Origin of the sequence: Nocardiopsis alborubida (assembly GCF_012396365.1) — a bacterium.
Classification (GTDB): Bacteria; Actinomycetota; Actinomycetes; order Streptosporangiales; family Streptosporangiaceae; genus Nocardiopsis; species Nocardiopsis alborubida.
Genome location: NZ_JAAXPG010000017.1, coordinates 115,343 through 172,010 on the forward strand (window position 1 = coordinate 115,343; position 56,668 = coordinate 172,010).

Below are 56,668 nucleotides of genomic sequence, written 5' to 3' on the forward strand. Positions count from 1 at the left end.
TCCGGTGGGTGGCCTCACCGATGAACCTGGGGCGTACGACCGTGCCCTGCGCCAGGTGCCGGTCGTGCGGCAGGACGATGACGCCCGCGCCGCTCTCAGCGATGATCCTGGTCGTGCGGGCCACGTCGAACCCCGGGTCCTCGCGCCGCCGCTCGTCGAAGACGACCACCACGGTCCGCCGCACCTCGTCCTGTCTGCCGTCCGCGACCAGCAGGTCCAGCTCGCGCCCGACCCGGAGCGCGGCCTCCCGGGTCGCGCGGACCACGCGCACACGTGCGTGGGCGGCCTCACCGACGGCCTCCACGAACGCACCGCCCGACTCCCCGGCCACGAGGGTCACCCCGAAGAACCGCGAGATCGGCAGCAGCCCGGACATGTAGGCCCCGGCCCCGGCCGGAGCGGCCCGTACCGTCCACAGGCGCTCGTTGACCTGGCCGAGACTGGCGCACACCGACTCGAAACCGGTGGCGTCCACCCCGTCCAGGTCGCCGGGCTCGTCCAGGCCCAGCCGCTCGGCCAGCGACGGGGTCCGGTCGGTGGCGTCCACCGTCAGCACCCGGTCGTGGCGGAAGTGCGCCAGCGAGCGGGCGACCAGGGCGGTCACCACCGACGCGTCGGCGCCCGACCCCAGGTCGTCCACGACGATCCTGCGCCCGGTCGAGGTGGGGCGCTGCAACCGCCTCCCCAGCTCGATGGTGTCGGCCACCTCGTCCGCCGCACGGAACGGGCGCAGCGCGGCCCGGCCGACGCGGCGCACCCAGCGGTCGCCGGGCACCGGCCGCGCGGAGGCGGACGGAGCGGCTCCGGCCGGTGAGGCCCCGGTCGGAGCCTGGGCCTGGGTCTGTGAGGCGTTCATCGTCCCCCCGCTCAGAAGGTCGTGAGGAGGCGCTGGAAGGTGCCGAACGCGCCGATCGCCAGGGGCACCAGCACGACGACGGCGACCGCCTCGAACCTGCTGGTGACACCGCGCAGCCGCGCCCGCACGTGCTCGGGCTGCTCGATCGACAGCACCACCGCGGGGACGGCCGCCACCGCGACCGTGATCCCCAGCGCGGGCCACACCCCCCAGGGCACGGCCCCGGCCCAGGCGAGGAGGAAGGCCACCAGCACCACGAGGCTCGCGGCGATGAGCACTGTCTTCTGCGCGACCAGCGGGAACAGCCGGGCGCGGCTGGCCACGACCAGGGCGAGCACCACCGACAGCCCCGCCGTCCACCAGTCGAAGTGGGTGGCCAGGCCGATCCCCGCCGTGGCCGCGGCCACCGCCACCGCGATCGTGGCGATCACCAGGCTCCGGTGTGCGCCCGCCACCGAGGTGAGCACGTCGCTCCGGGTCACCGCGTCCCCGGAGCTGCGCCGGTCGTCCAGGACCGCCAGTCCGGAGAACATCAGCGCCAGGCGGAGCAGCAGGCTCAGCAGCACCACGCAGGCCACCGCCATGACGACGGCGACCTGGTAGGTGGGCAGGCCCAGCGCCGCGCCCACCGACCACACGGCCGCCAGGGCGAGCCCGACTCCGCCGCCGGTCAGGCCGCCCCGGCCCAGGCCGGAGGTGAGCCCGAGCAGCAGGACCAGACCCGAGACCAGGGCGGCGCCGCCGCCCCAGAGGACCCACTCGGGCCAGCCGAACTGGTCGCAGGCCAGCCACAGGGCCAGTCCGCCGACCGCGGCGCCGCTGATCGCCAGCGCCGTGCCCAGGGGCTCCCGCCAGGTCGGGCCGATCGACGCACCGGTCGCCACCAGCACGGCGGCGACCGCGGCCAGGCCGACGAGGCCGCCGTTGCCGGAGAAGTACCCCTGCACGATCCAGGCCGCGCCCACGGCGAGGGCGACCAGGGAGACGGTGGCGGTCCAGCGGGCCGCCACCGGGTTCCAGCGCCCCTGGTGGTCGTCCAGGGCCATCGAGACCGCCTCGGGGACCTCGTGCACCACCGGGGCGGGCACCGGTTCCTCCGCCCGGACCAGTCGCAGCACCGCGCCGTCGGTGACCTGACGTTCCGCGAGCGTGGTGTCGCCTTCCAGGACGATCCCGGAGGCGGTCACCAGGTGCCGCAGTTTGGCGGGGTTCTCCACCTGGTCGCCGAGGAGGTCGAGCACCTCGGGCATGAGCGCGCCCACGGGTTCGCTCGCGGGCAGGACGGCGTCGACCCTGCGCTCCTCGCCCACGAGGGTCACGCGGCTCCAAGCGGTCATTGCCTTCCCATCCTCGCTCCTGCGTTGCCGGTGGCTCCGGCCACCGCTCTCGGATCCGGGGCCCGGGCCCCGGAATTCGGTCGTGCTCTCCAGCCGGACGGCGTGGAGCCCTCCAACGGCGCCCCTAGCCGGGCACGTCGCTGACGGCGATGCGCTCCAGGTAACCGTTGCCGATGAGCCAGCGGATCGTCGGTACGGGGGGCACCTCGGTGAACCCGGCCGTGTCGAGTGTGAAGCGGACGCTGCCGCCGGGGTTCCCCCCGCTCGCCGGGGCGCTGGTAGCGCTCACCTGGAAGGGGTGGATGACCCGGTAGCGGTGGTAGAGGTCCTCACCGTCGGGACCGGTGCGGACGTGGTCGGGCAGGCCGCGCTCACCGAAGGGGACTGCGTCGGGGAACAGGTAGCGGCCGCTCTCCTGGCCGAAGGCGTCCACGACGTCGCCGACCGCGAGCCCGTGCAGGTAGGAGCCGCCGCTGCGCTCCCGCAGACTCTCCCGCACCGTGGTGACCAGCTCCGCCGTGGCCTCGGCGGTCTGCCGCTCCTCGGCCTGGGTGAGGACGGTCGGTTCGGGCTCGGTGGTGGCCAGCTCCTGGTAGAGCCAGCGGGCCGCCTCGTCCTCGGTGGTGAACTCGGGGCCGGGTCGGCCCTGGTCGAAGTCCATGACCGCGGCGGACAGGTAGCCCTCCGCGTCCTGGCTGAGCAGGTAGTAGCTGTCGAGGGTCCCGGGCTCGGGGCGGGGGTCGCCCGGGAGCACGTACAGGCTCCCGGGGACCCCTTCGGCGTCCAGCTCCTCACGCAGGTCGCCGAGCGTGACCTGCGCGCCGACCCAGTCGCCCGGGATGGGAGGGACGGCGTTGTTGGCCGGTCCGGACGCCTGCTGTTCCTGCTCCACCCGCTGGGTGCTGAGCTGGTTGCTGACGAAGGACCAGCCGACGGTGCCGCCGCAGATGACCGCGGCGAGGCAGGCGCTGATCGCCACCTTGCCGAAGTTCTCGTCGAGGCGGCGCCTGGTGCGCTGGCCGCCGAAGAGCACCGCCTCACGCAGGCGCTGTCGGCGCACGGCGACGGACTCCAGCAGCTGACTGTCGTAGTCGCGTGCCAACCGTGCTCCTCACTGCCTCTCGTGGGCGATCCGTCCCGCGGGCCGGGTCAGATGTTCATGACCGCGCTGTTGGCGCGGCTCAGGGTCTCCTGCGCGGTGGAGTCGTTGGTGGACAGCGTCTCGCGCACGAGCCGGATGATCTCGCGGACCTCGTTGCCGGCGTTGTGCCACTTGAGCTCCTTGGCGCTGTACTCCTCGGACACGCCGGTGGCCTCGAAGTCGGCCATGGCCTGGCTGACGTCGGTGTCGTGCTCGCCGATGAGGGTCTCGAGGCGGTTCGTGATCGCCTGGATGTTGCCCTGGGCCTCCTGGGAGGCACCGAGATCGTAGGCGTTGTTGCTCATGGATGCTCCTTACGGGGGGTCAGGGGATCAGCGGAACTTGGCGGCGTCGAAGTTGGCCGAGCCCATGCTCTGGTTCGCGTCGTCGGCCATGGTCTGGTCACCGGTGACGAACGCGGTGTTCATACCGGTCTGGCCCTCCTGGATGGAGCCGAGTCCCGCGCGCAGGTCCGCGGTGATGGCGTCGGCCCTCAGCTTGAAGGAGTCGAACGCGGCCTTGCCCGCGCCGTCGAACTTGCCGGTCAGGGGCTCGGCGGCCTGGACGAGTTGCTGGATGAGGCTGCTCAGCTCGTCACCGGTGCTACCGGTGTTCTGGGACAGGGTGGTCAGGGTGCTGTCGCCGATCTGCCAACGTGACAACTTTTCACCTGCTTTCCTCGGGGGTCCTCGCGAGGCTGTTCGCCTCCCGTGGGGGATGACGCACGCTGAGTGCCCGTGGTTCGGAAGACGATCCGCGACCGGGCAAGGACTGGATCCCCCCATAGGGGAGGATCTGCATCATACAAGTGGCCTCCGACGGAGGAACAGGGACGATCCCCGCCTGTGGACGACGGCCGGTGAACGGCCCGAACGCCTCCGGCGGACCGGCCCGGCCCGCTCACGCACCGGGTTCTCCGAAGCGGGCTCCCTGGATACGGCCGCACCCTTCCCATCACCGGCGCGTGACCGTATCCGGCCACCCCGGACGCGGTCCTGGTACCGGCCGAAGGCCCTCCACCGGCGTTCGCCCGCAGCTCCGGACACGCTCGCAGGGCCCCGCGCCGGCCCCTCGGCGACACCCCGAAGGCACCCGAGACCGACGAGGAGCTCGACCCGCTCGACGCGTGACCCGCGGGCGGACCGCGCTCCTGCGGCACACGGCACCGCCCCGTACCCTTCCCCCATGGACTCCGGCGCTCCGGAAGCGAACCGCGCGGACACCCCCGGGATCCCACCCTTCCCAGTACCGCCCTCCCCCGGAGTGTTGAGGAGATCCCTTGAGCCACGACGCGGTCGCCCTCCTGTCCAACCCGCCCGACCGGCGCGCCCTGACCAGGGCCCTGGTCGCCGCCGGACCGGACCTTCGGGTGCGGTTCGCGGCCGACGGCGCCGTGGTCGAGCTGCTCGACGCCGGAGGCCGCCTGGTCGCCGCCATGCAGGCGGCCCAGCGCCTGGCCCTGTCCGCCGAGGCCGAACGGCTCCTGGCCGACGGCATCGTCGACGACCTGCCCGCCCAGCCCTACTGGGTGGAGGCCCGCGGCGCCGAACTCGCGGACACCGACACCGCCGGGGCCGTGGGACGCTTCGTCCGCGACCTCGCGGACCGGCTCGGCGGCGTCGTGTGGGAGCCCGAGCCGCGGCTCTCCCGAGGCGACGCCTTCCTGGACGGCTCCACCGACCACCCCGCCGTCACCGTCCGCACCGACAGGGCCGTGGTCGTGGTGCAGGACCGCCCCCTGGTCCCCATGTCCCCCTGGCTCGTGGACACCGTCGCCGCCCACGGGCGCGAGGGACTGCGGCTCCAGGTCGTCACCCCCTCCACCAGCCGCGTCACCCACGCCCTGCGCTCGGTGCTGGCCGACCCCACCGCCCGCTGGGTGGTCCAGGCCCCCGACGGCGCCTACTACGACGGGTTCTCCGGGGTGCCCCTGGTCTGGGACGAGCAGGAGGCCTTCGTCCTGGACCGGAGCGCCCGTGCCGAGGACGGGCCGCACGAGGCGTTCCGCGCACGGGCGGAGGAGACCGGCTCCCACCTGCTCGTGGAGCTGAAGGCGGAGCACCCCGCCGACAACGGCCTGGTCCTGGGCGAGGCCGCCGAACTGCTCGCCGAGCGCCTGGGCGGCCGCGCCCCCGCGCTCTGGGGTACCAGCGAACCCCTCCCCCAGGAGTGGAACCGGGCGGCGCTGACCCGGCTGTGCCGAGAACGCGCGCCCGGGCAGACCTGGTTCGTGTTCACCGGCCCGCCCGAGGGCGTGCGCGAGGAGGGCGTGCTCCCCTTCGGCGGCACCCAGCGGGTGATGCGGACCGCGCACGGGGTGCGGGAGAGCGTCTCCTTCGCGGTGGCCCGGCCCGCGGGCGAGGAGCACGACCTGGACGCGCTGGCGTCGGTGGTCCGCACGCTCACCGAACGCGACGTCCTGCGGACCATGACGGTGCGGCGCGCGGCCGGGCGGCCGGACCTGACCCACGAGCCGCGCTGGTGCGGCCTCCCCCTCCCGGTCGGCCTGGCCGTCGGGGTGGAGGGGATCTCCTCGATCGGCACCGACCGGGCGCTGTCCGCTCCGGTGCGCGGGGTGCCGTTCGGCCCTCCGCTCACCCCCTCGGTCTGGTACCGGGTCGGGGACGGCACCGAGCCGGACGGCTGGCAGCGCTTCCGCGAGCTCATGGACCACCTGCACCCCGACGGCGCCCGCGCGGGCTGACCTCCGGCCGCCGCCGGGCGCGCGGCCTGGCGGCGGGTCCGCACGCACGCGAAAAGCCCCTTTGACACTGTCTTCGATAGGATTTTTCCGCACCCCCGCGCAGCCCCCGCGCCCCCGTCCTCCCATCCCTGCGCCGAGAGGAAAGCCGATGAGCCTTCGCGTCGTGCACCGGCCGACACGAACCGTGCATCCCACTCCGGCCCAGGAACCGCACGAGGTGGAGGCCCCGCCGACCCTCCCCGACGGCAACGCCCAGGGCAACCCGCTGATGACCATCCTGCCGATGGTCGGCATGCTGGCGTCGATGACCATCATGATGGTCATGCGCAACCCGGCCTTCATCGCGCTGGGCGGCGTCCTCCTCGTGGTGGCCCTCCTCGCCGCCGTGGTCATGCTCTTCTCCCGGCGCGGCCAGGTCGCCCGGCAGCGCCGCAACCAGCGCGAGCTGTACCTCCAGTACCTGGAGGAACTGCGCGAGGAACTCACCGCCTGGGAGCAGGGCACCCGCGCCCACGCCCGGCTCCTCGACCCGCCGCCCGAGGCCCTGTACGACGTCATCCGCGACCCCACCCGGCTCTGGGAGCGCCGCCGCAGGCACCGCGACTTCCTGCGGGTGCGGGTGGGCACCGGCCTGACCGAGGGCCGCCCCCTCCGGCTCGCCGAGCAGGGCACCGCCCTCATGCCCACAGACCCGTTCATGCTCTCCGAGGCGCAGGCCGCCATCCGGCGGTTCGCCTCGGTCCCCGAGATGCCGCTGACCCTGCCCCTGGACATGGCCGGGAACGTCAGCGTGATCGGCGAGCGCGAGGACGTGATGCGCGTGGTGCGCGCCCTCGCCGCCCAGTTCGGCGCCTTCCACGCCCCCGAGGACGCCGGGTTCGCGGTGTCCTACCCCGCGGACAGGGCCGAGGACTGGTCCTGGCTGCCGTGGCTGCCCCAGGCCCTGGACCCGCAGCGCCGCGAGGGCGGCGCCGCCGTCCGCCTGATCGCCCCCGACCCGGCCAAGCTGGGCGGCCTGCTCGCGGACGAGCTGCGCTCGCGCACCGACTTCGCCTCCGAGGTCCGCCGGGGCATGGGCAAGCGCGAGGCGTACCGGATGCTGCGAAGGCTCCTGGTCATCCACGACACCCACGGCGACGTGGCCGCCGAGCTGGTGCGGCCCGACCACGCCGTGGACCCCGTCGACCTGGGCGTCACCGTGCTGCACCTGGTGTCCCGCCAGATCGACGAGCCCAGCGACGTGAACGTGCGCGTCACGGTCACCGGCGACCAGATCCGCGTCGAGGAGCTGCGCGGCGCCGACCCCGTGGTCACCACCGGCACCGTGGACGACGTCTCCGACGCCACCCTCACCGGCCTGGCCCGCATGCTGGCCCCGCTGCGCCTGTCCCCGGAGTCGATCGAGGAGACGGCCCAGGAGGGCGGCAGCGTCGACTTCCCCGCGATGATGGGCGTCCAGGACCCCGGTTCCATGGACGTGCAGCGCCTGTGGGCGCCGCGCAGCGAGCGGGCGTTCCTGCGGGTGCCCATCGGCGTGGACGACATGGGCCAGCCCGTCGTGCTGGACCTCAAGGAGTCCGCGCAGCTGGGCATGGGGCCGCACGGCCTGTGCGTGGGCGCCACCGGTTCGGGCAAGAGCGAGATGCTGCGCACCCTCGTGCTGGCGCTGGCCGCCTCGCACCCGCCCGAGCGGGTGAGCATGGTCCTGGTCGACTACAAGGGCGGCGCCACGTTCGCCCCGTTCGAGGACATGCCGCACGTGGCCGGGGTGATCACCAACCTGGAGGACGACGCCGCGCTGATCGAGCGCGTGTACGCGAGCCTGTCCGGCGAGGTGCAGCGCCGCCAGCAGGTGCTGCGCGACGCCGGGAACGTGTCCAACATCGGCGACTACACCTACAAGCGCGAGCACGACCCGAGCCTGCCTCCGCTGCCGCACCTGCTGGTGATCATCGACGAGTTCGGCGAGCTGCTCACCGCCCGTCCCGACTTCATCGAGCTGTTCCTGTCCATCGGCCGCATCGGGCGCAGCATCGGCGTGCACCTGCTGCTGTCCAGCCAGCGCATCGAGGGCGGCAAGCTGCGCGGCCTGGACACCTACCTGTCCTACCGGCTGGGCCTGCGCACCTTCTCCGAGGAGGAGAGCCGCACGGTCCTCAACACCCCCGACGCCTTCCACCTGCCGTCCCTGCCCGGGTTCGGCTACCTGAAGGTGGACACCAGCGTCTACCAGCGCTTCAAGGCGGGGTACGTGTCCGGCGCCTACCGCGGCCCGGTGGCCGAGGAGGAGCCCACCGAGGGCACCCCCTCGGTGCGCCGCTACACCGCCTACAACGCCGACGCGGAGCCGGTGGAGGCCGCGGCCTCCGGGTCCTCCGGCGAGGACGTGCCCATGCCCTCCCGCACGGTGGGCCCGACCCTGCTGGACGTGATGGTCGGCCAGTTCGGCAGGCACGGCGAGCAGACCCGGGAGATCTGGCTGCCGCCCCTGCCGTCCGCGACCACTCTGGACGCGGTCGCGGGCGAACCGGAGGAGAGCGACCGCGGGCTGCGGCTGCCCGGCGAGCACGAGGCGATGCGCGTGCCGCTCGGCCTGCTGGACGACGCCACCAAGCAGTGGCAGGGCGTGTGGAAGCTCGACCTGACCGCGTCCGGCGGCCACGCCGCGATCATCGGCGGCCCGCAGAGCGGCAAGACCACCCTGCTGCGCACGCTGGTGCTCTCGCTGGCGCTCACGCACACCCCCGCCCAGGCGGCCGTGTACTGCCTGGACCTCATGGGCGGCGGCATGCAGTCCCTGGCGGCGCTGCCGCACGTGGGCGGCGTGGCGGTGCGCACCGACGCCGAGCGGGTGCGCCGCACGGTGGAGGAGATCCAGGGGATGCTCGAACACCGTCAGACGGTGTTCCGCGAGCGCGGGATCGACTCGGTCGCCCAGCTGCGCCGGATGCACGCCCGCGGCGAGGTGCCCGAGCTGGCCAGCGCCGACGTGGTGTTCGTCGTGGACGGCTTCGGCGCACTGCGCAAGGACTTCGAGGACATCGACCCGATCGTGACCGAGCTGCTCCAGCGCGGCGGCGGGTTCGGCGTCCACGTGGTGGCCGGGATGCTGCGCTGGAACGACGTGCGTATCGCCGCCCAGTCCAATTTCGGGCAGAAGGTGGAGCTGCACCTCAACGACGCGTCGGACTCCACGATCGACCGCAAGCTCTCGGAGACGATCAGCGCCAAGACCCCCGGCCGGGTGCTGACCGACGCCGAGCTGTTCGGCCAGGCGGCGCTGCCCCGGTTCGACGGAGTGGCCGACAACGACAACCTCGGCGAGGTCGTGGAGAAGGCCGTGCGCGCGGTGGACCGATCCTGGCGGGGCGCGCGTGCGCCCCGGGTGCGGATCCTGCCGCACCGGCTGTCCGCCCGTACCCTGCCCACGGCGGAGTCCGAGCCCAAGGCGGTACCGGTCGGCGTGGACGAGCGCGCCCTGGAGCCGGTGCTGCTCGACCTGTTCGAGCGGGACCAGAACCTGCTCGTCATGGGGGACGGTGAGTGCGGCAAGACCAACCTGCTGCGGCTGGTCGCCGAGGGCCTCGTGGCGCGTTACTCCTCGGACGAGGTGGTGTTCGCGGTGATGGACCCCCGCCGGACCCTGCGGGACGTGGTGCCCGAGGAGTACATGGGCGGGTACGCGAGCAACCCCCGCGTGTGCGCGGGGCTGGCGGGCGGCGTGGCCAAGGAGGTCGAGGGCCGCCTGCCCGAGGACGGGGACGTGGACTCCCTGGAACCGGGCTCGTTCAAGGGCCCGCGCATCGTGGTGCTCGCCGACGACTACGACGTGCTCACCACGGCGGGCCAGAAGCCGCTGGCGCCGTTCGTCCCGTTCGTGCCCAACGGCCGCGACATCGGCCTGCACTTCGTGGTGGCGCGCCGGGTGGCCGGTGCGGGGCGCGGGATGTACGACCCGCTGGTGCAGGCCATGCGCGAGATCGGCACGAGCGCCCTGGTGATGTCCGGCGACCGGAGCGAGGGCCAGATCCTGCCCCGGGTCTACGCGGCCAGCCAGCCCCCCGGGCGCGGCAAGTGGGTGACCCGCGGCGGTTCGTCGCGGCTGGTGCAGACCGCGCTGCGCGATCCCCACGACACACGGGTCTGACGCCGCGCAGGTCCGAGGACAGACGGCACGACACACGGCAGGAGAGCCATGCAGCCCCCGTACCAGCCCTCCGGCGCACCTGCGGAGAACGAGCCCCCGCGGCAGTACACCGGGAACGACGGCCGGTTCGTGCCCCCGGCCCCCTACGCACCGGTCGGCTGGCAGGACCAGGCCGCCCGGCCGGGCGGCCAGCCCGGGACGCACCCGGGGATGCGTCCGGAGGACCAACACGGTGGCCAGCCCGGGACGCGCCCGGGGTTCCAGCCCCCCGCGGTCCCCGCCTACCCCGCTCCCTCCCAGGGCCTTCCCCACCAGTACCCCCACGTCCACGGACAGCAGGGGTACTACCCGCACCCGCAGAACTGGCTCCCGCCGGTGATCACCGACCCGGGGCAGTGGAGCCCGCACGCCCCCGAGGTCGGCCGCGCCGAGATGAGTGTGCGTTTCGTGGCCCGGCTCCTCGACACGATCGCCTTCGGCTTCCTCTGGTTCGCCATGATGCTGCTGGGGACCTTCGTCAGCACGGCCATAGGCGGTGGTGACATGGACGGCGGCCCTGGTGAGACCGCCTTCATGGTGGTCTACGTCTTCAACTTCTTCCTGTTGCCCATCGTGTTGGAGTGGCTCCAGGTCCGCCTGTGGGGCCGGTCGCTCGGCAAGATGCTCCTGGGCCTGTGGGTGGTGCGCTCCGACGGCAGTGGAAGGGTCAGGGCCGGTCGCGCGCTCGTGCGGGCACTGCTCTACGCCCCGGGACACACCAACCTGGTCAACTGGGCCCTGCCCTGGTCGATCACCAACGTCCTGTGGCCCCTGCGCGACACGAGGCTCCGCCAGTGCCTCCACGACAAGGCGGCGGGCACGGTGGTCGTCCAGGTCAGCCGCTAGCGGCGGTACCGGCCGGACCCGCGTTCGTCCGCGTCACCGCGAGCGGGGCGAACCCACGACGAGTACAGCGACCGAACCCCGATCTCCGGAAGGAGCAACCGGCATGTCCGCGTGGAACATCCAGGTGTCCGAGGTCAGCGGTGTACTGGCCGCCGTCGGAGAGCACATCGGCGACGAGGAGGGCACGAGCGGACTGACCGGTGACATGCGGCTGCTCGGTCTCCACCTCGAACAGGCCGCCGCCTCCTCCGACAGCGATCCCATCGGCATCGCGCTCGGCGCCTTCGCCGAGCACTGCTTCGGAACGCTCCAGGGCATGGCGGAGCTGAGCGCCAGCGCCGTCAACGGAGCCGGAAGCGCCACCCTGTACTACGTCGAGGGCGACACGGATATGGCCGCCGAGGCCCAGGACAACGCCGGAGCCGTGGAGGACCCCCCGCAGGCGACGGGCGGCGGCACGGTCTTCCACTACTGAGGCCTCCTTCTGGCCACAACCGGCCAACGTGGCACAGCCCGTCGCGGACCCCGCTCCTCCCGTGGGCGTGTGCGTTCTTCCGGGTGAGGACCAGCGACAACGCCCTCCGGAGCCCGGTGGCCACAGGGCTCCGGGGGTCCGGGCCGCGTGTGGACGGCCCGCCCGCACCCCGCTAGAACAAGAGGGACATTCCGGTCCAGTAGCGCGGAGATCACTCCGCGGTGTCCCCGACAGGGCCACCCGTCCGCCCAAGGACCCCTCCCCCCAGAGTCCCGGAACAAGCGGTGGTGGCACGTTGAGCGATGGTCTGATCGATCCGGACGCGATCCCCCTCCCCATCTCCCTGACGAACCTGGTCATGTTGGAGAGCGCGGCCGACTCCCTCAAGGAGGACGGCGAGTCCATCGCCGGGCGGGCCCACGACATCAGGTCCTCCTGGTCCGGGCTCCAGGGCCTCTACCAGGCGCCCGAGGCCGAGACCCTCTTCGCCGTCCTGGACCCGGTCCCGGACGACGGCGAGAGCGTGGAGAGCGACCTGTCCGCGGTCTCCGGCGCCCTGAACTCCTTCGCCGAGCGCGCCCGTGAGCTGCGCAGCGAGATGGTCGCCCTCAAGACGCGGGCCCACGTCTTCCTCGCCGGCATCGAGGGTGACGACGACTGGGACGAGGGCGGGCCGCTCGGCGGTGAGAACCCGAAGGTCGCCGAGCACAACGAACTGCTCAACGAGGTCACCCGCATCCAGACCGACTACATGGAGGCGGAACGGGACTGCGCCAACGCCATCACCGCGCTCTTCGGCGGTCCCGTCTTCGTGCCCGTGAACGCCGACGGCTCCGATCAGCCGAGCGGGAACGAGATCGGCTACGGCCTCTCCGAGCCCCCGGTGGACATGCCGGCCGACTGGGGCAGCCCGCAGGGCACCGACCACCACTGGTACGTCGACGTGACGCACAGCTTCGGCGACTGGACCACCGGAGCCGCCGTCGACCTGGCCGGCGCGACCGGCCTGCATTACGAGGGCCAGTGGGGTGTGCCCGTCATCTTCGGGCCGCTGGCGGCCAATCCGTGGACCAATCCGCAGGGCACGGCCAACGCGCAGAACTACGGCCAGGACACGTTCATGGGCCTGATGTACCTGAGCGGGTTCTACACGGGTGAGGCGCCGCCCCGGATCGAGGCCGAGCGGGAGCTGTTCCGCGGGTCCTTCGCCTGGGAGCTCGACGGGTGGACCGTGCCCTCCTCCACCGGAGAGTGGTGGGACAACGCGGGACCCTACTGGACCGAGGTCGTCGAGGGCGTTCTGCGCTTGGACGAGTGGGAGGAGCGCCCCGGCTACGCGATCACCCAGATCGCCCTCGACGCGGGAGCGGGCGCAGGAGCGCTCAAGGCGCTCAGGGAACTGAACTCGATCGGCGGCGGAGGTCCCGACGCGGGCGGCGTCGACGCGAACCTGATGGACGGCACACCCGAGTTCGGCGGCCGCGCCCCGGAGGGCGCGCCCTCCCCCGAGGGCATCGGTGACACGGCCCACCGGAGCGGGGAGTCCGATGCGCTGGGTTCCATGGACTCCACCCTGGACAGGCTCGCCGAGTATCAGAACGGCTCGCCCACCGGGCCTCCAGCGCACTCACCCGATCCGGCTGGGACTCCTGTGACACCGCGGGAGACTCCGGAGCCGTCGGTCACAGCCTCTCCGGAGAGCGACAGCGCGTCGGAGGCGGACGGGACCGAGGCAGCCGAGCGCGACGGCGCTTCCCGGAGCGACGACACCCCTGCGCGGGAGGGCGCCGAAAGCGGGGCGCCCGAACCCACCACCAGGGAGGAGTACGAAGCGCTCGTCCGCGCCGAGATGGTCCGCGACGATCCCGAGCTCCGCGAGATCCTGGAGGACATCCGCCTGGACCTGCCCGAGCGGGCCGACGCCGTGGACCCCGACGCCCCCTGGACCACGAGCGCCGTCCGCGAGCCCGAGATGGCCATGGCCGGAACCGGAGGCGGTGGGAACGGTGGTGGCGGTGGCGGCCCTGTCGACGCCCCCACCAGCGGATCAGGGCACACGCACGTGGACACTCCCGGCACGGGTTCGCACAGTGACCCCACAGAACCCCCCGCTCATTTTGCTGGTGGCTTGGATCTTTCCGGCAGTGGACATGGTGACCCACCAGTTTCGCTTCCAGACGACTCCCATGCCCCAAGAGACAGCAGGAATGGCAGGAGTGCACCAGACACCGCACCCGAGTTCCAGCGAACCGAGAAAATCACCCCTAACCACGAACTATCACATAACGGAGAAAAGAGATTCGCAGGAGGCCTCGAAGACAGACTCACACCAAACACGAAGTATGAAATCACCGAAGCAGGAAACAGGCCCGCCACAATAATATTCACCGATGAGAACGGAGAAATATGCTATGTCGTGACCAAGCCAGGGCCAGAAGGGGAAGGAAACCCGGAGTTGACAGACCCCCGCCCGAACGCAACATACAAGATAGACCAGTACACCTATAAAACAGATCACCTTGGGCGCACTATATCTGTTGAGGGCGAACTCACCAGAGGATACCAAGGAAGAAACAACGATCAGACACTCATCGGATACAACGGCCAAGACTACTACAGGCAGGCGAGCGAAGACCCCGAATCAGCCTTCGCAAATCACCCCGACCGAGAGGAAATACTTGAAAACTTCAACGGATTCAAGGACGTCCGGTACAACGGTGCCCACATCATTGGAGGAGGTGAGTACGGAGGAGCCGGAGAGAGGATTAACGTAATCCCCGTCAAAGAGAATATCAACCAAGCCCGGAGCGCGACACCCACCATCAAAGACAGCTTCCGCAGACTGGAGTTGGCCTGGAAGTACATGATCGACCGGGACTGGAATCGCCTCATGGGAATCGGTCGCTCAGCAGAAGGATGGGAAACACAGGTACAGGATTGGAAGAGGAGGATAGAATCTTCTCCGGAAGATGCAAAAATCTACGTCAAGTTCGACATCAAGTACGATGATGACATGAGCCCCGTTGACTACAGAAGGGAAGACCACGGGGAAAAGAACCCCAAGCGCTACGACAGAACAATCAATCCGCCCCCCACTCGCGTCAATGTGTCTTGGTCACTCAATGGAATAAGCCAAGAGAGCATTAGATACGTAAATACACCCGGGCACAGATAGACAGGAATCCAAGCCATGACCTTCCCCCCAAAAAAGGGAATAAGCATCACCGAACAGCAGTCCATAGTTCAGAGAATGGGAGTGGAGATCGCCAGTTCCACCCCCGGAGATTGGGCTGAGATATCATATAGATATTCGTCATTGCACGACACCGCCGCAAGCATTGCAAAAGTTACATACAAAAACGGAGAGACGGAGAGGAAAAACTCATCCACCGAAGCCATGGACCTCGCCGACCAACTCCGGTACGGAATGTACCAAGACAGCAAAGGAGCCTGGTTCTCGCTGACATACAAGATTCTTCAATCTGGGCAGTACAACGTTCACTTCAACTACGATGAACGGCCAAGTTTCCTCTTTCCGCCAAGCCCCGAGGAATACGCCGCCGACTTGGAGGAATTTCCACGGGATCCTGAGCACATACCCGAGTGGCTGCGAGAGGAGCTCCGCAAGGCCGAACAGGACTGAGGGCTTCGCCGTATGGGACACCTTTCCCACGGCGGACGCCTGAACGCACTGTGTCGCGAACTGATTTCAAGGAGCAGCAAAGGCTGAGGCAACCGCGGAAAGGCCTTGGGCTCCAACACCCGCCCTGCTACCTTCACGCGATGACGCGATTCGTGGGACCCCTCATCGGCGCGGGTTTCGGCCTCGCCTTCGTCCTGGCCAACTCCGGGCCGCCGCTCGATCCCACCGTCGCCCTCGTGCTGCGGGTGTTCGCGGTCGCGGCGCTCGTCGGGGTGATCGCGCTGACGGCGGTCGCGGGCCGCCGGTCCGGCCCCGGCGCGGGACCCGGCCCCGAGGGGTCGGGGATGCGGTTCGACGCCTTCTACGGCGTGGTCGTGCTGCTGGAGGCGGTCCTGCTCTTCGGCGGCATTCAGGTGCTGCGCGCCCTGGACGCGCCCGTGCAGGCCAACGTCGCCTGGATCGCCCTCGCCGTCGGTCTGCACTTCCTCCCGCTGGCCCGGCACTGGCGGACCCGCTCGCTCCTGGCCGTCGCCGTCTACATGTCGGTGCTCGGCGCCGCGGGACTGGCGATGGCCCTCACCGGGCACCCCGACTGGGTGCCCCTCGTCAGCGGCGTGGTCACCGGGCTGGGCATGCTGACCGGGCTCCTGGTCGGCCTGCTGGTCCCCCTCGTGGCCGCGCGCGGGTCCGGCTCGGCCGCCACCGACACCGCGCCGACCCCCTCGCCGTAGCCGCGGGGCCGACGTCCCCGCGCCCGGCGCTAGGCCTCGGACCCGTCCAGCCCGAAGAACGGCAGACACGGCTCCAGGCCCGTCACGGTGACCGGGACCGTGCGACGCTCCGCCCAGTCCCGCCTGGTCAGCCGGTAGTGGTTCTTCACCACCCGCTCACCCCTGACCTCGATCAGGTCGAACCCGTTCCCGCGGTACCCCAGGCGTTCGCAGACCCGCTCCGAGGCGGTGTTGCCCTCGAACACCGACGACACCGCGGCCACGGCGCCCAGCCCCTCGAAGGCCAGGTGCAGCACAGCGGCGCGCATCTCGGTGCCGATCCCCCTGCCCTGGTGGGCCCTTCCGAGCCACGATCCGGTGCCGACCTGCCGCGTGACCGCGAAGTCGCGCGCCCGCATGTCCTGGATGCCCACCACGGCGCCCTCGTGGACCACGACGAGGTTGAGCCCCCAGTCCCGCGGCTTCCACGAGGCGAGGACCCCGAGGTTGTGCTGTATCACCCCGAGGGCGAGCTCGTCCGGCGGCTGGTCGGTCCACGGTTCGACGAAGGGCATCGTGTCCGGGTCGTGGACGCCCCCGACCGCGACCTCGGCCAGCTGGCCGAGGTCGTCGAAGGACGGGATCCGCAGTTCGAGACGGGGTGTGGTCAGCCGCAGGCCCAGAGGCGGGAAGTGGTCGGTGATCATGCGCCGATTCTCCGGAGCCCGCCTGGCGGTGTCACCCGGTTTTCCGGCACGGCGCCGTCGGCCGCGTGCTCAGGAGCCGCCGCGCAGCTCCACCAGCAGCGCGGCCAGGGCCGCGGACGCGTCCCGCGGGGCCGCCTCGCGCACGCTCCAGCCGCGCAGCTCCGCCAGGCGCGCCGCATGGCGCAGGCCCGGGTCGGTGAGCAGGTATCCGCACGGGGCGTCCGGCCAGTCGGAGACCGTCGGCAGCGGTTCGGTCCGGTAGCCGGGGGGCTCTCCGGGAAGCGCCGCCGTGGCCGGGTCGGCGCCCTCGGGGCTCTGCGACCTCGCGACGTCCGCGCGGGTGGGGCTGCCCGGCTGGGGCAGGAACGCGTCCACCAGCACGTAGCCGAACACCGGCCGGTGCGCCGCCCGCTGGGCCGCGCCCACGGCGCCCAGCAGCGGCCCGGCACCGCCCTCGGCCACGAGCGCGGTCGGCGCGTCGGGCGCGACCAGGCGGTTGACCTCCAGGCTGGCGCGGGCGACGTAGCGGGCGGCGTGCGGCGGGTGCTCGTCGCCGCCCACCTCGGGCCGGACGGCGGTGAGGCCGTACTCGGCAAGCCGGTCGGCCAGGCCGGGCAGCCGCGTGGGTTCGCCGAGGGTCGGGGGGAGCAGGACGGCGATCACGCGGAGGTGCCTCCCCGGGTCTCGTCGCGCACCCACGCCAGGTAGGCGGGGTCGCCGCCGGTGACGGGCACGGCGACGACCTCGGGAACGTTGTAGGGGTGGACGTCGCCGATGTGCGCGGTGAGCTCGTCCAGCCGGTCGGCGGCGGTCTTGAGCACCACCGTCCACTCCTCGTCGGCCTGGATCCGGCCCTCCCAGCGGTAGAAGCTGGTGATGGGCCCGCTCACCTGCGCGCAGGCCGCCAGCCGGTGCTCGACCACCGACCGCGCCAGCCGTTCCGCGCCGTCCCTGCTGTCGACGGTGGTCTCCACCCGGACCGTGTCCCCGGACTGCGGCATGGCCGTCCCTCCCACCGGGGGCGACGCGGTGCGCCCGCGTCCCGTCCGGTGTTCTAGGCTCACTGATCATGAGCGAACGTGATGAACTCCTGCGTCAGATCAACGATAAGGCGGTCGTGCGCGGCAAGGTGACCCTGTCCTCGGGCATGGAGGCCGACTACTACGTCGACCTGCGCCGGGTCACCCTGGACGGGAAGGCCGCGCCGCTGGTCGGCTCGGTCATGTTGGACAACGTCGCGGACCTGGAGTTCGACGCGGTCGGCGGCCTGACGCTGGGCGCGGACCCGGTGGCCACCGCCATGCTGCACGCCGCGCACGCGCGCGGGCGCACGCTGGACGCCTTCGTGGTGCGCAAGGCGGGCAAGGCGCACGGCCTCCAGAAGCGGATCGAGGGGGCCGACGTGCGCGGGCGGCGCGTGCTCGCCCTGGAGGACACCTCCACCACGGGCGGCTCGGTGCTGACGGCCGTGGAGGCGCTGCGCGAGGCGGGCGCCGAGGTGGTGGCGGTCGCGCTGATCCTGGACCGGGGCGCGCGCGAGCGGGTCACCGAGGAGGGTCTGGAGTACCGCGCGGTGTACGGGGTCTCCGACCTGGACGTCTAGTGGACTGGCCGAAAATGTTGCCGGTGTGGCGCCGGAGGCTTTCCTCCCCGGTGATCTTGCTACTGGTGCCACTGTGGACCGTCGACAGTGCCGCTGGGAGCAAGATCATCCCCGGTATGCACGCCCCGGCGAACGTATTCGGTCACCGCACCGCCCGGCCCGCGGGCCTGTGCCCTCCCCCGGGCGGCCTCAGCCGTCCTGAGGGTCGATCGTGAAGCTGAAGCCGGGCTCGCGGTCGGAGATGTCGCGCTCGTCGCCGTCGACGAAGACCTCGACGGCGGCGGGGTCGCCGATGGTGACCTCCAGGCCCTCGGTGGCGGTCGCGTAGTTGACCGACTGGCCCTGGCTCATGTTCTGGTCCATCAGCACGTCGCCGCCGGGGATGCGGACGAAGACGTCGCTGGACTCGCCGACGACGCGGACGTACAGGACGCCCATGCTGCTCGGCTCCGTGCTGTCGCCGGCCGTCTCCGAGGCGTTGGCGCTCACGCTGGTACCGGGGAGCGAGCGGTACAGGAAGAAACCGCCCAGGGCCAGGAGCGACACCAGGAGCACGACGGCTCCGACGATGGCCATCACCTGGCCAACGCCACGAGGATCATTCCTATGCCTTCCCACGGCGTTGAATGTAGCGCGTATCACGGCAAAAAGCGACAGCAGTCGCCTGGAAGCTCACCGCATCCCACAATCCCGTCACAACGGGGAGGAACGGGTCACTCTCCGTCGTCCCGGAGGCGCGGAGCCCGCCCCCCGGCCCCGCCATCTGCGCCTACACCGGCGACCCCGGGCAATTTGGTCTAGACCTTTTCAAGGGCTCCGGGTATTCGGGATACTTGGGTGACACCTGGTGGACACACCCGGACGCGCGGCCCGAGGGCCGCCGCCCCCCGACGTCCGGCTCCACCGGGGCAACGCACGTGGGGTGCCGTCGGCGTGATACCGGCGGCCGCTCGCTCCAGGCCGAATCCAGGGAGAGTCAAGCATGCCCATCGCCAGCCCCGAGGTCTACACCGAGATGCTGAGCCGCGCGAAGTCCGAGGGCTTCGCCTACCCGGCCATCAACGTGTCCTCCAGCCAGACCCTGCACGCCGCCCTGCGCGGCTTCGCCGAGGCCGAAAGCGACGGCATCGTCCAGATTTCCACCGGTGGCGCGGAGTTCCTGTCCGGCGCCACGGTCAAGGACATGATCACCGGCTCGGTGGCCTTCGCCGAGTTCGCCCGCGTCGTGGCCGAGAAGTACTCGGTGAACATCGCCCTCCACACCGACCACTGCCCCAAGAACAAGCTCGACGGCTTCGTCCGCCCGCTGCTGGAGATCTCCAAGGAGCGCGTGGCCAGGGGCCGGGAGCCGCTGTTCCAGTCGCACATGTGGGACGGCTCGGCGGTCGAGCTGGAGGAGAACCTCCAGATCGCCGAGGAGCTGCTGGCCGCCTCCAAGGCCGCCCGGACGATCCTGGAGATCGAGGTGGGCGTCGTCGGCGGTGAGGAGGACGGCATCGTCGGCGAGATCAACGAGAAGCTCTACACCACGCCGAACGACGCCCTGCGCACCGCCGAGGTGCTGGGCCTGGGCGAGAAGGGCTACTACATGACGGCCCTGACCTTCGGCAACGTGCACGGCTCCTACAAGCCGGGCTTCGTCAAGCTGCGCCCGGAGGTGCTCAAGAACGCCCAGGACGCCGTCGCCGAGAAGTACGGCCGGGCCAAGGCGTTCGACTTCGTCTTCCACGGCGGCTCGGGCTCCACCATGGAGGAGATCCACGAGGCCATCGAGTACGGCGTGGTGAAGATGAACGTCGACACCGACACGCAGTACGCCTACACCCGCCCCGTGGTCGACCACATCATGAAGAACTACGACGGCGTGCTGAAGATCGACGGCGAGATCGGCAGCAAGAAGGCCTACGACCCGCGCGCCTACGGCAAGGCGGCCGAGGCCGGCATGGCCGCCCGCGTGGTGGAGGCCGCCCAGCACCTGAAGTCCGCGGGCAACAAGATGAAGTAGTCGCGGCCCGCCACCGGTTCGGCGGTCCGCGAACGGTGCCCGGCGGCCTCGGCCGCCGGGCACCGCGCGTTCCCGGGGCCGCGCAGGCCCGGCCCCTCCCCGCTTCCCATGCGCGGTCCCGGCGGGGGAGGCGGGAGAGGGGGCGCCTGGCGGAGTGACGCGCAACCCTCCGCCAGGCCGGGCCGCCCGGTGGCAGGATGGGGGTTATGAACCTGCACCAGAACCTGCTCAACGAGCCGCCCGAGACGCGTCTCGCCGACAACCCCGAGGCCCGCGAGGCCCTCGCCTCCGCCGACGACCCCACCCCGGTCGCCGGGCGCTTCCCGGAGTACTCGGCCGCGTGGGCGCGGCTGGCCGAGCTGGCCCTGGCCGACGGCCAGCCGGTGGCCGCCTACGCCTACGCCCGGACCGGCTACCACCGCGGCCTGGACCAGCTGCGCCGCTCGGGGTGGAAGGGCCACGGTCCGATCCCCTGGGAGCACGGGCCCAACCAGGGCTTCCTGCGCGCGCTGCACGCCCTGGGCAGGGCTTCGGCGGAGATCGGCGACAACGACGAGGCCGAGCGCTGCGCCACCTTCCTGCGCGAGTCCAGCGCCGAGGCCGACAAGGCGCTCAACGGCTGACACGCCCGCGCGCCGGTCGGCGGCCGTCCGGGGCCCGCACGGGATCCGGACGGCCCGTCCACACCTCGGAGCCCTTGGGGCTGGCGGGGCCCGTGTGTCGCACGTGCCCCAGTGCCCCACTTAACCCGGATGCCCTGGTCGTGTACCCTCAATACGCAACGGCCCCTGTCGCAGCCTTGCGCCAGGGGTTTTCCGTGTTCGGGGCCGGAAAGCCCCGGGTCAGGTGTCGAGCGAAGAGGTAGAGACCAATGCCGGCGATCACGCTCGTGGGTGCCCAGTGGGGCGACGAGGGCAAGGGCAAGGCGACCGACCTTGTCGGCGACCGCGTGGACTACGTGGTGCGCTACCAGGGCGGGAACAACGCCGGACACACCGTGGTCATCGGCGACCAGAAGTACGCCCTGCACCTGCTGCCCTCGGGCATCCTGTCCCCGAACGTGGTGCCCGTCATCGCCAACGGCGTCGTCATCGACCCGGGCGTCCTGCTGGAGGAGCTGCGCGGCCTCCAGGAGCGCGGCGTGGACACGTCCCGCCTGCTCATCTCGGCGAACGCGCACCTGATCATGCCCTACCACCGGGCACTGGACAAGGTCAGCGAGCGCTTCCTCGGCAAGGGCAAGATCGGCACCACCGGGCGCGGCATCGGCCCGACCTACGCCGACAAGGTCTCCCGCCAGGGCGTGCGCGTCCAGGACATGTTCGACCCCAAGATCCTGCGCAAGAAGATCGAACTGGCCCTGCACGACAAGAACCAGCTGCTCACCAAGGTGTACAACCGGCGCGGCCTGGAGGCCGAGCCGATCATCGAGGAGTACCTGGGCTACGCCGAGCAGCTGCGCCCCTACGTCGCCGACACCTCCCTGATCCTCAACAAGGCGCTCGACGAGGGCAAGACGGTGTACCTGGAGGGCTCGCAGGGCACCCTGCTGGACATCGACCACGGCACCTACCCGTTCGTGACCTCCTCCTCCCCCACCTCGGGCGGCGCGGCGGCCGGGTCCGGCATCGGCCCCACCCGCATCACCAAGGTCGTGGGCATCCTCAAGGCCTACACCACCCGTGTGGGCTCGGGCCCCTTCCCCACCGAGCTGCTCGACGAGCAGGGCGAGTGGCTGCGCACCCAGGGCGGCGAGTACGGCGTCACCACCGGCCGCAACCGCCGCTGCGGCTGGTTCGACGCGCCCATCGCGCGCTACGCCACGCGGATCAACGGCGTCACCGACTTCTTCCTCACCAAGCTCGACGTGCTCACCGGCCTGGAGCGCATCCCCGTGTGCGTGGCCTACGAGGTCGACGGCGTCCGCCACGACGAGATCCCGATGACCCAGACCGACTTCCACCACGCGAAGCCCGTCTACGAGTACCTCGACGGCTGGTCCGAGGACATCACCGGCGCCCGGGAGTTCGACGAACTCCCCAAGAACGCGCAGGCCTACGTGCGTACCCTTGAGGAGATGGCGGGGGCCCCGATCTCCGCCATCGGTGTCGGGCCCGGCCGCGACGAGACGCTCCAACTGCGTTCCCTGGTCTGACCCCCGTCTGTCCGCCTTCAACACGAAGAGGCCCCCAGTAGTGAAAGCCCTCGTTCTCGGCGGCGGAGGCCGCGAGCACGCTCTGGTCCGCGCCCTGTCCCTGGACCCGGGTGTCACCAGCATCCACAGCGCCCCGGGCAATCCCGGTATCTCGGAGCTGGCCGAGAACCACGTCCTCAACGTGACCGACGGCCTGGCCGTCACCGAGCTGGCCGCGCGCATCCGCGCCGAGCTGGTCGTCATCGGTCCGGAGGCCCCGCTGGTCTCCGGTGTCGCGGACGCCCTGCGCGACCGGGGCATCCCGGTGTTCGGCCCCGACCAGGAGGCCGCCCGCCTGGAGGGCTCCAAGGCCTTCGCCAAGGAGGTCATGGAGGCCGCCGGGGTGCCCACCGCCAAGGCCCGGGTGTGCAGGACCGCCAGCCAGGTGTCCGAGGCGCTCGACGAGTTCGGCACGCCGTACGTGGTCAAGAACGACGGCCTGGCCGCGGGCAAGGGCGTCGTGGTGACCGAGGACCGCGCCCTCGCCGAGCGGCACGCCCGGGAGTGCGGCCGCGTGGTCATCGAGGAGTTCCTCGACGGCCCCGAGGTGTCCCTCTTCGTGCTGAGCGACGGGCTGCACGCGCTGCCGCTGCTGCCCGCGCAGGACTTCAAGCGCGCCTACGACGGCGACCAGGGCCCCAACACGGGCGGCATGGGGGCGTACGCGCCGCTGCCGTGGGCCCCGGCGGGCCTGGTGGACGAGGTGATGGAGTCGGTCGTGCGGCCGACCCTGGTGGAGATGAACCGGCGCGGCAAGCGCTACCAGGGCCTGCTGTACGTGGGGCTGGCGCTCACCTCGCGGGGACCGCGCGTGGTGGAGTTCAACGCCCGGTTCGGCGACCCGGAGACCCAGGTGGTCCTGGACCGGCTGGCCACCCCGATCGGCGCCGTCCTCCAGGCCACCGACACCGGCGGGCTGGGGGGCATCGGCTCCCTCCAGTGGAAGTCGGGCGCCGCGGTCACCGTGGTGGTCGCCGCCGAGAACTACCCGGGCGACCCGGTCAAGGGCGACGTCATCGGGGGCCTGGACCAGGCGAACGCCCTGGAGGGCGCGTACGTGCTGCACGCGGGCACCGACTGGGAGGGCACGAACGGCGTCAGGTCCAGCGGCGGCCGGGTGCTCAACGTCGTCGGCACCGGGATCGACCTGCGCCAGGCGCGCGAGCGGGCCTACGAGGCCGTGTCGCGCATCGAGCTGCGCGGCTCGTTCCACCGTACCGACATCGCCGAGCGCGCCGCGGCCGAGCTGTAGCGGGGTGCGGGCACGCCTGAGGGCGGGCGTGCCCAGGGCACCCCGACGGGGAGGGGGTCCGAGGCCCCCTTTCCAAGTCCATCACGGACCGGGGCACGTTCCACAGCCCCTTCCCGAACCTGTGGACAACCCGCCCGACGCCGCCCGGCGGCCGGTGCGTAGGAGAGGGAAAGCCATGAGCGGTTTCGTCGTCAGGCCCGAGCCCGTCCGGGTGGAGGGGCTCGCCCACCTGCACACCGGCAAGGTGCGCGATCTGTACTCCGCGGCCGACGGGTCGCTGGTGATGGTCGCCAGCGACCGCGTGTCGGCCTACGACTGGGTGCTGCCCACCGAGATCCCCGGCAAGGGGCGGCTGCTCACCCAGCTGTCCCTGTGGTGGTTCGAGAGGCTGGACGGCCTGGTGCCCAACCACGTCGTGTCCGAGGAGCTGCCGGAGGGAGCCCCCGCCGACTGGGCGGGGAGGACCCTGGTGTGCCGCAGGCTGGACATGGTGCCGGTGGAGTGCGTGGCCCGCGGCTACCTGACCGGTTCCGGCCTGGAGGAGTACCGGGTGGACGGCACCGTGTGCGGGATCGCGCTCCCCGACGGGCTGGTCGACGGCTCCGAACTGCCCGAGCCGGTCTTCACCCCGGCGACCAAGGCCGAGGTGGGCGACCACGACGAGAACGTCTCCTTCGAGGCCGTCGCCGCCGCGCACGGGGCCGGGCTGGCCGCCGAGCTGCGCGACCTCACCCTGCGCGTGTACGGACGCGGCCGGGAGCTCGCGCGGGAGCGCGGCATCATCCTCGCCGACACCAAGTTCGAGTACGGGCGCGACACGTCGGGGAACCTGGTGCTGGCCGACGAGGTGTTCACCCCGGACTCCTCCCGCTACTGGCCCGCCGACACGTGGGCGCCGGGCGGGCCGCAGACCTCCTTCGACAAGCAGGTCCTGCGGGACTGGCTGCGCTCGCCGGAGTCCGGTTGGGACCGTGCCTCGGAGACGCCGCCGCCTGAGCTGCCCGAAGACGTGGTACAGCGCACTCTTGACCGTTACGTGGAGATCTACGAGCGCCTGACCGGGGCGAAGCCCGTCCTGTGAGGCACCACGCGGGGGTGATTCGACGCACGCGACCGCCGTTTCGTGCCCGGAAGCACGTATGGTGGTGACGTTGTGCGGGTCATCGGAACGGGCGAACAGCCATACGCACGGCATCCCTGGTCTTTCCCGTTGGCCGAATACCTCTTTGGCCGTTTGGCGGGACTCCATCCCCCGATCTGCGGGTATACCACGTCCTGGACCGGTACATGCGGGCGGGTGCTATAGAGTTCTCGCGAACACCGGTTCACTGGCCGCGCAGGTCACACGCATGATGTCGCAACGTTCCAGGGGAAACCCGCGTCTCATACGCACACAGGCGAAGCCCGACGAGGGTGACCTTTTTTCCACATCTGCCTCACAAAGGAGCACATGAGCATGGGCCAGGAGGTTCGTTACCGCGTCCGCGGCGGACGCCCCCTCAGTGGAACGGCGTTCATCCAAGGCGCGAAGAACGCCGTCCTGCCGATGATCGGGGCCGCCCTCCTCGCGGCCAGGGGCCGTACGGTGCTGCGGAATGTTCCGGTCATTGAGGACGTCTACCGAGCTCTGGAGCTCGCCGAGCACGTGGGTGCCAAGGTCGAGTTCCACGAGGCCGAGCGCACCGTCGTCATCGACGCGTCCAACCTCAACGACCCCGAGCGGGCCGTCCTGCCCGCCGAGATCGCGGCCCGTTTCCGCGGCTCCGTGCTCTTCGTCCCGGCGCTGATGCACCGCACCGGCCGCGCCCGTATCGAGGGTGTCGGCGGATGCAACCTGGGCAGCCGCAACCTGGACTTCCACTACCGGGGATTCGCGCGCCTGGGCGCCGAGGTCACCGAGGACCCCGAGCGCAACCACATCAACGTCGAGGCCAGCAACCTCCGCGGCGGCCGCCTGTACCTGGACACCCCGTCCCACACGGGCACCGAGAACCTGCTCATGGCCGCGGTCCTGGCTCCCGGCACCACCGTGATCGAGCACGCGGCGCTGGAGCCCGAGGTCATCGACGTCATCGACTTCCTGAGCGCCATGGGCGCCAAGATCAGCGGCGGCGGCACGGGCCTCATCACCGTCGAGGGTGTCAAGGAGCTCACCGCGGTCGAGCACACCATCATGTCCGACCGCATCGACGCGGGCGTGTTCGCGATGACCGTCGCCGCCACCGGCGGTGACGTCAGCCTCGTGGGCGCCCAGCTGGACCACCTGGGTGTGGCCCGCTGGAAGCTGGAGCAGATGGGCGTGGGCTTCTCCCAGGAGGGCGCCGTCCTGCACGTCCACCGGGACCCGTCGGTGCCGCTGCGGCCGATCAACGCCGTGACCTCGCCGTTCCCGGGCTTCGCCACCGACCTCCAGTCCCCGCTGATGGCCCTGGCCACCCTGGCCGAGGGCGAGAGCTACATCCACGAGGCCATCTACGACGGCCGGTTCGCCCTGGCCGACGAGCTCACCAAGATGGGCGCCAAGATCGAGGTCGAGGGCACCCGTGCGATCGTGCACGGCACCACCAACCTGCGCGGCACCGAGGTCATCGCCCACGACCTGCGCACCGGCGCGGCCCTGGTCCTCGCCGGACTGGTCGCCGAAGGTGAGACAATCGTGGCGCCTGGCTATCTGGTGGACCGCGGTCACGCTCAGTTCGCGACCCGGCTCGCTGCGCTAGGCGGTGACGTGGAGCGCGTCGTCGTCTCGTAGGGGGCCGAAAGCGCAGTTCAAGCCGGGGTGGGAGCCCGCCTCCCACCCGGGCTTTCGGCGTTGATATGGAAAACGATCTTCTTTGGCCCCGCACAATGGGTACGATCTCGGCAATCATGCCGTGACAGAGATCGGGTCGGGAAACCAGTGGGCGCACATAGTGAAGAGCGTGGAATGGTAGCGGGGAGCAACCCGAGGTGAGTGCCCAGCGTACTGGCGATTTGACGATCGGCGTCATAGGACCCCATGAGGTGGTCGAACGGGTCATGCTCATGGGTCCGGGGTCCACGGGACCCCTCAACGCCAGACTCATCGCCGCCGCGTACCGAGATGAGCAAGAGGCGACGGACAAGGTCGTCAGGCTGGGTTCGGCGATCGACGCGTACCTGTTCGCCAGCCCTGTCCCCTACGAGTTCGCGCGCAAGGCCGGTGTGCTGACGATGCCCGCCACCTTCGTGCCTCTCGGCGGGGCGAGCCTGCACGAGGCCCTGCTCCGGGCGACCCTGGACGAGCGCTACGACCCGACCAGAGCCAGTCTGGACGTGCTCAGCCGCGCCGACGTGGTGGAGGCCTGCTCCGAGGTCGACCTGCCCGTGGACGGGATCCACGTGCACGAGGAGCTCACCAACACCGCGCAGCTCACGTCCTTCCACGAGGGCCTGTGGCGCCGCAAGGCCACCAAGATGGCCATCACCTGTGTGCGTGGGGTCGCTGAGCGCCTGGAGGCCATCGGTGTCCCGGTGGTCCGGCTGCGGCCCACCAACGCGGGTGTGCGCAGCGCCCTGCAGACCGCGGGTCTGCTGGGGGCGCACCACCGTCTGGAGGAGGCCCAGCTGGGCGTCGTGGTGGTGGACGTGCCCACCCTGCGGGACTCGACTCGGCGTTCGACCCCCCGTTACTGGCGGGAGGAGCTGCGGCTGTCCCTGCACCGGCTGCTGCTCCAGGAGGCCCACCGGATCAACGCCACGGCACACCGGTTGGACGATCATTCGTTCATGGTGACGGCGACCCGGGGCTCGCTCGTGACCGCGACCGAGGGTTTCCGGCAGCCGCCGTTCGTGGAGCGGATCAAGGCGGAGCTGGGGATCGCGATCGAGGTCGGGATCGGCATGGGGCGGACCACGCAGGACGCCGAGGCCCACGCCCGGGCCGCGCTGAACCGCGCCCAGGCGTCGCGGCAGAGCTTCGCGGTGGACCGCGAGGGACGTTCCCTGGTGCCCGCCCAGCGCGCGCCCGCACGGCAGTCCTCCGAACCGCTGCGGACCAAGGGACGCGAGACGCTGATCCGGCTCTCGGAGAAGATCGCCGAGGAGGACGGACCGCTGGTCGTCGACGCGGAGAACGCCGGGCGGATGCTCGGTGTCACCTCCCGGACCGCGCGCCGGTTGCTGCGAACCCTGGTGGAGGAGGGGCTGGCGTGGCCGCTGCCGCCCAACCGGACCCTCCAGCCGGGCCGTCCCCGCCAGCTGTACCGGCTGATCGTGGAGAAGCTCGACAAGGACGCCGCTGGTAAGTAGCCGACGGCCGGTGCCGAGCCGCACGAGCGCCTGTGAGACGCGCGAACGCGTCGGACGGGGGCGCTTCCCGACCCGGGGGGCGCCCCCGTCCGCCTGCGCGGCTGTGGGGCCGTGTGAGCGCCGCGTGAGCGTGCGCGGGGCGGTCCCCAGCGCGGCACCGCCCGGACGGACGCCGTGAACGCCTCGTGAGCGGGCGCGGGACTGCGGGGAGTGCAGCTCCCCGCGGCCGCCCGAACGGCTCCGGCCCGTGCGCACGCACGGGGCCGCGGGTGCGGAGCGGAGTTCGGCCGGGAGGCGGTTCGCGGTCGTCCACAGGCTGTGGAAGCCGGTTGTCCACGGGACGGACGCGCTGGGATCCTGGAACACGGGGGCGCCGCACGGCGGCCACGGCGGGCCGTGGCACCCCCGAACCGAGGCTAACCCCGCCCCATCCGCCTCCACCAGTCACCGTCCACAGGCTGTGGACAATTCCGCTGACCCGCGCCCTCCCGCCTGACAGGCTTGCGCGCATGGACGACCACGAAGGCAGCCGCAGCGCTCCGGACGGCCGGAGCGGCAACGGCGGCGGCGACACCGGCAGCAGACGCAAACGCCTCCTCCTCATCGGCGGCGGCTCGGGGACAGGCAAGACCACGGTCGGCTGGGAGGTCTCCGTCATCCTCCAGCGGCGCGGGACCGCGCACTGCGTCCTGGAGGGCGACTACATGGACCAGGTGCACCCGGCCCCGCACGGCGACCCCCACCGGAGCGGGATCACCGAACGCAACGTCGCGGCGGTCTGGGCCAACTACGCGGCGCTCGGCCACCACCGCCTCGTCTACACCAACACCGTCAGCGTGCTGGAGGAGGACATGCTCCGCCGCGCCATGGGCGGCGGGGACATCGGGGTGACCCGGATCCTGCTCACCGCGAGCGAGGCCACCGTGCGCGCACGCCTGGCGGTGCGCGAGACCGGCTCGCAGCTGCTCCCCCACGTCGAACGCAGTCTGAGGGCGGCCGCGCGACTGGACGCCGAGGCGCCCGCGGGGACCGTGCGCGTGTCGACGGACGGCCGCACCGTCGAGGAGGTCGCCGCCCGGGTCGTGGCCGCCACCGGCTGGTGACCCCGGGCCCCGCATGACATCCGGGCCCCGCAGGCTGGTGAACCCCAGGCCCCGCCGACCGTCCCCCGGGCCGCGGTCGGGAAGGCACGCGTCCCCGTCCACAGCCTGTGGACAACCTTCGGCCACGCAGCGGTGAGGTCCATGAGGGCCTACACCGGGGCCTCCGGGACCCCCGCGCCGGACCGTTCCGCGCACCACCGCGCGGTGTCCCGCAGGGAGGGGCGGTCCCGCGCCGTGTCGAGCAGCCGGACGGCCTCGTCGAGCCGCCGCTCACAGCGCACCGACGCCACGCTCCCCAGACCGGGCAGCACGTCGCGCACCAGCACGGTCTCCGCCTCCTCCCACGACCGGGCGCGGGCCAGCGCCCACAGCCGGCTCACCGCGGCGTGGAACAGGAACCGTCCGCTCCCGCCCGTCCCCGCGGCCCGTCCGCCCGCCCCGATCAGCTCCGCCACCCGGTCGAATGCCTCGACGGCCGCGCCCGGCTCACCGGCGTCGGCGCCGATCATGCCCCGGTGCCAGGCGATCTCCGCCTCGGTCAGCCACCACGTCCACACCGGATCGCCCCGGCGCGGCCCCTCCAGGTAACGGCTGAGGGTCTCCCCGATCAGCTTCCGCGCCCGGGTTCGCTCGCCCTCCTGGGCCGCGGCACGCGCCAGTCTCAGGGTGAACAGGGTGCGCACGCTTCCCGCCGGTCCCGCCGCCAACGCCGCCTCGCACACCCGCCGGGCCTCGGTCGGCTGCCACAGGTGGACGTCCTGCATCGCCAGCTGGCTGAGCGCGAAGTACTCCATGGAGCGGTCGCCCGCCCCGTGCGCGGCGTCCAGCGCCGTCAGGGTCATCCGCCGGGACAGGCGCTGGCGTTCGGCGTCGAAGGCCACCCAGCCGGTGACCTGGTGCAGTTCGGCGGTCGCGGCGAGCACGTCCGCCGAGCCGGGGAAACGCGTGCGGACCGCCTCGCGGGCCCGGGCGGCGGCGCGCGCCGCGGCGTCCACGGTGTCGCGGGCGCCGTAGCGGGTGTCCAGGGCGATGACGCGCGCGCTGACCGAGCGGACCGCCTCGGCGACCCGCTCCGGCGGCACACGGAGTTCCAGCGCCTCCGCAAGCCCGAGCGCCTCAGGAGCCTCAGGGTTCACCAACCGGTTCCCCGCCCTGTGAACAGCGCGGGGAACCGGCACGGCCGGGCTAACGGCGCTTGCCGTAGGAGGTGGCCACGGCCAGGAACGCGTCGTTCTCCTCGGGGGTGCCCAGGCTCACCCGGGCGCCCTCCCCCGCGAACGGGCGCACGGAGACGCCCTCCCGCGCGCACGCCTCGGCGAAGTCGAGCGTGTCCTCGTCCACCCGCAGCCACACGAAGTTGGCCTCGGTCGGCGGAACCGTCCACCCGGAGGCGATGAGCGCGTCGCGCACCCGCCCGCGCTCCTCGACGGTGGCCGCCACGCGCTCCAGCAGCTCCTCCTCGGCGGCCAGGGAGGCGACGCCGGCGGCCTGGGCGAGGTGGTTCACCGCGAACGGGACGAGGGTCTTGCGGACCGCGGCGGTCACCGGGGGGTGTCCCACGAGGAAGCCCAGGCGCACGGCGGCGAGCCCGTAGGCCTTGGAGAAGGTGCGCAGCACGGCGACGTTGGGCCGGTCGCGGTACAGGGAGACGCCGTCGGGCACCCGCGGGTCGCGCACGTACTCGCGGTAGGCCTCGTCCAGGACCACCAGAACGCTCTCGGGGACCCGGTCCAGGAAGGCGACCAGCTCCTCCTCGCGCACGGTGGTGCCGGTGGGGTTGTTGGGGTTGCACACGAGCACCATGCGGGTGTTCTCGGTGACCGCCTCGGCGATCGCGTCGAGGTCGTGCGTCTCGTCCCTGAGCGGGACCCGCACCGAGGTGACCCCCGCCAGTTCGGCGAGCAGCGGGTAGGCCTCGAAGGAGCGCCAGGCGTAGACGACCTCGGCGCCGGGCTCGCCGACGGCTTCGAGCAGCTGCTGGAGCAGGCCCACCGAACCGGCGCCCAGGGCGAGGTGCTCCTCGGGGACGTCGAGGTGCCGGGCGAGCGCGGAGGTGAGCTCGGCGGCGCCCGGGTCAGGGTAGCGGTTGAGCTCGGCCGCGGCCAGGGAGATGGCCTCACGCACCGACGGGAGCGGCCCGTAGGGGCTCTCGTTGGAGGACAGCTTGACCGAGCGCCCGTCGGGACCGACGACCTTCCTGCCCGGCTTGTAGGGCGGGATGCTCTCCAGCACCGACCGCAGATATGGCGATTTCGACTCCGACACCATGGTCCTTCCTCAATACTTTGTGCTAACCCCGAGACACTCTCAGCAACATCGCGTCCGGGTCGGTCACCGCTCCCAGCGGAAATATCGCACAAAAGAGGAGATATCACCATGCACTTGCGCCCCTGCCCCACGAACTCGGCACGGACCGTCGCTGGTCAGCTCCCCCGGCCGCGAGAGAGGCGAGGGCTCATCCGGTCATTGGCCCTTCCCGTGGTCGTGCCCGTCGCGGTCCTGCTGAGCGCGTGCGGTGGCGGCGCCGCCGGACAGCCCGCCGACCCCGGCGCCGAGGCCGCGGAGGCACTGCACGAGGCGCAGCCCCTGCACGTGCGCGACGCCACGTTCGCTGCCGAGAGCAGCGAGTACGGCACCTACTCCGAGCTTGCCACAGTGCGCCACAGCGAGCAGGTGCGGGCCGCCACCGAACTCGACAAGCCCGAGTGCCTGGACGCCGCCAACCAGTGGTCCGGTCTGGACGGGGTGCGCGACTCCCCCGCCTCCGTGGCGGCCTACGAGTGGCCCGAGGGCGCGGTCACGCACATGCTGGTGCGGCTGGACGGGGCCACGGCCGCGGAGGCGCTGTCCACCACGCCGCCGAGGAGCTGCGACGAGTACACCGCCACCCACGGGGACGGCACCTCCTCCGAGTACAGCGTGAGAGACCTGGAGGACGTGCCGCGGATCGGGGACGAGTCGCGGGCCTTCGCCGTCGAGGTGGAGTCCGGGGACGACAGGAACCGCATGGTCAGCCTCATGTACCGCAACGGCGGCCTCGTCGGCAGCACGTCCGTCCTCGGAGACGGCGAACTGGAGGACTACGAGACGATGCTCGTGGAGTTCAGCGAGGCCGCGGTGGACAGGCAGCGGCAGATGCTCGGGCAGGAGGCCGACCGCTGACCCCGGGCCGGTCCCGGGTCCGGGACCGGCCCGGGTTCGCGGCGGCACCGCAAACGGGCCCCGGAAGCCGGGGCCCGTCGCCATGCCCTCATCCGGCCGGGGTCGGTTCGCGCCCGCCCGGGTCCGTTCCGTTCCTGTCCCGCTCCGTGGCGTCCTGCTCCGCCGTGTCCCGGCCGACCTCCTCGCGCCCGCTCGGACCGCGCTGTCCCGGAACGCGTTCGTTCCGGACGCCGCCCTCCCGAACCCCTTCGTCCCGGGCGCTCCCGTCGGATCCGCCCGCGGCGAGGTCCCACACGACGGAGCGTTCCCGGGCGGTCCGGAGGCTCAGCTCAGCCCTTGCCTCGTCGTGCCGCCACGCGTCCCGCCTGGCCGCCTCCCCCGGGTGGAGGAGCCTGCGCGGCGGGCCGGTCAGCTCGACGCGGGTGACCGCGCCGAAGGAGGCGACCACCGCTCCGCTCTCGCGGTCGACCAGGGCCGCGCGCACGGCGTTGCCGCGCCTGCCCCCGGTCCTGACCGCGTACACCACGTCGACGCGGCGGCCCTGCCGTACGCCGTCGTAGCGCAGGAACCTCCAGCAGCCCTGGCGCCACACGTCCTCGGGCTCGGACCCGAGCATCACCGGTTCGTTGACACGCCACACGTCGCTGCGGTGCAGGGTCCGCACGGTGCGGTGCAGCGGGACCTCGCGCAGCGCGCAGGGCTCCTCGTGCAGGGCGCGCGCGGCCACGGTGCGCAGTTCGGGGCTGAGCAGGGCCAGGAGCAGCAGTTCGGCGCCCAGGACCCCGGCGTGCAGCGGGGTCGGCGAGGCGACCACCTCCCAGCCCGCGGGTTCCAGGCCGAGCGTGGCCAGGGCCGCGGCCGACAGCAGCCCGGCGCGGGCCAGCGTCCGCCAGCCGATCGGCGCCTGGCTCAGCCCGCCGAAGCAGCCGCAGCCCGCCTCGGGGTCGCGCCTGCGGATCACCACCAGGGCCACGACGGAGACGGCGAACACGACCGCGGTCAGCGCCCGCACCGCCTCTCCCAGCAGGCCGGTCAGCCCGAGCAGGCCGAGCGCCAGCGCGGCCTCCAGCAGGCCGGTGCCGACCGTGGACGAGCGGCGCAGCCGCTCCGGCACGAGGACGGCCAGGCCCGTGGCGGCCGCCCGCCTGGTGGTCTTGGCGACGGCTCCGGCCAGGAGCAGCACCGCCAGGAGCGGTAGCTGCGCCTCGCGGGCCGCCTCGACGATCTCCGGGAGCATCGGTCATCCCTCCCCGTCGTGGACGGTGACGGTCGCGTTGAAGCAGCCGTCCTCCAGCCGCCCGCCGAGGGCGACGAAGCCGGTCATGGTCAGGGAGGCCAGCCGTCCCGCGCTCTGGCCGCCGCAGGAGGAGCACAGGTCGCACAGCCAGCTGTCGGCCGCGGCGCAGTCGATCACGGGAAGCGCCGCGGCCTCGTGTGTGCGGTCGTTGCGCAGGCTCAGGGTCGCCCCGGTGGACAGCAGCGGCAGCGGAACGCAGGAGGTGCGCCGGTCGCAGGGCCCGTCGTGGCCGACGGGGTCGAGCGCCGGGTAGGCGATCCCGTCGACGTGGGCGCGCGGGTCCACGTGGGCGGAGCGGCCCCACGCCGGGTCGTACCAGGTGGCGACGCCGCTCAGCGTGGTGGCGCGCCGACGCGTGGGCGGCCGGTGCGGTGTGGCGCCGAGCGGGTAGGGCGGCTGGGTCGTGGCGGGGCGCACGGCCCGCACGGCCCCCTCCCACCAGACGCCGACGGCGTCGAAGACGTAGCCGGGTTCCAGGCGCGGGTGGCGTACGGAGATCCGGCCCGAGGTGCGGTAGGGAAGGACGACGGTCTGGCGCGGGCGCCCGTGACCGGGGTCGATCTCCAGGGTGTCGCCATCACGGCTGACGATGACGCCGGTGGCGCGGGCGGTCTGGGCCCACACGCGTGCGGCGATGGGGTGGCCGCCGGGTACGCGCAGCACCACGGCGTCGTCACCGGTGCGGAGTTCGCCCGGGCCGACCTCCCCGCCCCGCCAGAACACGGTGGAGCTGTCGTACATGAAGTGTTCCTCGCCGCCCGGCACGGCCAGGCAGAGGATGCGCGCGTTGGCGCTGACGACCACGCCGCGCGCGACGCGGTGCCCGATCGGCGTGGGTTCGGGTGCGCTCGCGGCGCCGAGCACCGCGGCTGTGAACCTTCCGCGGTCCCGTCCGATCTCGGTGGTCACTGACATCTCGGCTGAGCCCCCTCACCAGCACGACTCGTCGCTTCGTCCCCGTTGTCCAGACATGGTCCCGGTGCCGCGGCCCCAAGCGACGCGTGGGGCACCTCATGGAACCAGAGAAGGGTTCCGCGCACACCGGGCTTCGCCCATCGGGCGACTCGGGATCGCCCCACCACAGCCTGTCGTTACAAAGCTACGCATAGAACCCATAAATCTAGAAAGATTCATAAACACCCACAAGATCCCCCAAAACACAGGGGTTCCCGTTCGGTCGCCTCCACTCCTCCCGACCGGCGGAACCGGCCTCCGCGGCCGAGACCGGCGGGCTGCACCGGCCCGCACCACGGGCTTCCCGGCCGTCGGCGCCGCGACTCGCCGGGGTCGGCGGCCAGGCACGGGAGGAGGTCGGATCCCTGTGGTTTTCCGGTGGGCCGTTTTACGGCGCGTGGGACACACGTGCCTGGATGTTTGCGTTGGCTGTGTGAGAGTTAGAAGGGAGAAACACGACGAAAGCCCACGCAGCGCCCGTGAAGGTCGGTGGTCGGCGTGACAGGGACGACCCGGACACCCCGGTACGACGAGTTCAGCCACTACGTGGCCGAGCGCGGACCGGCCCTGCTCCGGATGGCCCGGTCGCTGACGAGCAGCCACGCCGACGCCGAGGACCTGCTCCAGGCGGCCCTGGTCAAGACCTTCCTCGCCTGGGACCGGATCGCCAACCCGAAGGCGCGCGACGGGTACGTGCGCAGGGCCATGGTGAACACGCAGATCTCCGAGTGGCGGCGCAACCGGCTGGACGTCTACCCGACCGACGAGATCCCCGAGCAGCGCGTGGACGACCCCACCTGGCGCAGCGACCTGGCCGACGTGGTGGAGCGCGCCATCGACCGCCTGCCCGACCGGCAGCGGACCACGGTGGTGCTGCGCTACTACGACGACCTCACCGAGGCGCAGATCGCCGAACGGATGGGAGTGACGCTCGGCACGGTGAAGAGCACGCTGTCCCGCGCCGTGGACAAGCTGCGCATGGACGCCGACCTCATCATCGAGCGCACCGTCGGATGACCCCGGGGCCCGCCCGGCCCCTGGACGGATCACCAACCGCATCAGCAGTGCGGTACCTTCCCGATCACCGGCTCCACAGGCCTCGGAGCTCGGACGGGCATTCGTTTTGCGCAACCGTCCGTGGTGTCTGTAGGCTGGTCCCAGCCAGGAGGATTCGCCTAGTCAGGTCTATGGCGCCGCACTGCTAATGCGGTTAGGGAGCAATCCCTTCCGGGGTTCAAATCCCCGATCCTCCGCGCTCCGACCTGGGGCTTCTCGCATCACGCAAGTGAGAGAGGCCCCAGGTCCTTTTCGTGTTCGTGGGCGGTCGACGGGGAACCCGCACCGACCGCCCACGGCCCGCCCCGGCCGCCGGACCGCGAGGACGGCGGAGGCGGACCGGCGCCCGGCGGTGACCCGGTTCCCACCGGACCTGTCGGCGGGACACGGAGCGCCGTTCCGCGGTCGTGCGGCTGACGCTTCGGGCGGTGTCAGGTCGAACGCCCGGCGATGGGGTGGTAGGCGCGTTCCCTGCCTTCGAGGGTGTCCGTGACGGTGGCTCCGAGGCTGTTGAGGATGTGGGAGCGCACCAGTCCGGCCGCGGCGGCGCCGTCACCGGCGATGACGAGCTCCAGGATCTCGTGGTGCTGGTTCAGGTCGATGGTGCGCGACTCGGCGCCCGCCGGCAGTTCCAGGCCGATCCGCCGGTACCGGTCGGCCTTGTCCCACAGGTCGTCCAGGAGCCTGATCATGACGTTGTTGTGGGAGGCGGCGTAGATCGCCCGGTGGAAGGCCCGGTGCGCCGCGATGGCCTCCTCCCCCCAGGTGCGGGTGACAGGCAGGAGCGCGTCGGCCGCCGCCCTCATCGTGGCGATCTCCCGTTCCGTCCGGCGCAGCGCGGCGAGTTCGGTGGCGGAGGGCTCCAGCGAGAAACGGGCCTCCAGCAGCTCGCGCGCCTCGGAGGCGCTCATGGGTGCCACCCGGACGTCCCGGTGGGTGTCCATCGCGACCCAGTCCTCGCTGGCCAGCCGCCGGATCGCCTCGCGCAGGGGCGTGATGCTCATGCCCATCTCCTCCGCCAGCTCGTACTGCGACAGGCGTGATCCTGGGGCGAGCTCACCGGAGGTGATGCGCCGGCGCAGCTCGGTGTAGGCCAGCCCGCCCTTGCTGGAGAAGACGTTCGCGCTGGTCATCGTGACCTCTCTCACCAAATTCTCGCTCACGGGCTTGTGACCCCCGTCTCAGCCAGTATAGGCTCCGCATAACTTATAAGGGTCTTATAAGACCAAGCACAGCAGGAAGAGACCCATGCGAATCGTTTCCGCCCACGTCGGCACCATCCCGATCAGCTCGTCGATGCGTAACGCCTACATCGACTTCAGCAAGATGGACTGCACGGTCCTGGCGCTGGTCAGTGACGTGGTGGTCGACGGCAGGCCCCTGGTGGGTTACGGCTTCAACTCCAACGGCCGGTACAACGCCACGGCCATCCTGAACGAGCGGATGCTGCCGCGGCTGCACAACGCCGCGGCGGAGGAACTGCTGGACGGGAACGGCGAGCTCTCACCCGCCAGGGCGTGGGACGTCATGATGCGCAACGAGAAGCCCGGCGGACACGGGGAACGCTCTGTCGCCGTCGGCGTGGTGGACATGGCGCTGCACGACCTCGCCGCCAAGGCCGCGGGGGTGCCGCTGTACCGGTGGATCTCCGACCACTACGGCGACGGCGCCCCGGACGAGGACGTCTTCGTCTACGCCGCCGGCGGCTACTACGCGCCCGGCAAGACTCTGGAGGACCTCCGGGACGAGATGCGCGGCTTCCTCGACGCGGGGTACGAGATCGTCAAGATGAAGATCGGCGGCGCCGACCTGGCCGAGGACCTCCGGCGTATCGAGGCGGTCATCGACGTCCTGGACGGTGACGGGTCCCGGCTGATGGTGGACGTCAACGGCAAGTTCGACCTGCGGACCGCGCTGGAGTACGGCCAGGCCATCGACCAGTACGGCCTCTTCTGGTACGAGGAGGTCGGCGACCCGCTGGACTACGGCCTGAACGCGACGCTGTCGGAGAACTACCGCAACCCCATCGCGACCGGCGAGAACCTGTTCTCGTTGCAGGACGCCCGGAACCTGATCCGCTACGGCGGGATGCGCCCGGACCGCGACTTCATCCAGGTCGACCCGGCACTGAGCTACGGGCTGACGGAGTACCGCCGGGTCCTGGACATGCTCGCCCAGCACGGCTGGTCCTCCCGCCGCTGCGTTCCGCACGGCGGGCACCAGTTCTCACTCCACATCGCCGCGGCTCTCAAGCTCGGCGGCAACGAGTCCTACCCCGGAGAGTTCCAGCCCACGGGCGGCTTCACCGACGACGCGGTGATCACCCGCGGTCGCGTGGCGCCGGGTGACCTTCCGGGCATCGGCCTCGAGGGCAAGGCGAAGTTCTACGACGTCCTCCGAGGCCTGCACGCCTGACCGTCCGAGGCCGGCGGCGCCCGTACCGGCGCGGATACGGGCGCCGCCGTCTCCGTCATCGCACACGACCGCTCCGAAGCGGCGTGGACGACCGTCCGGCGGCGGGCGCCGCCGGCGGAGCCGGTTCCACGACCGGCGACGGCCCTCTGCCCCCGTGCGGAGTACCCGCGGCCCGTTCTCCCCCACGGCCGGTGCCGACCCGCGTGCCACCCGAGCCGATCTCCTTCAGCAAGTCGAGCCGAGCCGAGCAGAAGACCAGAGAAGGTACACAATGGCAACCCCCTATCTGCAACCCCTATGGGGAAACCTGTGGGCGTCACACCGAGAGATCAAGGACCTCCTGACCTTCTCGAAACGCAGGAGACCGCCGCAAGCGGCACTGGTGGCGTCCGGCGGGGACGGCGGCAGCGGCCCCGCCGCGGCCCGTGACGGTCTGCAGGACCCGGAACCGGCCGAAGGGTCCGGCGCCCCCGACCCCGGCCCCGGGTACACGCCCGCACGCGTCACCGGGCTGCTGCTCGGTCCGCTGCTGTTCGTGGCGACACTCGTGTTCTTCGAACCCGAGGGGCTCTCAGCGGCGGGGCAGGCCGTCCTGGCCACCACGCTCTGGGTCGCGACCTGGTGGATCACCGAGGCGATCCCCATCCCGGTCACGTCCCTGCTCCCGGTCGTGCTCCTGCCGCTGACCGGCGCGCTGGAGGGCGACGCCGTGGTCTCGGCGTACGGCAACGACATCATCTTCCTGTTCCTCGGGGGGTTCACGCTCGCGATCGCGATGGAGAAATGGAACCTCCACCAACGCATCGCCCTCTCGATCGTCGCGGCGATCGGCACGAGTCCGCGCCGCATCGTCCTCGGCTTCATGGTCGCGACGGGCTTCCTGTCGATGTGGGTCTCCAACACGGCCGCCACGATGATGATGATCCCCGTCGGCCTGGCGGTCGTGTACCAGGCCGCCCGCTCGCTGCGGGGAGGGGAGTTCGCCGCCGACCTGCCGAAGTTCGAGAAGTCCATCGTCTTCGGCATCGGGTACGCGGCCACCATCGGCGGTCTCGGGACGCTGATCGGGACACCACCGCTCGCCGTTCTCTCGGCGACCGTCGGGGAGCTCTTCGGCGAGAGCATCTCGTTCGGCGGGTGGATGGTGTTCGGAGTCCCGATCGCCGTCATCCTCCTCACCCTCGCGTGGCTCTACCTGACAGGCGTCACGTTCAGGGTCCGGTTCAAGCAGCTTCCCGGCGGCAGGGAGATCATCCGGGAGGAGCGGAAGTCCCTCGGCGGGATGTCCACCGAGGAGAAGGTCGTCCTCGGCGTGTTCCTCGGAACGGCGTTCATGTGGGTGACCCGGTCGTTCCTCTGGGAGGACCTTCTCCCGGGTATCAGCGACGGTGTGATCGCGATCGTCGCGACGGTGGTCCTGTTCACGCTGCCCGCCCGCAGCGGAGGGGAGAGGAGGATCCTCCGGTGGGAGGACTCGAAGAAGGTCCCCTGGGGAATCCTCCTGCTGTTCGGCGGCGGACTGGCCATCGCCGCGGGGTTCGTCGAGACCGGCCTCTCCGCGTGGATCGGCGACCAACTGCGCGTGCTCGACGGGGTCAACGTCATCCTGACCATCGTCCTCGCCACCGCGCTCGTGCTGTTCCTGACGGAGATCACCTCGAACGCCGCGACGGCGACGATGATCCTCCCGGTCATGGCGGCCTTCGCGGTCTCTCTCAACATCCATCCGTACGCGTTGATGGTCCCCTGCGCGATGGCCGCGAACTGCGCGTTCATGCTTCCGGTGGGCACCCCTCCGAACGCGATCATGTTCGGCACCGGCAGGGTGAGGATCATGGAGATGGTCAGAACCGGGTTCTGGCTGAACATCACCGCCCTCGCCCTCGTCGTCGCGGGGTCGCTCTACGTGCTGCCGTTGCTGTGGGGAATCGACCTCATGACCCTTCCCGCCGGATTCCGCTGACCGGGGCGAAGCGAACGGATCCGGGACCTCCGGCGGCCCGGGGCCCCTCGCGTCGCGAACGCGGGAGGGGCCCCGGGCCCCTGCCAAGGGACCCGGGCCCGGTCACGGCCGTGGTGTGCGCGTCCCCGGGCGGAGGTCAGGTCACCAGCCCCTGCCGGTAGGCGTAGACCACGGCCTGGACGCGGTCCCGCAGGTCGAGTTTGGTCAGGATGCGCGAGACGAACGTCTTCACGGTCTCCTGGCTGATGAACAGGCTCGCGGCGATCTCGCTGTTGGACATGCCGTTGGCGATCAGGCGCAGGACCTCCAGCTCGCGGGGGGTCAGCCGAGCGTCGACCACGGCGGTGTGGGAGGGCCGGATCCGGGCGGCGTACCTGCCCACCAGCTGGCGCGTGACCTCGGGGTCCAGCAGCGCCGCGCCGGTGGCCACGGTGCGGATGCCGTGCAGCAGCTGGGTCGGCGGCGCGTCCTTGAGCAGGAACCCGCTGGCGCCCGCGCGCAGCGCCTCGTAGACGTACTCGTCGAGGTTGAACGTCGTGACCACGAGGACCTTGACGGGGCGGGTCACCCCGGCCCCGGCCAGGCGCTGGGTGGCCTCGATGCCGTCGAGCACGGGCATGCGCACGTCCATCACCACGACGTCGGGGCGCAGCTGTTCGGCGAGTTCGACCGCGGCCTTGCCGTCCCCGCACTCGCCGACGACCTCCAGGTCGGGCTGGGCGTCGATGATGGTGACCAGACCGGTGCGGATCAGCACCTGGTCGTCGCAGACCAGGACCCGGATCGGCGCACTCATGCCCGGTCGCCCACCGGGGCGCGTGCGGGGATGCGCGCGTGCACGGTGAAGCCCCCGCCCTCGTGCGGGCCCGCGGTGAAGTCACCGCCCAGGACCTCGACGCGTTCGCGCAGGCCGACCAGGCCCCGCCCGCTCCCTCCGGGGGAGACGCCCGGGGGCCCGGCGTGGTCGGTGCTGACGTTCACGGTGATCTCCTCGGGGCGGTGGCGCACCCGCACGGTGGTGGGGCTGCCGTGCGCGTACTTGAGGGCGTTGGTCAGGGCCTCCTGCACGACGCGGTGCGCGACGAGGTCGGCGCTGCCGCGCGAGGCGGCCGGGGTGCCCTCCTCGCTGAACTCCACCGGCTGTCCGGCCCGGCGCGTCTGCTCCACCACGGTGAGCAGCCCCTCGTCGGAGGCGGGAGTGGAGTGGTCGGGGTTGAGCAGGTCGAGCAGGTGGCGCAGGTCGGTGATGGCCCGCCTGCCGGTGTCGGTGACCGCGGTCAGGGTCTGGTCGAGCCGCTCGGGCGCGGAGGTCAGGTAGCGCGCCGCCTCGGCCTGCACGACCATCGCGGTCACGTGGTGGGTCACGACGTCGTGGAGTTCTCTGGCGATGCGGGTGCGTTCGGCGGTGCGGGTGGCCTCGGCGACGAGGCGGCGGCGTTCGGCCTCGGCGATGCGGGTGGAGCGCAGCCACGCCCCGATCCCCCAGGCCAGGGCCAGCGCCGCGTAGAACGTCACGTAACCGGCCGGGGTCTCGCCCGCCCCGACCCGGTCCACCGCGACCGCCAGCACCACGTAGGCCGCCGAGAGCACCAGCATGGCGGTGCGCCGGTACCGGTGGAGGTGGGCGCCCGTGCTCACCAGCGCGATGGGCAGCGCGGTGCCCGCGAACAGGTGGTAGCCGTGCAGTTGGTCGAGGGCGAAGCCGCTCGCCACCAGGGCCAGGGCCAGGACCGGCCACCGCCTCCGCCCGGCCAGGGGCAGGCTCTGGAGGGCGGCCGCGACCAGGCCCAGGGAGTCGAGGGGCCGATCCGCCACGCCGCCGAACTCGGTCCCCTGTCCGTGCAGTGACGGGATGAGCGACGCGACCAGGAGCAGCAGTCCCAGGGGCAGGTCCCGGAGGGTGACGTCGAGCCGCTGCCACAGGTGGGGGAGCCGCCGGAGACTGGTCACTGGGGAAGTGTAACGGTGGCGGCGGGTCGCTCGACGCGCCTGCGGACGGGGAGGAGCGCGGCCGCGGCGACGGCCGGGAACTGCCGGTGAGGTCTCATGGGATTCCTTCGTCGGAGCGGCGCGGCCGGGGCGCCGCGACTGGGGGAAACGCTACGGACCGGGGCTGCGCGGGGTCGTCACCGCGGGGTGGACACCTGTGCGTAGCTCGCACGGGGGACACGGGGCCGTGTGGCGGACCGTCACCGGCCGCCTCCGGTGCGCGACCTGCGCGCCGTCCGTGGCGGACCGCGGTTCCCGGGGTGGCGGCGGGGCGCGCCCCAACGCCCCAGGGCACGGTCGCGCCGCCCGGTCTGGGACGCGTCGGCGCAGCTGAACGGGCACCGCCCCCCTCGCGGGGACGGGGTGTGGAGCCCGGTGCGTACGAACGGGTGCCGCCCGGCTCGGCGGCGGGTCCCGTCCCCCGGGCGAGCCACATCCAGGTGTCCACCGTGTGGTGACGACCCGGGCACCGCCGCGCCCGTAGGTTCTTCCCAGCCACGGAAGTTCCGGTTCGCCGGGGCAGGGCCGACGCCCTCTCCCCCGGCACCGTGGCACCACCCGCCGATCCCCGTCACGATTCCCTCTCTGGAGGCCCCGATGCCGCACACCATCCGGACGACCGCCCTGACCGCACTGTGCCTGGCCGTGGCCGGAACGGGCCTCGTCGGCTGCTCCGACGTGCGGTCCGGCCTGGAGGACGTGGGTGCCGGACTGGAGTCGGCCGCGGAGGACGTGATGACCGACGGGAGGCTGTTCACCGGGACCAAGACGCTCGACGTCGAGGGCGGTTCCCTGAACGTCTCCTGTTCCGGCGCTCCGGCCGACGAACGGCCGGTCATCGTCCTCATGGCCGGGATGGGCGACGGGCTGGACACCATGGCCGACCTCCAGCAGACCCTGAGCGACGGGGACCGGGTCTGCTCCTACGACCGGTTCGGCGAGGGCGGGAGCGACCAGCCGCCCGGCCCCCAGAGCATCGCCGACGTCGGGCAGACCCTGACCGCCGTCCTGGACGACGTCGCCGGTGACGACCCGGTCGTCCTGGTCGGCCACTCGCTGGGCGGACTGATCGCCGCCCGCTACGCCCCCGACCACCAGGACCGGGTCAGGGGCCTGGTGCTGCTGGACGCCACTTCCCCGACGATGCTCGACGACATCACCGAGGTGATCCCCGAGTCGGCCACCGGCCCGGGCGCCGAGGTGCGCGCGCAGAACCTCGCGATGTTCCAGGGCGAGAACCCCGAGAGCATCGTCATCGACAGCGACGCGGAGGTCCGCTCCGCCGGGGACATCCCGACCGAGGTCATCCAGCACGGGGTCCAGTACCTCGGCGAGATCCCCGAGTACGGCGCCGAACTGGAGCGCGTGTGGACCGAGGGCCAGGAGCAGTGGCTCCAGGTCTCCGGCGACAGCCGGCTCAGCACCGCCGAGGAGAGCGGCCACCACATCCACGTGGACCAGCCCGAGCTGGCCGTCGAGGCCGTCCGGCGCGTCACCGACCAGGCCGCCGCCTGAGGCACGGGTCCGGCGCGGGGATCGGCGGGCGTGGCGCACCGGGCCGCGGGGCATCCCCAGGAGCAACGCGGGCCGCGCCGGTTCCGGTGGTCCTGGGAGCACCAGGAGTTCCGGAAGGCCCCGCGAACTCCGGGGACCGGGGAGGCGCACCTGGACGGTGGGCGCCTCCCCGGAGTCGTGTCCGGATCCTCAGACGGGTCCCTCACGCAGGCCCGAGGTGATCCGGTGGTAGAGGCCGCCGGAGGTCAGGCCGCCGTCGACGACCAGTTCGGTCCCCGTCACGTACCGGGAGGCCTCCGACAGCAGGAACAGCACCACGTCGGCGACCTCCCCGGGTTCGGCCACCCGGCCCGCGGGCACCGAGCGCAGGCTCTCCTCGACGAAGTCGTCGGTCCCCGAACGCAGCAGCGGGGTGTCCACCAGTCCGGGGTGCAGGGAGTTCACCCGCACTCCCCAGGGCGCGAACTCCAGCGCGCCCACCTTGCTCAGGCCGCGCACGCCCCACTTGCTCGCGCCGTAGGAGGCGGAGAAGTAGCCGGTCATCCCGGCGATGGAGGACACGTTGACCACCGACGCCGACCCTGACTGGCGCAGCAGCGGGGCCATGGACCGCATTCCGTAGAACACGCTGGACAGGTTGACGTCGAGCACGCGGCGCCAGTCCTCGTCCGTGGTGTCGGCGATCCCGAAGCGGTGGCTGACCCCGGCGTTGTTGACCAGCCCGTCCAGCCGTCCGCCGTCCTCCTCCGCGATCCGGTCGCGCAGGCGCGCCCAGTCGTCCGGGTCGGCGGCGTCCAGGCGGGCGAACCGCGCCGTCGCGCCCAGCTCACCGATCTGGCGGGCCGTGTCCTCGCCCCGCTCCGCGTCCAGGTCGGCCACCCAGACCCGGGCGCCCTCGCGTCCCAGTGCCAGGGCCTCGGCCCTGCCCATGCCGCCCGAGGCGCCCGTCACCAGGACGACGCGTCCGGCCAGTCCGTGTCCGGCTCCGCCGCTCGTCGCGTCCGCTGTCCGCACGTGCCTTCTCCTCTCAGTCGATCGGCAGTTCGGTGCCGCGGGTCTCGGTGACGAACAGGACGGCCACCAGCGTCACCAGGGCGGTGAGGACGAAGTAGCCCGCGGGTGCCAGCGGCTGGCCGGTGGCGCTGATCAGCCAGGTCGCGATGAAGGGCGCGGTGCCGCCCAGGAGCGTGTTGGTGACGTTGTTGCCGAGCGCGATCCCGCTGTAGCGGGTGGAGGCGCCCAGCATCTCGGCGTAGGTGACGAACGAGGCGCCGTTGACGACCGAGACGCACACGAACAGCACCGTCTGGCCCACGATCGCGGCCCAGGCCGGGCCGGCGGACATCATCATGAACATCGGGAAGCCCAGGAGCGCGGCCCCGACGCTGCCGATGAGGATGACCTTCTTGCGGCCGATGGTGTCGGCCAGGTAGCCCGAGAGGGGCAGCGTCGCGGCGCCGACGACCATGGCGACCGAGGTCGAGGCGAAGGCCAGCTGGGCGGAGTGCCCGGCCGTGGTCTGGAGGTAGGTGGCCGCGTACACCGAGACGATGTAGTAGCCGCCGGTGATCACCGCGCCCAGGCCGATGATCTTGAGCACGGACCGCCAGTTGGTGACCAGCAGGGTCCGGATCGGCATGCGCTCGGTCTCGCCCTGGTCCGCCAGCTGCTTGAACTGCGGGGTGTCGTCCAGGTGGCTGCGGATGTAGAGGCCGATGACGCCGATGGGCAGGCTGAGCAGGAACGGCAGGCGCCACGCCCAGTCCAGCATCTGCTGCTCGGTGAAGACCGTGGTGAAGGTGAGCGCCACCAGCGAGGCGAACAGCGAGCCGAAGTAGGTGCCCGAGTTGACCAGGGAGGTCTGGGTGGCCCGCCAGCGGGCCGGGGCGGACTCGGCCACGAAGGCGTTGGCCCCGCCGAGTTCGCCGCCCGCGGCGAAGCCCTGGACGCAGCGGCACAGCACCAGCAGGACGGTCGCCCAGACGCCGAGCGTGTAGTAGTTGGGCAGCACGCCGATGGCGGCGGTGGCCAGGACCATCAGCAGGATGGTCCAGGACAGGGCCCGCTTGCGCCCGTAGCGGTCCCCGATGTGGCCGAAGAGGATGCCGCCGGGCACGCGCATGAAGAACGCGACGGCGAAGGCGGCGAACGTGCCCAGCAGGGCCGCCGTCGGGTCCTCGGAGACGAAGAAGAGCATCGCCACGAACGTGGCCATGTAGCCGTAGATGCCGAAGTCGTAGTACTCGACGACGGTGCCGATGACCGCCGCGCGGATGACCTTCATCCGCGACTGGAAGCCCGCCTCCGGTGCCGGTGCGGGCTCGGACGCCGACTGCTGGTGGAGTGACATGCTGCCTCCCTGGGGAGAGGGTCGGATCGGTGTGTGCACCGCCCGATCCCGTGGTTGTGGGGGATGACGGGGGCCGGGGCGTGTCCGGAGGACAGGGCCTATCTGCGCGCCGCCGCTCCCCGCCCGGCGATGCGGCCCATGGTGAGGGCGTTGGCGACCGCGTTGCCGCCGCCGACGTAGCGGGGGCCGAGGACCCCGGCGCCCGCCTCGCCCGCGGCGAAGAGCCCGGGGACCGCGGTGCCGGTGCGGTCGCGCACGGCGGCGGAGGAGTCGATCTCCAGACCGGCGTGCGTGCAGACGATCTCGGCCGGGAGCACGCGGGCCGCGTGGTAGGGGGCGGTGTCCAGGGGCTCGGGGTCGGCCTCCGCCCCCTTCGCGCGCAGGGTCAGGTGGCGCAGGAAGTCCGGATCCTCGCCGTTCGGCAGCTGGGAGTTCCAGGTCCGCACCGTGGTGAGCAGCGCCGCCTCGGGCACCCCCATGAGGGCGGCCAGTTCCTCCAGGGTGTCGGCGCGCAGGGTGCGGCCCGCGTCGGCCTCCTCGGTGACGCGTTCGGGCGTCCAGTCCGCGTACCCGGCGGGCAGCGAGGCCCGGGCCCGGTCGTCGAACACGCACCACGCGGAGCCGCCTTGGGCGTCGATGATGCCGGTGGAGACGGCGTAGGAGGCGTCCTCGTCCATGAAGCGGCGTCCGGCCCCGTTGACGTACACGCGCGAGAGCGGCGGGAACCCCGACTGCCAGTGGTGCTGGCGCTGGAAGTAGGCGGTGGGCATCCGCAGCCCCCAGCCCGCGCCGGTGACGGAGGCCTCCACCTGCTCGGCGAAGCGCAGGTGGTCGCCCCGGCTGCCGGGCGCGGCCACGACGAACGCGTGCTCGCCCGCCTCCAGGGCGTCCGGGTAGTACTCCTTGAGCAGTTCGGGGTCCTGTGCCAGGCCGCCGGTGGCGACCACCACGGCGTTCGCGCGGACGGTGACCCCGTCGGCGACGACGCCGCGCACCCGGCCGTCCTCGAACAGCAGGCGCCGCACCCGGGTGTTGAGCACGGTCTCGACCCCGAGGCGGCGGCAGGCCGCGGCGAGCACCTGGACCAGGCCGAGCCCCTGGTCGGCGGGGACGTGGGCGCGCCAGACGTCCTCGACCCCGGCCCGGGTCAGGCCGGGCATGTGCGCGTTGGTGGAGGTCCGGGCCGGGAACCCGGCGCCCAGCCCGATGAGCCACTCCAGGGTGGGCCCGGCGTTCTCGCAGAAGGCGCGGACCAGCCCGGGTTCGAGCATCCACTGGTTGAGGTCCATGTAGTGCTGGTAGAAGCGCTCGGCGCTGTCCTCCACGCCCGCGCCGCGCTGGACGCTGGTCGCGGCGGCGGTGAAGAGCCCCGCCGAGAGCTGGGTGGAGCCGCCCAGCTCGGACTCGGACTCGAACAGCAGGACGCGCGCGCCCTCCTCGGCGGCGGTGGCGGCCGCGGCGAGCCCGGCCCCTCCCCCGCCGATGACGACGACGTCGGCGGTCTCCTCGTCGTCGTGGTCGTGCTGGCCGGCGTGCTCAGACATGGCGGGAACCCCCGTCGACGGCGATGCTGTGCCCGGTCACGTAGCGGCTGCTGTCGGAGAGCAGGAAGAGCAGGACGCCGACGACCTCCTCGGGGGAGCCGACCCGGTGCAGCGGCACGTTGTCCAGGGCGGCGGCCAGGGCCTCGGGGTCGTCCTGGAGCCAGCGCGTCATCTCGGTGTCGATGAAGCCGGGGGCGATGGAGTTGACGCGCAGCCCCCTGTCGCCCAGTTCGACGGCGAGGGACTCGGTCAGGTGGGCGACGGCGGCCTTGGACGCGCAGTAGGCGGCGCGGCCCCGGCGCACGCGCACCGCCGACACCGAGGACATGTTGACGATGACGCCGCCGGGCCGCATGTGGCGGGCGGCTGCCTGGGCGCCGTGCAGGACGCCCTGGACGTTGACGTCGAGGACGGTGGACATCTGCTCGGCGGTGATCTCGCCGACGGGGGCGTGGGGGAAGACCCCGGCGTTGTTAACCCAGTAGTCGAGGGAGCCGAACTCGTCGGCGGCGGCGCGGGCGAGGTCGTCGTGCTGCTCGGGCACGACCACGTCGACGCGGCGGGGCGCGACCCGGCCGGGCCGCTCGCTCAGGGCGCCGTCGGCCAGTTCGCGGTTGATCCCGTCGGCGACCCGCTTCATGTCGACGTCGTTGATGTCGGCCGCGACGACGTTGACGCCGCGGGTGGCCAGGGCGGCGGCGAAGCTGCGGCCCATGCCGCGCGCCGCCCCGGTGACGACCGCGGTGCGGCCGGCCATCTCGGGGTGGACGGCCTCCATCACGCGGTGGACGACGCGGGCGGGGCCGGTTCCCTCGTGCTGGGTCATGGTGTGCGGCCTTTCCTTGGGTGGAACGGGACCGGGGTGGTGGGTCCGGGTCTGGTGGGGACGGGTGCGGTGGAGCCGGTCGTGGCGCGGCCGGGTCGGGGCGGGCGCGGCCGGGGTTCAGGCGGTGTCGTCGCGCCGGACGTCCCGGCGCGCGATGCGCCAGTCCTGCCCGTCGCGGACCAGCCGGTCGCTGACGGTGGTGAGCCTCAGGATCGTGGTGTCGCCCGTCACACGGGTGCCGATGACCTGAAGATAGGCGCTGACCTGCGCCTGTGTGGCGTCCGCGGACTCCACGAAGAGGTTGGTGACCACGTGGCGGCGCACCTCGCCCGCCTCCCGGGCCGCGTGCGCGAAGTCCTCGGCGAAGGCCCGCAGGCGGTCGCGCCCCGCGACCGGCGCGGGATAGGTCGGCGAGTGGAACTCGCCGTCGGGGGTGAAGGTCCGGGCCCAGGCGTCGGCGTGGCCGCCGTCGATCAGGTGGGACTGACGCGCGTAGAGCTGCTGGATGCCGGTGACCAGCGAACCGTCCATGACCCCCCTCTCCATGTGTGCGATAATCGCACTAGGCGTGCAATTAAGGCTTAACGTATGTGTCACGCGTCACCTGCGTCAAGAGGCGGGAGGTGTATCTTCGCGATGCGAGAGGAGCCAGATGCCCGAGACACCGGCCGACAGGCCCAACACCCGGACGTCCAAGACCCTGCACAACGGGATCGAGGTGTTGGAGCTGCTCAGCCGCAGTCCGCACGGACTGTCGCTCACCGAGATCGCCGAGGGGGTGGGGGTGCACCGCACGGTCGCCCACCGGCTGGTGCGCACGCTGGAGGAGCACCGGCTGTGCAAACGCGGCCCCTTCAAGCGCATCACCCTGGGGCCGGGACTGGTCGCGCTGGCCGAGTCGGTGGAGGCGGACCTGCGCCAGGTCGCCGGTCCGGTCCTGGCCGAGCTGGCCGAGTCGCAGGGGGCCACCGCGCACCTCGTCGTTCCCGAGGGTGAGGACGAGGCTCGCGCCCTGATGGTGGTGGAACCGCGCAGGGCCACGGCCCACATCGCCTTCCGGACCGGGCGGGTCGACCCCGTCGACAAGGGGTCGGCCGGGCTGGCGCTGCTCGCGGCCATGCCGCCCCGGCCCGGGGAGCGCGAGGAGGTCGCCCTGGCCCGCGAGCGGGGCTACGCCGTCTCCCACGCCGAGGTGACCAACGCGGTGACCGGGGTGTCGGCGGCGGTGGTCGGGACGCGTTCCGAGCCGGTGGCCAGCGTCGGCATCTCGGTCCTGGAGCTGGACGACCCCGCCCCCTTCGGCGCCGCCGTGCGGGAGGCGGCCCGCCGGATCGCCGGGATGGTGCACCTGCCCTGAGCCCGTGCCGTGCGGGACCGGCACGGGCACCCCGCTGACAACCTCCCCGGGCCGCTCCGGCGTGTGTTCCCGCCCCGCGCCCGGGTCCGCTCCGGCGTGGGCCGTGTCGGGACCGGGCCCCGTGCCGTTTACGCGTTTCCCCCACGGGTAGCGGCGTTCACGCGTTTCGGCCACACGGAAAGGGGTGGTGTCGGTGCCGTCCAGGGACAGGATCGCCGAACCATGGGGGTCGCGCACCCCGTACGGGCCCGGCCAGGAATGGCCGACCAGAGTGGACAGCCACCTGGCCGAGGGGGTGGGCCCCGACCAGGTGGACCGCTGGGTGCGGTCCGCGTCGATCCTGCACTCCAACGGCGACGCGCTCGACATCGCGGTCAAGGACGACCGGATCGTGGGAGTGCGGGGCCGCGAGGGCGACCGGGTCAACCACGGGCGCCTGGGCCCCAAGGACCTCTACGGGTGGCAGGCCAACCACTCGCCCGACCGGCTCACCCGGCCCCTGGTGCGCCGAGGCGGCGAACTGGTCGAGACCGACTGGGACACCGCGATGGACCTGGTCGTGCGGCGCAGCAGGGAACTGCTCGACGAACAGGGTCCCAGCGCGATCGGCTTCTACACCAGCGGACAGCTCTTCCTGGAGGAGTACTACACGCTCGCCGCCATCGGGCACGGCGCCATCGGCACCAACCACATGGACGGCAACACCCGGCTGTGCACGGCCACCGCGGCCGCCGCGCTCAAGGAGTCGTTCGGCTGCGACGGACAGCCCGGCTCCTACGCCGACATCGACCACGCCGACGTCATCGCCCTCTACGGCCACAACATGGCCGAGACGCAGACCGTGCTGTGGACGCGCGTGCTCGACCGGCTGGCCGGGCCCAACCCGCCCCGGCTCCTGTGCGTGGACCCCCGCCCGACCCCGGTGGCGCGGGAGGCCGCGCTGCACCTGGCGCCGCTGCCGGGGACCAACGTCGCGCTGATGAACGGCATCCTGCACGAGATCATCCGGCGGGACATGGTCGACCACGACTACGTCGAGGCCCACACGGTCGGCTACGACTCCCTGGTCGCGGAGGTCGAGGCGTACCCGCCCGAGCGCGCCGCCGGGATCTGCGGGGTCCCCGCGGAGCGGATCCGCGAGGCCGCCGTGCTCCTGGGCGGCGCCGAGCGGCTGATGTCGACCGTGCTCCAGGGCTTCTACCAGTCGCACCAGGCGACAGCCGCGTCCGTGCAGGTCAACAACATCCACCTGATCCGCGGCATGCTCGGCAGGCCGGGCGCGGGCGTCCTCCAGATGAACGGGCAGCCCACGGCGGAGAACACGCGCGAGTGCGGCGCCGACGGCGACCTCACGGGCTTTCGCAACTGGAGCAACGACGACCACATCAGCGACCTCGCGGCGGTGTGGAACCTCGATCCGATGCGGATCCCGCACTACGCGCCGCCCACCCACGCGATGCAGATCATGCGGTACGCCGAGAAGGGGTCGATCCGGTTCCTGTGGGTCAGCGCCACCAACCCGGCGGTGTCGCTGCCCGAGCTGGCGCGGATCCGCTCGGTGCTCGCCCGGGAGGGGCTGTTCCTGGTGGTGCAGGACATCTTCCTGACCGAGACGGCCGAACTCGCCGACGTGGTGCTGCCCGCCGCGACCTGGGGCGAGAAGACGGGCACGTTCACCAACACCGACCGCACCGTCCACCTGTCCGACAAGGCCGTCGACCCGCCAGGTGAGGCCCGGTCGGACCTGGACATCTTCCTGGACTACGCCCGGCGGATGGACTTCCGCGACAACGACGGTGCGCCGTTCCCGCAGTGGCACGACCCCGAGTCCGCCTTCGAGGCGTGGAAGGAGGCCACCGCCGGACGGCCGTGCGACTACACCGGCCTCACCTACGACAGGCTGCGCGGCGACAGCGGCGTGCAGTGGCCCTGCAACGACCAGAACCCGGACGGCACCGAGCGCCTCTACGCCGACGGCCGGTTCTGGGCGGCGCCCGACCAGTGCGAGAGCTACGGCCGCGACCTGGTCACCGGGGCGCCGCTGGAGCCTGCCGAGTACAAGGCGATGAACCCCGAGGGCAGGGCGATCATCAAGGCCGCCGAGTACCTGCCTCCGCACGAGGAGCCGAGCGGGGAGTACCCCTTCGCCCTCATCACCGGCCGCACGCTCTACCACTTCCACACGCGCACCAAGACCGGGCGCTCACCGCAGCTGCAACAGGCGGCCCCCGAGGTCTGGGTGGAGGTCTCGCCCTCCGACGCCCGGGAGGCCGGGATCTCCGAGGGCGATCCCGTCGAGGTGACCTCGCCCCGCGGGGTGATCCGGGCACGGGCGCGGATCAACGGCATCCGCCCCGGGGTGCTGTTCGTCCCGTTCCACTACGGCTACTGGGACAGACACGCCGACGGGGGCTCCCTCGACCGCGACCGGGCGGCCAACGAGACGACCGTCACCGACTGGGATCCGGTGTCCAAGCAGCCCCTGTTCAAGACCGCGGCGGCCCGGCTGCGGCTCCTGGGGCCCGGAGACGGCTCGCCCGCGCCCGCGCCGACGACGACCGCGTCCCGGCCGGTCGGCACCGGGGTGCCCGAGACCGTGGGCGGCCCCGACGCCGCCTCCGAGGAACACGTCACCGGAGGTGGACGATGAGGATCACCGTGGCCCTGCGCGAACTGTACGACGCCGAGAGCGCCCTGGCCGGGGAGCTGCTCAGGATCGCCGACCGGCACGAGAAGGAGCAGGAGATCCACCACGTGGCCAGGGACCTGGTCCGCTGGTCGCGCGACCACGTGCGGGAGATCGCCGAGGCCGGTGCCCGCTACGGCCTGGACCTCGGGGAGCCGGAGCTGGAGAACCCGGACCCGCCAACCGAGGAGGCGGGCGAGCTGCCGGGCGACGACTCCGACCCCGACCTGCTGCTCCTGGCGGACCTGCGTCGGCTGTACCGCATGGCGGCGGGCGTGTCGCTGGACTGGGACCTGCTCGGGCAGGGCGCGCAGGTGACCGCGGACGCCGGGTTGCTGGCGCTCACCAAGCGGTGCCACCCGCAGTCACTGCGGCAGATGAGCTGGGCCGACGCGATGCTCAAGACGGTCTCGCCGCAGATCCTGGTCACCTGAGGGCCGGGCTCACCGCCCCGCGAGGTCGGCCAGGACCGCGGCGGCGGCGCGCTCCCCGCTGACCAGGGCCCCCTGGAGCGAGGGTGTGTCGCGGTGGTCGCCCGCGACGTAGAGGCCCTCCTCCAGGCGGACCGCACGGCGCAGGTCGCCCAGGGGCGGCGGCGCCGCGGGCAGGGCGTCGGGCACGTGCACCGTCTCCAGGTGTTCCCAGTCCCCGTCGTGCGCGCCCAGGATCCCGGCGGCCTCGGCGCGCACCTCGGCCTCCGGGGGCTGGTGGGGGCCCGCCGTGGAGGAGGCGATCAGCGCCCGGCCGGGAGGTGCGTAGGACGGGGCGGTGGCCGTCAGCACCATGACGCTGGTCAGCCTGGTCCCGATGCGCCGGGAGCGCCCGTCAACGTGCAGGAGCGGGTCGTCCTCCGGTCCTGCGGGACGGGAGTGGTAGTAGGTGGTGGCGGGGTTGAGCACCGGCGCGGGCAGCGAGGGCAGGAGCTTGGGCACCGCGCCCGGGCCGACCGCGACCACGGCGGCGCGGGCCCGCACGGTTCCCGCCTCGGTGCGCACCAGCCCCGGCTCCACCTCGTGCGCGGCCGTCCCCAGCAGGAACCGCGCGCTCCCGGCGCGCGCCGCGAGCTGGTCGGAGACGGCCTGGATCCCCGCCTCGGGGACGGTCAGCCGCCCCCGCGCGAAGCTGCGCCAGACCAGGTCGTTGACCCTGCTGGACGTGCTCAGGGACTCGTCGAGGAAGACGCCGGCCAGGAAGGGGCGTACCAGGGTGTTCACGGCCCGTTTGCCCAGGCCGAGGCGGCGCAGCGCGGTGAGGGTGTCGGTCTCGGGCCGGGCCTTGATCCGGTCGGCCGGTTCCAGGGCGTCCGCGGCCACGGCGCGCAGCAGGCGGAAGAGGTCGGAGGGGCGTACGAGCGAGCCTGACAGCAGGGACAGCGACGACAGGGCCCCGGAGGGCGAGGGGTGCAGCCGCAGCAGCCCCCGGTCGGTGCGCACGGCCATCCCCTTGGGGAAGGACCGAAGGCGCAGGGCGTCCAGGTCCAGGCGGCGGCGGACGGCCGGGTAGGCGGTGTTGAGGATCTGGAAGCCGCGGTCGAGCACGTAGCCGTCCCGCACGTCGCTGCGGACGCGTCCCCCCACGGACTCCCCGGCCTCCACGACGGTCACGTCGAGCCCGGCGGCGGCGAGGTCGGCGGCGGCGACCAGCCCGGCCATGCCCGCCCCCACGACCACGGCGTCGCAGCGCTGCGGCAGATCAGTCATGGCGCCAGGTTAGGACAGCCGCCCGTGTCCGCCCCGGACGCGGACCGGCGAGCCGCGGGCGGCGCCGGCCAGGGCTCCGTTCCGCTCGCCCGAGGGGTCCCACCGGGGAGCCGGAGGGAGTGCGGGGCCGGAGGGAGTGCGGTAGCCGCAGGGAGTGTGGGGACCGGAGGGTTCACAGGGGTTCGGGTGTCTCAGAGGAGTTCCTGCTTCCGGCTCCGTCCCTGTTCGGGAGCGCGTGTGTGCACGAAAAGCCGTTTCGGCGACGAGGCCTCCTCCCTTACGGTCCACCATCACCGTCCGTAACCCCCGAGGACGGGTCGGCTGCTTTTCACGGCCGGACACGCTGGGTAACCACATGGCGTCTCCTTGTCCTCGCAGCTCAGGCGGCTTCCATGTCCCACGGCCACGACATTCCTCCCCTGACCACCATCGCCCCCTCCGACAAGCGCTACCCCGCGCTCAACCGGGGGTTCAACCAGCGCTGGATCGCCCGGCCCGACTACGTCCGGCTGGTGGGCTCGCCCGAGGGCGCGGCCCGCGCCCTGTCCGAGGCGGTCAACCAGACCACGGCCCGGCCGGACCGCACACGGATCACCGTGCGCTCCGGCGGCCACTGCTACGAGGACTTCGTCTGCGGCGACGACGTCCGCGTGATCCTGGACGTCAGCCCCATGTGCGGGATCTACCGCGATCCCGTGCTGGAGGCGTACTGCGTGGAGGCGGGCGCCACCAACTGGCACGCCTACAGCCACCTGTACCCGCTCAGCGGCAGGGCCCTGCCGGGCGGCTCCTGCTACTCGGTGGGGATGGGCGGGCACATCACCGGCGGAGGTTACGGCCTGCTCTCCCGCCAGTACGGGCTCACCGTGGACTACCTGTACGCGGTGGAGGTGGCGGTGGTGCGGCCCGACCGCTCGGTCGAGCTGGTCGTGGCCACGCGGGACGATCCCGATCCCGACCGCCGCGAGCTGCTGTGGGCGCACACCGGGGGCGGAGGCGGGAACTTCGGGGTCGTCACCCGGTTCTGGTTCCGCGACCTGCCCGAGCCCCCGTCGAACGTGCTGCTCAGCGGCCTTTCGTGGAAGTGGTCCGACTTCACCAAGGAGGACTTCGCCGCCCTGGTCACGGCGTACGGCGAGTACTTCCGCGACCACCAGGACCCGGACGAGGCGTCCGGCAGGCTCTTCGCGATGCTCAAGCTCAACCATGTCAGCAACGGGGAGATCGGCCTCGTCGCCCAGGTCGACGCCGACGACCCCGAGGGCGGGCGGGCCATGGAGGAGTTCCTGGAGGCCGTGGACGGGGGGATCGCGCCGCGTTCGGGGCAGATGACGGCGCCCATGGGGGAGCACCCCCCGGTCCAGGGCATGCAGACCCCCCGGAGGCTGCCCTGGCTGACGGCCACCCAGGTGCTCAACGGCTCCGGCGAGAACCAGTGCGGCAAGTACAAGTCGGCCTACCTGCGCAGGCCCTTCAGCCCGGCGCAGATCGAGGCCATGTGGGCCTACCTGGGCAAGGAGCACTACACGGACTACGTCAACAAGGAGGCCCTGATCCAGGTCGACTCCTACGGCGGGGCCGTCAACCAGCCGCCGGTGGACACCGCCGTGCCCCAGCGCGACTCCGTGCTCAAGGTGCAGTACCAGGTCTACTGGAAGCGCACCGAGCCGGAGTCCGACGTGGCCCGGCACGTGGCGTGGATCCGCGACACCTACCGCAAGACGTTCGCCTCCACCGGCGGGGTTCCCGTGGTCGGCGACGCCACCGACGGGTGCTACGTCAACTACCCGGACGTCGACCTCGGCGACCCGGCCTGGAACACCTCGAAGGACCGCTGGTCGAAGCTCTACTACAAGGACTCCTACCCCCGGCTCCAGCGGGTGAAGAAGCGGTGGGACCCGCTCAACGTGTTCCGGCACCGGCAGTCGGTCGAACTCCCCGCGTCGGCGGGCGGTGCAGGTCAGGGCTCCGGATCCTCCTGAACCGGACCGGCGGACGGTTCCGTCTCCTTCGCTCCGGGTGACCGTCAGCCCCGAAAGGGTCGTCGGTCCTCCGAATGTTGGCGAACCAGCGGAACCGGCGGAAACGGCGGCCTCCGACAGCGGCCGGTCGGAGTCCCCGCACGGGGACGACCGCGGCCGGGCACGCCACCCGTGCACGCGGAGGGGCGCACAGCCGGGGCGCACGAAAAGGGCCCGCCGCGTGCCTCTTGGGTTCTAGCGGCGGGCCCCGCCCCGCGGTGTCACCCCGTGCTCGCCACGGGGTGACACCGGTCGTGGATCAGCTGGTCAGCCGATGTAGGTCGGGTACGCGGGCACGGCGACGGGAGCGGGCTCCGGCTGGCCCGGGTCCTCGCACAGCTCGACCTCCGCACCCGGCACCTCGACGGGCGCCTCCGCACCCGGCACCTCGACGGGCGCCTCCGCAACCGGCTTCTCGACGGGCGCCTCCGCAACCGGCTTCTCGACGGGCGCCTCCGCAACCGGCTTCCCGACAGGCGCCTCCGGACCCGGCACCTCGACGGGCAGCGCGGGCTCCGGGGAGGAGGCCGCCGGACACTCGGCCGGGTCGGGGATCGCGGTGGGGTAGTCGGGGGTCTCGGAGGGGGTCACCGGACACTCGGCCGGGTCGGGGATCGCGGTGGGGTACTCGGGGGCCGCGGAGGGGTAGTCAGGGGCCGCGGTGGGGTAGTCGGGAGCCTCGGTGGGGTAGCCGGGAGTCTCGGAGGGGGCCGCCGGACACTCGGCCGGGTCGGGGATCGCGGTGGGGTAGTCGGGGGTCTCGGAGGGGTACTCGGGGATCGCGGAGGGGTAGTCAGGGGCC

48 protein-coding genes and 1 tRNA gene (1 of these 49 only partly in view) are annotated in these 56,668 nt (G+C 72.0%); 26 read left to right on the plus strand and 23 right to left on the minus strand.

Annotated features, from left to right (window positions below; genetic code table 11):
- The 5 genes from HGB44_RS18725 to HGB44_RS18745 form a co-directional block, all read right to left on the minus strand.
- Nucleotides 1-856: the 5' portion of a hypothetical protein gene (locus HGB44_RS18725; protein ID WP_061081816.1), read on the minus strand. It extends 86 nt beyond the left edge of the window; 856 of the gene's 942 nt are visible here — the first part of the coding sequence; its start codon is at nucleotides 854-856; its stop codon lies off the left edge, out of view.
- 11 nt (nucleotides 857-867) lie between these two features.
- Nucleotides 868-2,193, minus strand: coding sequence for a type VII secretion integral membrane protein EccD (gene eccD / locus HGB44_RS18730; protein WP_061081815.1), 1,326 nt, complete (start codon nucleotides 2,191-2,193; stop codon nucleotides 868-870).
- Nucleotides 2,194-2,317: 124 nt separating this feature from the next.
- Nucleotides 2,318-3,295 (minus strand): TNT domain-containing protein, encoded by a 978-nt coding sequence (locus HGB44_RS18735; protein ID WP_061081814.1) that lies wholly within the window; start codon nucleotides 3,293-3,295, stop codon nucleotides 2,318-2,320.
- A 47-nt stretch (nucleotides 3,296-3,342) separates the two neighbouring features.
- Nucleotides 3,343-3,639, minus strand: coding sequence for a pore-forming ESAT-6 family protein (locus HGB44_RS18740; protein WP_061081813.1), 297 nt, complete (start codon nucleotides 3,637-3,639; stop codon nucleotides 3,343-3,345).
- Between the two features lie 27 nt (nucleotides 3,640-3,666).
- Nucleotides 3,667-3,996, minus strand: coding sequence for a hypothetical protein (locus HGB44_RS18745; RefSeq protein ID WP_061081812.1), 330 nt, complete (start codon nucleotides 3,994-3,996; stop codon nucleotides 3,667-3,669).
- A gap of 617 nt (nucleotides 3,997-4,613) precedes the next feature.
- Here HGB44_RS18745 and HGB44_RS18750 point away from each other — a divergent pair.
- The 7 genes from HGB44_RS18750 to HGB44_RS18780 all read left to right on the plus strand — a co-directional run bounded on the left by HGB44_RS18750 (nucleotide 4,614) and on the right by HGB44_RS18780 (nucleotide 15,919).
- The gene (locus HGB44_RS18750; RefSeq protein ID WP_061081811.1) at nucleotides 4,614-6,038 is read left to right on the plus strand and encodes a DUF6177 family protein; all 1,425 of its coding nucleotides are present in this window, start codon (nucleotides 4,614-4,616) and stop codon (nucleotides 6,036-6,038) included.
- 148 nt (nucleotides 6,039-6,186) lie between these two features.
- Nucleotides 6,187-10,185, plus strand: coding sequence for a type VII secretion protein EccCa (eccCa, locus tag HGB44_RS18755; protein ID WP_061081810.1), 3,999 nt, complete (start codon nucleotides 6,187-6,189; stop codon nucleotides 10,183-10,185).
- Between the two features lie 48 nt (nucleotides 10,186-10,233).
- Nucleotides 10,234-11,070, plus strand: a complete 837-nt coding sequence (locus tag HGB44_RS18760; protein WP_061081809.1) for an RDD family protein — start codon at nucleotides 10,234-10,236, stop codon at nucleotides 11,068-11,070.
- A 103-nt stretch (nucleotides 11,071-11,173) separates the two neighbouring features.
- Nucleotides 11,174-11,545, plus strand: a complete 372-nt coding sequence (locus HGB44_RS18765; RefSeq protein WP_061081808.1) for a DUF6507 family protein — start codon at nucleotides 11,174-11,176, stop codon at nucleotides 11,543-11,545.
- Between the two features lie 295 nt (nucleotides 11,546-11,840).
- Nucleotides 11,841-14,720: a DNA/RNA non-specific endonuclease gene (locus HGB44_RS18770; RefSeq protein WP_061081807.1), complete on the plus strand. Its 2,880-nt coding sequence runs from the start codon at nucleotides 11,841-11,843 to the stop codon at nucleotides 14,718-14,720.
- 15 nt (nucleotides 14,721-14,735) lie between these two features.
- Nucleotides 14,736-15,188 (plus strand): immunity protein YezG family protein, encoded by a 453-nt coding sequence (locus HGB44_RS32030; RefSeq protein ID WP_231972522.1) that lies wholly within the window; start codon nucleotides 14,736-14,738, stop codon nucleotides 15,186-15,188.
- Nucleotides 15,189-15,328: 140 nt separating this feature from the next.
- Nucleotides 15,329-15,919: a hypothetical protein gene (locus HGB44_RS18780; protein ID WP_061081806.1), complete on the plus strand. Its 591-nt coding sequence runs from the start codon at nucleotides 15,329-15,331 to the stop codon at nucleotides 15,917-15,919.
- 29 nt (nucleotides 15,920-15,948) lie between these two features.
- On the opposite strand, the gene HGB44_RS18785 is transcribed toward HGB44_RS18780, so the two are convergent.
- The 3 genes from HGB44_RS18785 to cutA form a co-directional block, all read right to left on the minus strand.
- The gene (locus HGB44_RS18785; RefSeq protein ID WP_061081805.1) at nucleotides 15,949-16,605 is read right to left on the minus strand and encodes a GNAT family N-acetyltransferase; all 657 of its coding nucleotides are present in this window, start codon (nucleotides 16,603-16,605) and stop codon (nucleotides 15,949-15,951) included.
- A gap of 69 nt (nucleotides 16,606-16,674) precedes the next feature.
- Complete coding sequence (locus HGB44_RS18790) at nucleotides 16,675-17,268, minus strand: hypothetical protein (protein ID WP_061081804.1); 594 nt, start codon at nucleotides 17,266-17,268, stop codon at nucleotides 16,675-16,677.
- Nucleotides 17,265-17,606 (minus strand): divalent-cation tolerance protein CutA, encoded by a 342-nt coding sequence (gene cutA / locus HGB44_RS18795; RefSeq protein ID WP_061081803.1) that lies wholly within the window; start codon nucleotides 17,604-17,606, stop codon nucleotides 17,265-17,267. Before cutA ends, HGB44_RS18790 begins: the two co-directional genes overlap by 4 nt.
- A 68-nt stretch (nucleotides 17,607-17,674) precedes the next feature.
- Between cutA and pyrE the strand changes: the two genes are divergently transcribed.
- Nucleotides 17,675-18,208, plus strand: a complete 534-nt coding sequence (gene pyrE / locus HGB44_RS18800; RefSeq protein WP_013155624.1) for an orotate phosphoribosyltransferase — start codon at nucleotides 17,675-17,677, stop codon at nucleotides 18,206-18,208.
- A 189-nt stretch (nucleotides 18,209-18,397) separates the two neighbouring features.
- On the opposite strand, the gene HGB44_RS18805 is transcribed toward pyrE, so the two are convergent.
- Complete coding sequence (locus HGB44_RS18805) at nucleotides 18,398-18,784, minus strand: RodZ domain-containing protein (RefSeq protein WP_061081802.1); 387 nt, start codon at nucleotides 18,782-18,784, stop codon at nucleotides 18,398-18,400.
- Between the two features lie 406 nt (nucleotides 18,785-19,190).
- Between HGB44_RS18805 and fbaA the strand changes: the two genes are divergently transcribed.
- The 8 genes from fbaA to HGB44_RS18845 all read left to right on the plus strand — a co-directional run bounded on the left by fbaA (nucleotide 19,191) and on the right by HGB44_RS18845 (nucleotide 29,031).
- A complete protein-coding gene (gene fbaA, locus HGB44_RS18810) occupies nucleotides 19,191-20,213 on the plus strand; it encodes a class II fructose-bisphosphate aldolase (RefSeq protein WP_061081801.1) in 1,023 nt (340 codons plus the stop codon).
- 206 nt (nucleotides 20,214-20,419) lie between these two features.
- Nucleotides 20,420-20,836: a DUF3151 domain-containing protein gene (locus tag HGB44_RS18815; protein WP_061081800.1), complete on the plus strand. Its 417-nt coding sequence runs from the start codon at nucleotides 20,420-20,422 to the stop codon at nucleotides 20,834-20,836.
- Between the two features lie 248 nt (nucleotides 20,837-21,084).
- Nucleotides 21,085-22,368: an adenylosuccinate synthase gene (locus HGB44_RS18820; protein ID WP_061081799.1), complete on the plus strand. Its 1,284-nt coding sequence runs from the start codon at nucleotides 21,085-21,087 to the stop codon at nucleotides 22,366-22,368.
- Nucleotides 22,369-22,408: 40 nt separating this feature from the next.
- Nucleotides 22,409-23,659, plus strand: a complete 1,251-nt coding sequence (gene purD, locus HGB44_RS18825; RefSeq protein WP_061081798.1) for a phosphoribosylamine--glycine ligase — start codon at nucleotides 22,409-22,411, stop codon at nucleotides 23,657-23,659.
- Nucleotides 23,660-23,834: 175 nt separating this feature from the next.
- Nucleotides 23,835-24,740: a phosphoribosylaminoimidazolesuccinocarboxamide synthase gene (locus HGB44_RS18830; protein WP_061081797.1), complete on the plus strand. Its 906-nt coding sequence runs from the start codon at nucleotides 23,835-23,837 to the stop codon at nucleotides 24,738-24,740.
- A 375-nt stretch (nucleotides 24,741-25,115) separates the two neighbouring features.
- Nucleotides 25,116-26,411, plus strand: coding sequence for a UDP-N-acetylglucosamine 1-carboxyvinyltransferase (gene murA, locus HGB44_RS18835; RefSeq protein WP_061081827.1), 1,296 nt, complete (start codon nucleotides 25,116-25,118; stop codon nucleotides 26,409-26,411).
- Nucleotides 26,412-26,662: 251 nt separating this feature from the next.
- Entirely contained in the window at nucleotides 26,663-27,928 is a 1,266-nt protein-coding gene (locus tag HGB44_RS18840) for a hypothetical protein (RefSeq protein WP_061081796.1), read from the plus strand.
- Between the two features lie 509 nt (nucleotides 27,929-28,437).
- Nucleotides 28,438-29,031, plus strand: a complete 594-nt coding sequence (locus HGB44_RS18845; protein WP_210751853.1) for a hypothetical protein — start codon at nucleotides 28,438-28,440, stop codon at nucleotides 29,029-29,031.
- A 149-nt stretch (nucleotides 29,032-29,180) separates the two neighbouring features.
- On the opposite strand, the gene HGB44_RS18850 is transcribed toward HGB44_RS18845, so the two are convergent.
- Both HGB44_RS18850 and hisC read right to left on the minus strand, forming a co-directional pair.
- The gene (locus HGB44_RS18850; protein WP_231972521.1) at nucleotides 29,181-30,167 is read right to left on the minus strand and encodes a DNA-binding protein; all 987 of its coding nucleotides are present in this window, start codon (nucleotides 30,165-30,167) and stop codon (nucleotides 29,181-29,183) included.
- A gap of 49 nt (nucleotides 30,168-30,216) precedes the next feature.
- The gene (gene hisC / locus HGB44_RS18855) at nucleotides 30,217-31,299 is read right to left on the minus strand and encodes a histidinol-phosphate transaminase (protein WP_061081795.1); all 1,083 of its coding nucleotides are present in this window, start codon (nucleotides 31,297-31,299) and stop codon (nucleotides 30,217-30,219) included.
- Between the two features lie 210 nt (nucleotides 31,300-31,509).
- On the opposite strand from hisC, the gene HGB44_RS18860 reads away from it, so the two are divergent.
- The gene (locus HGB44_RS18860) at nucleotides 31,510-32,193 is read left to right on the plus strand and encodes a hypothetical protein (protein ID WP_082768474.1); all 684 of its coding nucleotides are present in this window, start codon (nucleotides 31,510-31,512) and stop codon (nucleotides 32,191-32,193) included.
- A gap of 88 nt (nucleotides 32,194-32,281) precedes the next feature.
- Here the strand turns inward: HGB44_RS18860 and HGB44_RS18865 are convergent, their stop codons facing one another.
- Both HGB44_RS18865 and HGB44_RS18870 read right to left on the minus strand, forming a co-directional pair.
- A complete protein-coding gene (locus HGB44_RS18865; RefSeq protein ID WP_061081794.1) occupies nucleotides 32,282-33,430 on the minus strand; it encodes a MauE/DoxX family redox-associated membrane protein in 1,149 nt (382 codons plus the stop codon).
- A gap of 3 nt (nucleotides 33,431-33,433) precedes the next feature.
- Entirely contained in the window at nucleotides 33,434-34,405 is a 972-nt protein-coding gene (locus HGB44_RS18870; RefSeq protein WP_061081793.1) for a hypothetical protein, read from the minus strand.
- 528 nt (nucleotides 34,406-34,933) lie between these two features.
- On the opposite strand from HGB44_RS18870, the gene HGB44_RS18875 reads away from it, so the two are divergent.
- Both HGB44_RS18875 and HGB44_RS18880 read left to right on the plus strand, forming a co-directional pair.
- On the plus strand, nucleotides 34,934-35,461 hold the full coding sequence (locus HGB44_RS18875; protein ID WP_061081792.1) for a SigE family RNA polymerase sigma factor: 528 nt from the start codon (nucleotides 34,934-34,936) through the stop codon (nucleotides 35,459-35,461).
- A 147-nt stretch (nucleotides 35,462-35,608) separates the two neighbouring features.
- Nucleotides 35,609-35,697, plus strand: a tRNA-Ser gene (locus tag HGB44_RS18880).
- A 234-nt stretch (nucleotides 35,698-35,931) separates the two neighbouring features.
- Here the strand turns inward: HGB44_RS18880 and HGB44_RS18885 are convergent.
- Complete coding sequence (locus tag HGB44_RS18885) at nucleotides 35,932-36,633, minus strand: GntR family transcriptional regulator (RefSeq protein ID WP_061081791.1); 702 nt, start codon at nucleotides 36,631-36,633, stop codon at nucleotides 35,932-35,934.
- Between the two features lie 115 nt (nucleotides 36,634-36,748).
- On the opposite strand from HGB44_RS18885, the gene HGB44_RS18890 reads away from it, so the two are divergent.
- Together HGB44_RS18890 and HGB44_RS18895 are read left to right on the plus strand one after the other, a co-directional pair.
- Nucleotides 36,749-37,915: an enolase C-terminal domain-like protein gene (locus HGB44_RS18890; RefSeq protein ID WP_061081790.1), complete on the plus strand. Its 1,167-nt coding sequence runs from the start codon at nucleotides 36,749-36,751 to the stop codon at nucleotides 37,913-37,915.
- A 271-nt stretch (nucleotides 37,916-38,186) separates the two neighbouring features.
- Nucleotides 38,187-39,878: an SLC13 family permease gene (locus HGB44_RS18895; protein ID WP_061081789.1), complete on the plus strand. Its 1,692-nt coding sequence runs from the start codon at nucleotides 38,187-38,189 to the stop codon at nucleotides 39,876-39,878.
- Between the two features lie 136 nt (nucleotides 39,879-40,014).
- Here the strand turns inward: HGB44_RS18895 and HGB44_RS18900 are convergent, their stop codons facing one another.
- On the minus strand, nucleotides 40,015-40,674 hold the full coding sequence (locus HGB44_RS18900; RefSeq protein WP_061083307.1) for a response regulator: 660 nt from the start codon (nucleotides 40,672-40,674) through the stop codon (nucleotides 40,015-40,017).
- Nucleotides 40,671-41,828, minus strand: a complete 1,158-nt coding sequence (locus tag HGB44_RS18905; protein ID WP_061083306.1) for a sensor histidine kinase — start codon at nucleotides 41,826-41,828, stop codon at nucleotides 40,671-40,673. Before HGB44_RS18905 ends, HGB44_RS18900 begins: the two co-directional genes overlap by 4 nt.
- A 636-nt stretch (nucleotides 41,829-42,464) precedes the next feature.
- Between HGB44_RS18905 and HGB44_RS18910 the strand changes: the two genes are divergently transcribed.
- Entirely contained in the window at nucleotides 42,465-43,382 is a 918-nt protein-coding gene (locus tag HGB44_RS18910) for an alpha/beta fold hydrolase (RefSeq protein WP_061083305.1), read from the plus strand.
- Between the two features lie 189 nt (nucleotides 43,383-43,571).
- Here the strand turns inward: HGB44_RS18910 and HGB44_RS18915 are convergent, their stop codons facing one another.
- The 5 genes from HGB44_RS18915 to HGB44_RS18935 all read right to left on the minus strand — a co-directional run bounded on the left by HGB44_RS18915 (nucleotide 43,572) and on the right by HGB44_RS18935 (nucleotide 48,648).
- Nucleotides 43,572-44,396, minus strand: coding sequence for an SDR family NAD(P)-dependent oxidoreductase (locus HGB44_RS18915; RefSeq protein ID WP_061083304.1), 825 nt, complete (start codon nucleotides 44,394-44,396; stop codon nucleotides 43,572-43,574).
- A 13-nt stretch (nucleotides 44,397-44,409) separates the two neighbouring features.
- On the minus strand, nucleotides 44,410-45,732 hold the full coding sequence (locus HGB44_RS18920; RefSeq protein WP_061083303.1) for an MFS transporter: 1,323 nt from the start codon (nucleotides 45,730-45,732) through the stop codon (nucleotides 44,410-44,412).
- Between the two features lie 98 nt (nucleotides 45,733-45,830).
- Nucleotides 45,831-47,276, minus strand: coding sequence for an FAD-dependent oxidoreductase (locus tag HGB44_RS18925; RefSeq protein WP_061083302.1), 1,446 nt, complete (start codon nucleotides 47,274-47,276; stop codon nucleotides 45,831-45,833).
- Nucleotides 47,269-48,102 (minus strand): SDR family NAD(P)-dependent oxidoreductase, encoded by an 834-nt coding sequence (locus HGB44_RS18930; protein WP_061083301.1) that lies wholly within the window; start codon nucleotides 48,100-48,102, stop codon nucleotides 47,269-47,271. The genes HGB44_RS18925 and HGB44_RS18930 overlap by 8 nt, the downstream gene beginning before the upstream one ends.
- Before the next feature lie 117 nt (nucleotides 48,103-48,219).
- Nucleotides 48,220-48,648: a nuclear transport factor 2 family protein gene (locus HGB44_RS18935; protein WP_231972644.1), complete on the minus strand. Its 429-nt coding sequence runs from the start codon at nucleotides 48,646-48,648 to the stop codon at nucleotides 48,220-48,222.
- Between the two features lie 106 nt (nucleotides 48,649-48,754).
- Between HGB44_RS18935 and HGB44_RS18940 the strand changes: the two genes are divergently transcribed.
- The 3 genes from HGB44_RS18940 (at nucleotide 48,755) to HGB44_RS18950 (ending at nucleotide 52,579) form a co-directional block, all read left to right on the plus strand.
- Entirely contained in the window at nucleotides 48,755-49,459 is a 705-nt protein-coding gene (locus HGB44_RS18940) for an IclR family transcriptional regulator (RefSeq protein WP_061083299.1), read from the plus strand.
- Nucleotides 49,460-49,730: 271 nt separating this feature from the next.
- Nucleotides 49,731-52,109: a molybdopterin oxidoreductase family protein gene (locus HGB44_RS18945; RefSeq protein WP_061083298.1), complete on the plus strand. Its 2,379-nt coding sequence runs from the start codon at nucleotides 49,731-49,733 to the stop codon at nucleotides 52,107-52,109.
- A complete protein-coding gene (locus tag HGB44_RS18950) occupies nucleotides 52,106-52,579 on the plus strand; it encodes a hypothetical protein (RefSeq protein WP_061083297.1) in 474 nt (157 codons plus the stop codon). The genes HGB44_RS18945 and HGB44_RS18950 overlap by 4 nt, the downstream gene beginning before the upstream one ends.
- A gap of 9 nt (nucleotides 52,580-52,588) precedes the next feature.
- Here HGB44_RS18950 and HGB44_RS18955 read toward each other — a convergent pair whose 3' ends face one another.
- Nucleotides 52,589-53,845: an FAD-dependent oxidoreductase gene (locus HGB44_RS18955; RefSeq protein WP_061083296.1), complete on the minus strand. Its 1,257-nt coding sequence runs from the start codon at nucleotides 53,843-53,845 to the stop codon at nucleotides 52,589-52,591.
- A 392-nt stretch (nucleotides 53,846-54,237) separates the two neighbouring features.
- Here HGB44_RS18955 and HGB44_RS18960 point away from each other — a divergent pair, with 392 nt between their 5' ends.
- Nucleotides 54,238-55,827, plus strand: a complete 1,590-nt coding sequence (locus tag HGB44_RS18960) for an FAD-binding oxidoreductase (protein ID WP_061083295.1) — start codon at nucleotides 54,238-54,240, stop codon at nucleotides 55,825-55,827.
- A gap of 306 nt (nucleotides 55,828-56,133) precedes the next feature.
- Here HGB44_RS18960 and HGB44_RS18965 read toward each other — a convergent pair.
- A partial coding sequence (locus HGB44_RS18965) for a hypothetical protein (RefSeq protein WP_168444061.1) occupies nucleotides 56,134-56,668 on the minus strand: 535 nt, incomplete at its 5' end.

What these genes read in the sequence shown, in the direction of transcription:
- eccD (WP_061081815.1), bottom strand. Translation starts at nt 2,193, where the DNA reads ATGACCGCTTGGAGCCGCGTGACCCTCGTGGGCGAGGAGCGCAGGGTC.
- HGB44_RS18740 (WP_061081813.1), bottom strand. Translation starts at nt 3,639, where the DNA reads ATGAGCAACAACGCCTACGATCTCGGTGCCTCCCAGGAGGCCCAGGGC.
- eccCa (WP_061081810.1), top strand. Translation starts at nt 6,187, where the DNA reads ATGAGCCTTCGCGTCGTGCACCGGCCGACACGAACCGTGCATCCCACT.
- HGB44_RS18760 (WP_061081809.1), top strand. Translation starts at nt 10,234, where the DNA reads ATGCAGCCCCCGTACCAGCCCTCCGGCGCACCTGCGGAGAACGAGCCC.
- HGB44_RS18765 (WP_061081808.1), top strand. Translation starts at nt 11,174, where the DNA reads ATGTCCGCGTGGAACATCCAGGTGTCCGAGGTCAGCGGTGTACTGGCC.
- HGB44_RS32030 (WP_231972522.1), top strand. Translation starts at nt 14,736, where the DNA reads ATGACCTTCCCCCCAAAAAAGGGAATAAGCATCACCGAACAGCAGTCC.
- HGB44_RS18780 (WP_061081806.1), top strand. Translation starts at nt 15,329, where the DNA reads ATGACGCGATTCGTGGGACCCCTCATCGGCGCGGGTTTCGGCCTCGCC.
- HGB44_RS18785 (WP_061081805.1), bottom strand. Translation starts at nt 16,605, where the DNA reads ATGATCACCGACCACTTCCCGCCTCTGGGCCTGCGGCTGACCACACCC.
- cutA (WP_061081803.1), bottom strand. Translation starts at nt 17,606, where the DNA reads ATGCCGCAGTCCGGGGACACGGTCCGGGTGGAGACCACCGTCGACAGC.
- pyrE (WP_013155624.1), top strand. Translation starts at nt 17,675, where the DNA reads ATGAGCGAACGTGATGAACTCCTGCGTCAGATCAACGATAAGGCGGTC.
- HGB44_RS18805 (WP_061081802.1), bottom strand. Translation starts at nt 18,784, where the DNA reads ATGGCCATCGTCGGAGCCGTCGTGCTCCTGGTGTCGCTCCTGGCCCTG.
- fbaA (WP_061081801.1), top strand. Translation starts at nt 19,191, where the DNA reads ATGCCCATCGCCAGCCCCGAGGTCTACACCGAGATGCTGAGCCGCGCG.
- HGB44_RS18815 (WP_061081800.1), top strand. Translation starts at nt 20,420, where the DNA reads ATGAACCTGCACCAGAACCTGCTCAACGAGCCGCCCGAGACGCGTCTC.
- HGB44_RS18820 (WP_061081799.1), top strand. Translation starts at nt 21,085, where the DNA reads ATGCCGGCGATCACGCTCGTGGGTGCCCAGTGGGGCGACGAGGGCAAG.
- HGB44_RS18830 (WP_061081797.1), top strand. Translation starts at nt 23,835, where the DNA reads ATGAGCGGTTTCGTCGTCAGGCCCGAGCCCGTCCGGGTGGAGGGGCTC.
- murA (WP_061081827.1), top strand. Translation starts at nt 25,116, where the DNA reads ATGGGCCAGGAGGTTCGTTACCGCGTCCGCGGCGGACGCCCCCTCAGT.
- HGB44_RS18845 (WP_210751853.1), top strand. Translation starts at nt 28,438, where the DNA reads ATGGACGACCACGAAGGCAGCCGCAGCGCTCCGGACGGCCGGAGCGGC.
- hisC (WP_061081795.1), bottom strand. Translation starts at nt 31,299, where the DNA reads ATGGTGTCGGAGTCGAAATCGCCATATCTGCGGTCGGTGCTGGAGAGC.
- HGB44_RS18865 (WP_061081794.1), bottom strand. Translation starts at nt 33,430, where the DNA reads ATGCTCCCGGAGATCGTCGAGGCGGCCCGCGAGGCGCAGCTACCGCTC.
- HGB44_RS18870 (WP_061081793.1), bottom strand. Translation starts at nt 34,405, where the DNA reads ATGTCAGTGACCACCGAGATCGGACGGGACCGCGGAAGGTTCACAGCC.
- HGB44_RS18885 (WP_061081791.1), bottom strand. Translation starts at nt 36,633, where the DNA reads ATGACCAGCGCGAACGTCTTCTCCAGCAAGGGCGGGCTGGCCTACACC.
- HGB44_RS18890 (WP_061081790.1), top strand. Translation starts at nt 36,749, where the DNA reads ATGCGAATCGTTTCCGCCCACGTCGGCACCATCCCGATCAGCTCGTCG.
- HGB44_RS18895 (WP_061081789.1), top strand. Translation starts at nt 38,187, where the DNA reads ATGGCAACCCCCTATCTGCAACCCCTATGGGGAAACCTGTGGGCGTCA.
- HGB44_RS18900 (WP_061083307.1), bottom strand. Translation starts at nt 40,674, where the DNA reads ATGAGTGCGCCGATCCGGGTCCTGGTCTGCGACGACCAGGTGCTGATC.
- HGB44_RS18910 (WP_061083305.1), top strand. Translation starts at nt 42,465, where the DNA reads ATGCCGCACACCATCCGGACGACCGCCCTGACCGCACTGTGCCTGGCC.
- HGB44_RS18920 (WP_061083303.1), bottom strand. Translation starts at nt 45,732, where the DNA reads ATGTCACTCCACCAGCAGTCGGCGTCCGAGCCCGCACCGGCACCGGAG.
- HGB44_RS18925 (WP_061083302.1), bottom strand. Translation starts at nt 47,276, where the DNA reads ATGTCTGAGCACGCCGGCCAGCACGACCACGACGACGAGGAGACCGCC.
- HGB44_RS18930 (WP_061083301.1), bottom strand. Translation starts at nt 48,102, where the DNA reads ATGACCCAGCACGAGGGAACCGGCCCCGCCCGCGTCGTCCACCGCGTG.
- HGB44_RS18935 (WP_231972644.1), bottom strand. Translation starts at nt 48,648, where the DNA reads ATGGAGAGGGGGGTCATGGACGGTTCGCTGGTCACCGGCATCCAGCAG.
- HGB44_RS18940 (WP_061083299.1), top strand. Translation starts at nt 48,755, where the DNA reads ATGCCCGAGACACCGGCCGACAGGCCCAACACCCGGACGTCCAAGACC.
- HGB44_RS18950 (WP_061083297.1), top strand. Translation starts at nt 52,106, where the DNA reads ATGAGGATCACCGTGGCCCTGCGCGAACTGTACGACGCCGAGAGCGCC.
- HGB44_RS18955 (WP_061083296.1), bottom strand. Translation starts at nt 53,845, where the DNA reads ATGACTGATCTGCCGCAGCGCTGCGACGCCGTGGTCGTGGGGGCGGGC.
- HGB44_RS18960 (WP_061083295.1), top strand. Translation starts at nt 54,238, where the DNA reads ATGTCCCACGGCCACGACATTCCTCCCCTGACCACCATCGCCCCCTCC.